55 protein-coding genes and 1 pseudogene (1 of these 56 running past the window's edge) are annotated in these 57,671 nt (G+C 39.8%); 30 read left to right on the top strand and 26 right to left on the bottom strand.

Features of this window, described 5'->3' with window-relative positions; genetic code table 11:
- The 4 genes in view from trpD to trpA are tightly spaced (at most 7 nt apart) and all read left to right on the top strand, a layout consistent with a single transcriptional unit that may run on beyond the window.
- Window positions 1-390 carry the end of an anthranilate phosphoribosyltransferase gene (gene trpD, locus CWC17_RS08810; RefSeq protein ID WP_138612635.1) on the top strand. 648 nt of this gene lie to the left of the window's left edge, so only the last 390 of its 1,038 coding nucleotides appear in the window; the start codon falls outside the window, past its left edge; the stop codon is at window positions 388-390.
- On the top strand, window positions 383-1,747 hold the full coding sequence (gene trpCF, locus CWC17_RS08805) for a bifunctional indole-3-glycerol-phosphate synthase TrpC/phosphoribosylanthranilate isomerase TrpF (protein WP_138612634.1): 1,365 nt from the start codon (window positions 383-385) through the stop codon (window positions 1,745-1,747). The genes trpD and trpCF overlap by 8 nt, the downstream gene beginning before the upstream one ends.
- Before the next feature lie 7 nt (window positions 1,748-1,754).
- Window positions 1,755-2,939, top strand: a complete 1,185-nt coding sequence (gene trpB, locus CWC17_RS08800) for a tryptophan synthase subunit beta (protein ID WP_138612633.1) — start codon at window positions 1,755-1,757, stop codon at window positions 2,937-2,939.
- Complete coding sequence (gene trpA, locus CWC17_RS08795; RefSeq protein WP_004586796.1) at window positions 2,936-3,757, top strand: tryptophan synthase subunit alpha; 822 nt, start codon at window positions 2,936-2,938, stop codon at window positions 3,755-3,757. Before trpB ends, trpA begins: the two co-directional genes overlap by 4 nt.
- Window positions 3,758-3,820: 63 nt before the next feature.
- Here the strand turns inward: trpA and CWC17_RS08790 are convergent, their stop codons facing one another.
- Together CWC17_RS08790 and CWC17_RS08785 are read right to left on the bottom strand one after the other, a co-directional pair.
- Window positions 3,821-4,399: a type 1 glutamine amidotransferase domain-containing protein gene (locus tag CWC17_RS08790; protein WP_004586797.1), complete on the bottom strand. Its 579-nt coding sequence runs from the start codon at window positions 4,397-4,399 to the stop codon at window positions 3,821-3,823.
- Between the two features lie 400 nt (window positions 4,400-4,799).
- Window positions 4,800-5,069, bottom strand: coding sequence for an HU family DNA-binding protein (locus CWC17_RS08785; protein ID WP_004586798.1), 270 nt, complete (start codon window positions 5,067-5,069; stop codon window positions 4,800-4,802).
- 172 nt (window positions 5,070-5,241) lie between these two features.
- On the opposite strand from CWC17_RS08785, the gene CWC17_RS08780 reads away from it, so the two are divergent.
- Together CWC17_RS08780 and CWC17_RS08775 are read left to right on the top strand one after the other, a co-directional pair.
- Window positions 5,242-5,817, top strand: a complete 576-nt coding sequence (locus CWC17_RS08780; protein WP_004586799.1) for an inner membrane-spanning protein YciB — start codon at window positions 5,242-5,244, stop codon at window positions 5,815-5,817.
- Between the two features lie 67 nt (window positions 5,818-5,884).
- Complete coding sequence (locus CWC17_RS08775; protein ID WP_138612632.1) at window positions 5,885-6,526, top strand: CPBP family intramembrane glutamic endopeptidase; 642 nt, start codon at window positions 5,885-5,887, stop codon at window positions 6,524-6,526.
- A gap of 68 nt (window positions 6,527-6,594) precedes the next feature.
- Here CWC17_RS08775 and CWC17_RS08770 read toward each other — a convergent pair whose 3' ends face one another.
- Window positions 6,595-8,019, bottom strand: coding sequence for a sodium-dependent transporter (locus CWC17_RS08770; protein ID WP_138612631.1), 1,425 nt, complete (start codon window positions 8,017-8,019; stop codon window positions 6,595-6,597).
- A gap of 186 nt (window positions 8,020-8,205) precedes the next feature.
- Here CWC17_RS08770 and CWC17_RS08765 point away from each other — a divergent pair, with 186 nt between their 5' ends.
- The 5 genes from CWC17_RS08765 (at window position 8,206) to CWC17_RS08745 (ending at window position 11,327) form a co-directional block, all read left to right on the top strand.
- Complete coding sequence (locus CWC17_RS08765) at window positions 8,206-8,508, top strand: YciI family protein (RefSeq protein ID WP_004586802.1); 303 nt, start codon at window positions 8,206-8,208, stop codon at window positions 8,506-8,508.
- A 155-nt stretch (window positions 8,509-8,663) separates the two neighbouring features.
- Window positions 8,664-8,927 (top strand): PepSY domain-containing protein, encoded by a 264-nt coding sequence (locus CWC17_RS08760; protein WP_024033445.1) that lies wholly within the window; start codon window positions 8,664-8,666, stop codon window positions 8,925-8,927.
- A gap of 3 nt (window positions 8,928-8,930) precedes the next feature.
- Window positions 8,931-9,605 carry a response regulator transcription factor gene (locus CWC17_RS08755; protein WP_004586804.1) on the top strand — a complete coding sequence of 225 codons (675 nt, stop codon included), beginning with the start codon at window positions 8,931-8,933 and terminating at the stop codon, window positions 9,603-9,605.
- The gene (locus tag CWC17_RS08750) at window positions 9,599-10,936 is read left to right on the top strand and encodes an ATP-binding protein (RefSeq protein ID WP_004586805.1); all 1,338 of its coding nucleotides are present in this window, start codon (window positions 9,599-9,601) and stop codon (window positions 10,934-10,936) included. Before CWC17_RS08755 ends, CWC17_RS08750 begins: the two co-directional genes overlap by 7 nt.
- A complete protein-coding gene (locus CWC17_RS08745; RefSeq protein WP_029772701.1) occupies window positions 10,923-11,327 on the top strand; it encodes a hypothetical protein in 405 nt (134 codons plus the stop codon). The genes CWC17_RS08750 and CWC17_RS08745 overlap by 14 nt, the downstream gene beginning before the upstream one ends.
- Before the next feature lie 110 nt (window positions 11,328-11,437).
- Here CWC17_RS08745 and CWC17_RS08740 read toward each other — a convergent pair whose 3' ends face one another.
- Window positions 11,438-12,472 carry an AI-2E family transporter gene (locus CWC17_RS08740; RefSeq protein WP_024033443.1) on the bottom strand — a complete coding sequence of 345 codons (1,035 nt, stop codon included), beginning with the start codon at window positions 12,470-12,472 and terminating at the stop codon, window positions 11,438-11,440.
- 170 nt (window positions 12,473-12,642) lie between these two features.
- On the opposite strand from CWC17_RS08740, the gene CWC17_RS08735 reads away from it, so the two are divergent.
- Entirely contained in the window at window positions 12,643-13,536 is an 894-nt protein-coding gene (locus CWC17_RS08735) for a TIGR01777 family oxidoreductase (protein ID WP_126007381.1), read from the top strand.
- Between the two features lie 130 nt (window positions 13,537-13,666).
- Complete coding sequence (locus CWC17_RS08730) at window positions 13,667-14,842, top strand: GGDEF domain-containing protein (RefSeq protein ID WP_138612630.1); 1,176 nt, start codon at window positions 13,667-13,669, stop codon at window positions 14,840-14,842.
- A 50-nt stretch (window positions 14,843-14,892) separates the two neighbouring features.
- On the opposite strand, the gene CWC17_RS08725 is transcribed toward CWC17_RS08730, so the two are convergent.
- Together CWC17_RS08725 and CWC17_RS08720 are read right to left on the bottom strand one after the other, a co-directional pair.
- Window positions 14,893-17,445: a glycoside hydrolase family 3 protein gene (locus tag CWC17_RS08725; RefSeq protein ID WP_138612629.1), complete on the bottom strand. Its 2,553-nt coding sequence runs from the start codon at window positions 17,443-17,445 to the stop codon at window positions 14,893-14,895.
- A complete protein-coding gene (locus CWC17_RS08720) occupies window positions 17,445-18,719 on the bottom strand; it encodes a sugar MFS transporter (protein ID WP_138612628.1) in 1,275 nt (424 codons plus the stop codon). Before CWC17_RS08720 ends, CWC17_RS08725 begins: the two co-directional genes overlap by 1 nt.
- Before the next feature lie 258 nt (window positions 18,720-18,977).
- On the opposite strand from CWC17_RS08720, the gene CWC17_RS08715 reads away from it, so the two are divergent.
- The 3 genes from CWC17_RS08715 (at window position 18,978) to CWC17_RS08705 (ending at window position 22,766) form a co-directional block, all read left to right on the top strand.
- Window positions 18,978-20,309 carry a GH1 family beta-glucosidase gene (locus tag CWC17_RS08715; protein ID WP_138612627.1) on the top strand — a complete coding sequence of 444 codons (1,332 nt, stop codon included), beginning with the start codon at window positions 18,978-18,980 and terminating at the stop codon, window positions 20,307-20,309.
- A 60-nt stretch (window positions 20,310-20,369) separates the two neighbouring features.
- Window positions 20,370-21,698 carry a glycoside-pentoside-hexuronide (GPH):cation symporter gene (locus CWC17_RS08710; RefSeq protein WP_138612626.1) on the top strand — a complete coding sequence of 443 codons (1,329 nt, stop codon included), beginning with the start codon at window positions 20,370-20,372 and terminating at the stop codon, window positions 21,696-21,698.
- A 63-nt stretch (window positions 21,699-21,761) separates the two neighbouring features.
- On the top strand, window positions 21,762-22,766 hold the full coding sequence (locus CWC17_RS08705) for a LacI family DNA-binding transcriptional regulator (RefSeq protein ID WP_138612625.1): 1,005 nt from the start codon (window positions 21,762-21,764) through the stop codon (window positions 22,764-22,766).
- A 73-nt stretch (window positions 22,767-22,839) separates the two neighbouring features.
- Here the strand turns inward: CWC17_RS08705 and CWC17_RS08700 are convergent, their stop codons facing one another.
- Together CWC17_RS08700 and CWC17_RS08695 are read right to left on the bottom strand one after the other, a co-directional pair.
- A complete protein-coding gene (locus tag CWC17_RS08700; RefSeq protein WP_031289865.1) occupies window positions 22,840-23,505 on the bottom strand; it encodes a DUF2987 domain-containing protein in 666 nt (221 codons plus the stop codon).
- The gene (locus CWC17_RS08695; RefSeq protein ID WP_138612624.1) at window positions 23,498-24,307 is read right to left on the bottom strand and encodes a glucosaminidase domain-containing protein; all 810 of its coding nucleotides are present in this window, start codon (window positions 24,305-24,307) and stop codon (window positions 23,498-23,500) included. Before CWC17_RS08695 ends, CWC17_RS08700 begins: the two co-directional genes overlap by 8 nt.
- 265 nt (window positions 24,308-24,572) lie before the next feature.
- On the opposite strand from CWC17_RS08695, the gene CWC17_RS08690 reads away from it, so the two are divergent.
- The 3 genes from CWC17_RS08690 to CWC17_RS08680 all read left to right on the top strand — a co-directional run bounded on the left by CWC17_RS08690 (window position 24,573) and on the right by CWC17_RS08680 (window position 29,401).
- On the top strand, window positions 24,573-25,865 hold the full coding sequence (locus tag CWC17_RS08690) for an anti-phage deoxyguanosine triphosphatase (protein WP_138612623.1): 1,293 nt from the start codon (window positions 24,573-24,575) through the stop codon (window positions 25,863-25,865).
- 217 nt (window positions 25,866-26,082) lie between these two features.
- Window positions 26,083-26,394 carry an Mpo1-like protein gene (locus CWC17_RS08685; RefSeq protein ID WP_138612622.1) on the top strand — a complete coding sequence of 104 codons (312 nt, stop codon included), beginning with the start codon at window positions 26,083-26,085 and terminating at the stop codon, window positions 26,392-26,394.
- A 496-nt stretch (window positions 26,395-26,890) separates the two neighbouring features.
- On the top strand, window positions 26,891-29,401 hold the full coding sequence (locus CWC17_RS08680; RefSeq protein ID WP_502704910.1) for a TonB-dependent receptor plug domain-containing protein: 2,511 nt from the start codon (window positions 26,891-26,893) through the stop codon (window positions 29,399-29,401).
- Window positions 29,402-29,479: 78 nt separating this feature from the next.
- On the opposite strand, the gene CWC17_RS08675 is transcribed toward CWC17_RS08680, so the two are convergent.
- The 3 genes from CWC17_RS08675 to CWC17_RS08665 form a co-directional block, all read right to left on the bottom strand.
- Window positions 29,480-30,523 carry a branched-chain amino acid aminotransferase gene (locus CWC17_RS08675; RefSeq protein WP_138612620.1) on the bottom strand — a complete coding sequence of 348 codons (1,044 nt, stop codon included), beginning with the start codon at window positions 30,521-30,523 and terminating at the stop codon, window positions 29,480-29,482.
- A 150-nt stretch (window positions 30,524-30,673) separates the two neighbouring features.
- Window positions 30,674-31,726, bottom strand: coding sequence for a fatty acid desaturase family protein (locus CWC17_RS08670; RefSeq protein ID WP_138612619.1), 1,053 nt, complete (start codon window positions 31,724-31,726; stop codon window positions 30,674-30,676).
- On the bottom strand, window positions 31,723-32,766 hold the full coding sequence (locus CWC17_RS08665) for a flavin reductase family protein (RefSeq protein ID WP_138612650.1): 1,044 nt from the start codon (window positions 32,764-32,766) through the stop codon (window positions 31,723-31,725). The genes CWC17_RS08670 and CWC17_RS08665 overlap by 4 nt, the downstream gene beginning before the upstream one ends.
- A 399-nt stretch (window positions 32,767-33,165) precedes the next feature.
- On the opposite strand from CWC17_RS08665, the pseudogene CWC17_RS08660 reads away from it, so the two are divergent.
- The 9 genes and pseudogenes from CWC17_RS08660 to CWC17_RS08620 all read left to right on the top strand — a co-directional run bounded on the left by CWC17_RS08660 (window position 33,166) and on the right by CWC17_RS08620 (window position 39,916).
- A pseudogene (locus CWC17_RS08660) lies at window positions 33,166-34,266 on the top strand (PQQ-dependent sugar dehydrogenase).
- 138 nt (window positions 34,267-34,404) lie between these two features.
- A complete protein-coding gene (locus CWC17_RS08655) occupies window positions 34,405-34,602 on the top strand; it encodes a DUF6435 family protein (RefSeq protein WP_138541275.1) in 198 nt (65 codons plus the stop codon).
- 574 nt (window positions 34,603-35,176) lie between these two features.
- The gene (locus CWC17_RS08650) at window positions 35,177-35,773 is read left to right on the top strand and encodes a hypothetical protein (protein ID WP_138612618.1); all 597 of its coding nucleotides are present in this window, start codon (window positions 35,177-35,179) and stop codon (window positions 35,771-35,773) included.
- Between the two features lie 123 nt (window positions 35,774-35,896).
- Window positions 35,897-36,988, top strand: coding sequence for a PIN domain-containing protein (locus CWC17_RS08645; protein ID WP_138612617.1), 1,092 nt, complete (start codon window positions 35,897-35,899; stop codon window positions 36,986-36,988).
- Window positions 36,989-37,107: 119 nt separating this feature from the next.
- Window positions 37,108-37,596, top strand: coding sequence for a hypothetical protein (locus CWC17_RS08640; protein WP_138612616.1), 489 nt, complete (start codon window positions 37,108-37,110; stop codon window positions 37,594-37,596).
- Between the two features lie 115 nt (window positions 37,597-37,711).
- Window positions 37,712-38,119 carry a hypothetical protein gene (locus CWC17_RS08635; protein ID WP_138541276.1) on the top strand — a complete coding sequence of 136 codons (408 nt, stop codon included), beginning with the start codon at window positions 37,712-37,714 and terminating at the stop codon, window positions 38,117-38,119.
- A 38-nt stretch (window positions 38,120-38,157) separates the two neighbouring features.
- Window positions 38,158-38,592 (top strand): hypothetical protein, encoded by a 435-nt coding sequence (locus tag CWC17_RS08630; protein ID WP_138612615.1) that lies wholly within the window; start codon window positions 38,158-38,160, stop codon window positions 38,590-38,592.
- Between the two features lie 99 nt (window positions 38,593-38,691).
- A complete protein-coding gene (locus tag CWC17_RS08625) occupies window positions 38,692-39,459 on the top strand; it encodes a hypothetical protein (protein ID WP_138612614.1) in 768 nt (255 codons plus the stop codon).
- 118 nt (window positions 39,460-39,577) lie between these two features.
- Window positions 39,578-39,916, top strand: a complete 339-nt coding sequence (locus CWC17_RS08620) for a hypothetical protein (protein WP_138612613.1) — start codon at window positions 39,578-39,580, stop codon at window positions 39,914-39,916.
- A 46-nt stretch (window positions 39,917-39,962) separates the two neighbouring features.
- On the opposite strand, the gene CWC17_RS08615 is transcribed toward CWC17_RS08620, so the two are convergent.
- From CWC17_RS08615 to CWC17_RS08585, 7 genes are all read right to left on the bottom strand, one after another.
- Complete coding sequence (locus tag CWC17_RS08615) at window positions 39,963-40,415, bottom strand: GNAT family N-acetyltransferase (RefSeq protein WP_138612612.1); 453 nt, start codon at window positions 40,413-40,415, stop codon at window positions 39,963-39,965.
- A gap of 31 nt (window positions 40,416-40,446) precedes the next feature.
- Window positions 40,447-41,037, bottom strand: coding sequence for a DUF2238 domain-containing protein (locus CWC17_RS08610; RefSeq protein WP_138612611.1), 591 nt, complete (start codon window positions 41,035-41,037; stop codon window positions 40,447-40,449).
- Between the two features lie 61 nt (window positions 41,038-41,098).
- Window positions 41,099-41,890, bottom strand: coding sequence for an SDR family oxidoreductase (locus CWC17_RS08605; RefSeq protein ID WP_138612610.1), 792 nt, complete (start codon window positions 41,888-41,890; stop codon window positions 41,099-41,101).
- A gap of 58 nt (window positions 41,891-41,948) precedes the next feature.
- The gene (locus CWC17_RS08600) at window positions 41,949-42,452 is read right to left on the bottom strand and encodes an Mpo1 family 2-hydroxy fatty acid dioxygenase (protein ID WP_138612609.1); all 504 of its coding nucleotides are present in this window, start codon (window positions 42,450-42,452) and stop codon (window positions 41,949-41,951) included.
- A 73-nt stretch (window positions 42,453-42,525) separates the two neighbouring features.
- On the bottom strand, window positions 42,526-43,212 hold the full coding sequence (locus CWC17_RS08595; protein WP_138612608.1) for a Crp/Fnr family transcriptional regulator: 687 nt from the start codon (window positions 43,210-43,212) through the stop codon (window positions 42,526-42,528).
- Window positions 43,209-43,865 (bottom strand): hypothetical protein, encoded by a 657-nt coding sequence (locus CWC17_RS08590; protein WP_249935910.1) that lies wholly within the window; start codon window positions 43,863-43,865, stop codon window positions 43,209-43,211. Before CWC17_RS08590 ends, CWC17_RS08595 begins: the two co-directional genes overlap by 4 nt.
- Window positions 43,866-44,338: 473 nt before the next feature.
- Window positions 44,339-47,470 carry a pilus assembly protein gene (locus tag CWC17_RS08585; RefSeq protein WP_138612607.1) on the bottom strand — a complete coding sequence of 1,044 codons (3,132 nt, stop codon included), beginning with the start codon at window positions 47,468-47,470 and terminating at the stop codon, window positions 44,339-44,341.
- Between the two features lie 371 nt (window positions 47,471-47,841).
- Between CWC17_RS08585 and CWC17_RS08580 the strand changes: the two genes are divergently transcribed.
- Window positions 47,842-49,155: a S41 family peptidase gene (locus CWC17_RS08580; protein ID WP_138612606.1), complete on the top strand. Its 1,314-nt coding sequence runs from the start codon at window positions 47,842-47,844 to the stop codon at window positions 49,153-49,155.
- A gap of 74 nt (window positions 49,156-49,229) precedes the next feature.
- On the opposite strand, the gene CWC17_RS08575 is transcribed toward CWC17_RS08580, so the two are convergent.
- The 8 genes from CWC17_RS08575 to CWC17_RS08540 all read right to left on the bottom strand — a co-directional run bounded on the left by CWC17_RS08575 (window position 49,230) and on the right by CWC17_RS08540 (window position 55,375).
- A complete protein-coding gene (locus tag CWC17_RS08575; protein ID WP_055015172.1) occupies window positions 49,230-49,640 on the bottom strand; it encodes a hypothetical protein in 411 nt (136 codons plus the stop codon).
- Window positions 49,641-49,877: 237 nt separating this feature from the next.
- Window positions 49,878-50,393, bottom strand: coding sequence for a M23 family metallopeptidase (locus CWC17_RS08570; protein WP_138612605.1), 516 nt, complete (start codon window positions 50,391-50,393; stop codon window positions 49,878-49,880).
- Between the two features lie 55 nt (window positions 50,394-50,448).
- Window positions 50,449-50,718 carry a YrhK family protein gene (locus CWC17_RS08565; RefSeq protein WP_055015174.1) on the bottom strand — a complete coding sequence of 90 codons (270 nt, stop codon included), beginning with the start codon at window positions 50,716-50,718 and terminating at the stop codon, window positions 50,449-50,451.
- 224 nt (window positions 50,719-50,942) lie between these two features.
- Window positions 50,943-52,286, bottom strand: coding sequence for an SPFH domain-containing protein (locus tag CWC17_RS08560; RefSeq protein ID WP_004587205.1), 1,344 nt, complete (start codon window positions 52,284-52,286; stop codon window positions 50,943-50,945).
- Complete coding sequence (locus CWC17_RS08555; protein ID WP_138612604.1) at window positions 52,279-52,617, bottom strand: methanolan biosynthesis protein EpsI; 339 nt, start codon at window positions 52,615-52,617, stop codon at window positions 52,279-52,281. Before CWC17_RS08555 ends, CWC17_RS08560 begins: the two co-directional genes overlap by 8 nt.
- A 268-nt stretch (window positions 52,618-52,885) precedes the next feature.
- The gene (locus CWC17_RS08550; RefSeq protein ID WP_055015175.1) at window positions 52,886-53,293 is read right to left on the bottom strand and encodes a hypothetical protein; all 408 of its coding nucleotides are present in this window, start codon (window positions 53,291-53,293) and stop codon (window positions 52,886-52,888) included.
- Window positions 53,294-53,562: 269 nt separating this feature from the next.
- A complete protein-coding gene (locus CWC17_RS08545; protein ID WP_138612603.1) occupies window positions 53,563-54,819 on the bottom strand; it encodes a cation:proton antiporter in 1,257 nt (418 codons plus the stop codon).
- A gap of 148 nt (window positions 54,820-54,967) precedes the next feature.
- Complete coding sequence (locus CWC17_RS08540; protein ID WP_055015177.1) at window positions 54,968-55,375, bottom strand: hypothetical protein; 408 nt, start codon at window positions 55,373-55,375, stop codon at window positions 54,968-54,970.
- A 318-nt stretch (window positions 55,376-55,693) separates the two neighbouring features.
- Between CWC17_RS08540 and sbcB the strand changes: the two genes are divergently transcribed.
- Entirely contained in the window at window positions 55,694-57,139 is a 1,446-nt protein-coding gene (gene sbcB, locus CWC17_RS08535) for an exodeoxyribonuclease I (protein WP_138612602.1), read from the top strand.
- Window positions 57,140-57,671: the final 532 nt, after the last annotated feature.

The following is a 57,671-nucleotide window of genomic DNA, read 5'->3' as shown; positions in this document are numbered from 1 at the left end:
AAAACATTAGGCACTCAGCGCGCAATGATAGTGCATGGTTCTGGCACTGACGAAATAGCCCTGCACGGCCCAACCAATGTAGTTGAGCTAAACAATGGCGAAATAACCCAGTACACATTAAACCCAAGCGACTTTGACCTTGCAAACTATTCACTTGAACAACTAGCCGGTGAAGGCCCACAATACAACGCAAATGCAAGCCTTGCTATTTTACAAGGTAAAGGCAGTGATGCGCACAATGCTGCAATCGTAGTCAATGTGGCTGCACTTTTATACCTAAGCGGTAAAGTACAGTCATTAAAAGAAGGCGCACAACAGGTACACACATTACTCAGTTCAGGCAAAGCCATGAACACATTAAATGCAATTATTGAGGTAAGTCATGGCTAATGTATTAGACAAAATTGTTGCTGATAAAAAACAAGAGCTAATAGAGCGCAAAGCCACGCGCCCTCTAGAGAGCTTTAAACACCTAGCAGTGCCAACTAGTCGCAGCTTTTATGAAGCGCTGGCAAAGCCGGGAACACAATTTATTTTAGAATGTAAAAAGGCATCGCCTTCAAAGGGGCTAATAAGAGAGCCGTTTGATTTAACAGAGATCACCTCTGTTTATAAAAAATACGCCACCTGCATGAGCGTACTGACTGATGCTAAATACTTTCAAGGTAGCTTTGATTATTTAGAGTTTGTACGTAGCCAAGTAGAGCAACCTCTTATTTGTAAAGACTTTTTTATAGACGAATACCAAGTTTACATGGCACGTATTTATGGCGGCGATGCTATTTTATTAATGCTCTCAGTGCTTGATGATGAGCAATATAAAGCACTACATGCAGTCGCCGACTCGCTTAAGATGTCGGTATTAACCGAGGTCAGTAACGAAGAAGAAGTGCACCGCGCCCTGGCACTTGATGCACAAATTATTGGTATTAATAACCGCAACCTTCGTGATTTAAGCACGGATTTAGCCACCACCGAAAAATTACGTAAACTCATCCCTGCAGATAAAGTGGTTATTTCAGAATCAGGCATTTATACCCACCAAGATGTTAAACGTTTAGCGCCGTTATGCGATGGCTTTTTAATTGGCAGTTCTTTAATGGCTGAGGCCGATTTAGAACAAGCCTGCAAAAAAGTGATTTTAGGTGATAACAAAGTGTGCGGTTTAACCCGAGCACAAGACGTACAAGCAGCTTATAACAATGGCGCGCTCTACGGTGGACTCATTTTTTACCCTAAATCGCCTCGTTATGTTGATTTAGATTGTGCGATTGAATTAAGCCAAAGTGCACCACTTAAATTTGTGGGCGTGTTTGTTAATGCAAGCCCGCAGCAAGTGGTACAATACGCGCATGAACTAAAACTGGCCGCAGTACAATTACACGGTCAAGAAAGTGACGATTACATTGCAGCACTGCGTACACAGTTACCTAAAGGGTGTGAAATTTGGAAAGCACAGGCAATTAAAGATACATTGCCAACCCCCGTAAAAGGCGTAGACCGCCATCTATACGATACACACAGCGATACACAAGCCGGTGGGACAGGTAAAGCATTTGATTGGGCGGTACTGCAAGATGCAACAACCCCCTTTATGCTAGCGGGTGGCTTAAATCCAGACAATATAAAAAACGCACTTTCTCAAGGTGCCCTGGGCCTTGATCTAAATTCAGGCGTTGAAGAATCTGCGGGTAAAAAGTGCCCTATCAAATTACAAAATGCTTTTACAAGCATCAGAAATTATTGAGGTTATAATGCAAAATCCAGCTTATTTTGGCGAGTTTGGCGGTATGTTTGTACCTGAGCTACTTGTCCCTGCGCTTAAGCAGTTAGAAAACGAATTTAACAAAGCACAAAAAGACCCTGAGTTTCAGGCTGAGTTTACAAAGCTATTAAACGAGTATGCCGGTCGCCCTACGCCGCTCACATTAACGCGTAATTTAATTAAAAACCCTAAAGTAAAGCTTTACCTTAAACGTGAAGATTTACTGCACGGCGGCGCACACAAAACCAACCAAGTACTTGGTCAAGCGTTGCTGACTAAACGCATGGGCAAAAAAGAGGTTATTGCCGAAACGGGTGCCGGCCAACACGGCGTGGCAACAGCGCTTGCCTGTGCATTACTTGGCTTAAAATGCCGCATTTATATGGGTGCTAAAGATGTTGAGCGCCAACAGCCTAACGTATTTAGAATGAAACTAATGGGCGCAGAGGTTATCTCGGTAACAGCCGGCTCTGGCACATTAAAAGATGCAGTAAACGAAGCACTACGCGACTGGTCTGCAAACTACCAAGACGCTCATTACTTACTTGGTACCGCAGCGGGCCCTCACCCATTCCCAACAATTGTACGAGAGTATCAAAAAGTGATTGGTGAAGAAGCTAAACAACAAGTACTAAAAGCAGAAGGACGCTTACCAGATGCCGTACTTGCATGTGTTGGCGGTGGCTCTAACGCTATTGGTATGTTTACTGACTTTATTGACGAGCCAAGTGTCAAACTCATCGGTGTGGAGCCTGCAGGTAAAGGGTTAGATACCCACGAGCACGGCGCTACAATTTGTAAAGGCACTAAAGGTATATTACACGGCACCTATACGTACATTATGCAAAATAATGATGGTCAAATAGAAGAGTCATACTCAGTATCTGCCGGTCTTGATTACCCAGCAGTTGGCCCACAGCATGCGTTTTTACACGAAACGGGTCGTGCTCAATATGTCGGTATTACCGATACAGAAGCCCTTGATGCGTTCCAAGCACTTGCTAAAAACGAAGGCATTATTCCAGCTCTTGAATCAAGCCATGCCCTTGCTTATGCGCTTAAATACGCCGAAGAGCAAACAGAAGAAAGCATTTTAGTGGTTAACTTAAGTGGCCGTGGCGATAAAGATTTAACCCACGTACACAGTGTTTTATCACAAGGAGGTCAACTATGAGCCAGTTAAATACAGATCGTTACGGTAAAACTTTTGCTGCACTTAATGAGCAAAAACAAGGTGCATTTGTGCCATTTGTGACCATTGGCGACCCAGGTAAAGAGCAAAGTATTGCCATTATAAAAAGCTTAATTGATGGCGGCGCGGATGCACTGGAGCTAGGTATTCCGTTTTCGGACCCAATAGCCGATGGCCCCGTTATTCAAGCTGCGAATATTCGTGCGCTCGATGTAAACATTAACACGCAAGATTGCTTTGATATTATTAAAGAAATACGCGATTACAATGCAGATATTCCAATTGGCTTATTATTGTATTCAAACCTTGTGTTTAAACGCGGTTTAGAAACATTTTATAAAGATGCTAAAGCGGCGGGCGTAGACTCTATTTTAGTTGCTGATGTACCACTGCATGAGTCTAAAATGTTTAGAAAAGCAGCCATGGCAAACGGTGTAGACCCAATATTTATTGCCACACCCAATGCCGATGACGATACTCTGCGCCAATGTGCATCTTACGGCCGTGGCTACACGTATTTATTATCGCGTGCGGGTGTTACCGGCACTGATACTAAAGCGCAAATGCCAGCGGGTAACATAGTAACTAAATTAAAAGAATACCATGCAGCCCCTGCTTTATTAGGCTTTGGTATTTCTACTCCCGATGATGTAAAAGCCGCCCTAAATGCCGGTGCAGCTGGTGCTATTTCAGGCTCAGCCGTTGTTAAAATTATTGAAGCAAACCTTAATGATTTAGACGCGATGACAACGCAGTTAAAAGCGTTTGTAGCTGATATGAAAGCGGCCACCGCACTGTAAAAGCTTAAAATTTACGCATTAAAAAAGGGCATTTTAAATGCCCTTTTTTATTAAGCTCTACACTTAGTGAGCTTGATGCTTACCTTCTAAAATTTCTTCAATAAATTTTGCATTAAATGCTTCTAAATCTGCAGGACTGCGGCTTGTTACTAAACCTTGGTCTACACTCACCTCTTCATCAACCCAGTTTGCACCAGCATTGATTAAATCACTTTTAATGCTCGGGAATGATGTAACAGTACGGTCGCGTAGTTTATTAATTTCGGCAAGTAACCAAGGAGCATGGCAAATAGCTGCAACGGGTTTGTTTTTCTCAGCGCCAAAAAAACCATCTATAAACGCTTTTGCGTGCTTATCTTGGCGTAACGTATCTGGGTTAAATAAACCACCTGGCAGCATAAGCGCATCGTAATCGCTGGCACTGGCATTTGTAACAAGTTTATCTACGCTTACTTTGTCGCCCCATTTATCTTCATCCCAGCCGGTAATTTCACCCTCTTTTACCGACACAATATCGATATCGGCGCCGGCATTGAGTAAAGCATCACGTGGAGATAATAGCTCACTTTGCTCAAAGCCATCGGTGGCTAAAATAGCAATTTTTTTGCCTTGTAAACGAGTGCTTGTTTGTAATGTAGACATATAGATCTCCTTATTGCGTTTAATAAAATGTTTCAATCTCCCTATTAAAAGCATAACCGATGCCAAATTTAACCTATTGAAAATAAAGATGAATATAAATTAAAGCTATCAAAGCTATGTAAATCATTTAGAGGGTTTGAACAATCTACATAGCTTAATTTAAAGTGCGTATTAAAAACCAGCACACAAGCTTTGCTTATAAGATGAAGTAGTTAGGCATTAACTAAAAACTGGGTATTTATTTTCTAGACGCCCCCTATTAGAGGGGGGCGCCGAACTATAACTTTGTGATTAATAGCGCTAACTAAACCTAAAAAGGTAACTGGGCTATTCGCTGCAATTAGTTGAAGGAACTAGTCGCTGGTACTGATCACTGGTACCGGTCAATACAGGTTGCTATTTAAAGGAGATCTTTTAATGCTTTGGCAGGTTTAAATACGGGTTTGTTAGCGCCTTCTATTTCAATGCTTTCGCCTGTTTGCGGGTTACGCCCAGTGCGCGCTGGGTAGTAGCTTAAAGCGAATGTACCAAATCCATTAATTTGCACTTGGTCGCCTTCAGATAACGATTTAGTAATTACTTTTTGTAAGCTAGTAAGGGCTGCTTGTGTGTCTTTTTTTGTTAGTTCACTGCGTTTTGCTATTTGGGCAACAAGTTGTGCTTTGTTCATTGTAGGCTCCTAAATGCACACTTAATCAGTGTTGGTTAAGCGTGGGAATATGATGATGGATAATTAAAGCCACGCAGGCTAAGGCTTACAGGGCAACAAGTCAACCTTGTAGTTGCCTAGTATTATGTGGTAAAAACTTCCCTGACTTCTTTTTGTATAATTTAGGTAGTATATGCACGCATTGATTGAATACATCCCGCTAATATTATTTTTTGCGGTATTTAAATTAGTTGATATTTACTGGGCAACAGGCCTTTTAATGGTCACTACGCTTATTCAAGTTGCGTATAGCTACTTTAAGCACGGCCATGTACCTGCCCGCCAATGGCTATTTTTTGCTATTGCAGCGGTGTTTGGCACATTAACCTTAGTACTCCACGATGAGCAGTATATAAAATGGAAAGCCACGTTAATTTATGCCGGCTTAAGCCTTACCTTATTAATTAGCCGTTACGTACTGAATAAAAATCTTGTTAAAAAAGCCCTTAGCTCAATCCTTGAAAACGCCAACGACTCTAAACAGGCGATTGAAGTACCTGAGCCGGTGTGGAATAAGCTTAACTTAATGTGGGTTGCCATTACCGCAGGTATTGCAGTGCTGAATATTTACATTGCGTATAATTTCTCACTCGATTTTTGGGTTAACTTTAAAGTGTTTGGCTTAATGGCCATTACCTTTGTGAGTATTTTGATCACTATTTTTGCTTTGTATAAATACTTCCCTGATGAAGAAGAACCCGCAAAGTAAAACACCTTCGTCATAAAAATGTCGTCTTTGCTTGATAGCGTGTAAAAAAAATCAATCAGAGACGACCTTGAACGCCAATCAATACCGCTGGTTTGAATTTACCCTAATATTTGTTTTATTGCCTTTAATAGGCTTTACCCTTCGTAGTTACCTAGCTAACTGGCTAATACCCGCACTGATTGTTTTAATGAGTGTGTGCTGCATGTTATTACTGAACGACCCTCACTTTAAGCGATTTAGACTCACAAGCCTGGGGCAATTTTCTGCGGTAAAGCGACGTTTATTTAGTTTCTTTTTTTTAGGAGCGCTTTTTTCAGGGGTGTTTTACGGCATTATTCATCAAGAAAACTGGTTTAGCATGCCGCTGCACTCATTTTATAACTGGTTACTTTTACTGCTTCTATACCCGCTGCTGTCGGTATTACCACAAGAGCTAATTTTCAGGACCTACTTTTTTCATCGCTATAAACGCATTATGCCCAAAAAAAGAGTGCGTATAGTGGTAAGCGCAACGGTGTTTGCCCTTGCCCATATTATGTATGCCAATTGGGTGGCTGTAGGCTTAGCATTTTTAGGCGGGTTATTATTTTCGTTTACTTACGCGCAAAGCCGCTCAACCATAGTGTGTGTAATTGAGCATAGCTTATGGGGATTGTGGATGTTTACACTGGGGATTGGCACTTCATTAGACTCAGGAGCTATCAGCTAACAAGCTAAGCCGCTATTTTAAACACAAAAAAGCCGCGTTAATACGCGGCTTTTGAAAACTTTTTTAGCCTAAAAACCAAATAACTTAAAGGCAAAAAACTTAGTCGCTACTGTATTAATAAATATGGCTAATAAAATAACCGGAATAAACGTAGAAAGCGAAAAGTTAACGTATTTCTCCATAAAGCTACCGGCGTAATTTGGTGAGCCTTGGCTTAGCTCATCTGTTAGGCGCGCTTTTTTCCAGCGGTACATAACAAATAAACACACCATTAAACCATTCAGTGGCAATATAGTGTCGTAAAATACATCATACACAATATCAAAAAAGCTTTTATTACCGCTGCCGTAACTAGTAAACGACGTTAGGCTATCAACCATACCAAACGACATAGTACATAATATAGTTAACACACCGGTGGCTAGCGTTAAAATACCTAAGGCTTTTTTACGGCTGACCCCTTTGCGGTCGCTAAGGGTCGCTGTAGGTACTTCTACAATTGATACAAGCGAAGTAATCGCTGCAAAAAACACTAATAAAAAGAACGAAAACGCCACTGCAGACGCGCCAAAGTAACCAATATCATTTTGTAGTGCTAATAAAATTTTAGGTAAGTATACAAATATCATCGATACAGACGAGTCAGAAAGAGCGGCAGGGTCGGTATTAGGATCAAAACTAAATATTGCCGGTAAAACCATTAAACCGGCAACAAATGCCACTAATGAGTCGGTAATAGCCACCATTTTTGCACTGCCAACAATGTCATCTTTTTTAGATATGTAAGAGGCGTACGTCATTAAAATGCCCATACCTAGCGATAGTGAGAAAAACGCTTGGCTTAGTGCACCATTAAGCACACTGGCGCTCATTTTAGAAAAATCAGGAATAACATAATATTTAACACCAGCCATGGCGTTATCAAGCGTTAATACATACGCTACAAGGGCGAGCAACATAACAAATAAAGCCGGCATTAAAAACTTAGCGGCTTTTTCTATGCCTTGTTTAACCCCACCCAATAAAATAAGGTTAACAATAATAACGACCACTGCCATGTAGCCAAAAACAGTGTAGCTATTTATAAAGCTGCCAAAATGGCTCGGATCTGCCAATGCATCTAAATTACCCATGGCGGTTTGGCTTAAGTAACCAAAAATCCACACGGTAATAACCATGTAAAATACGGCAATCATAAACGGCGTTAATACAGCCAAAAAGCCTGCAAACTTCCATTTTTTGTCGTTATTTGCCAGCGCTTTGTACGAACCAAGTGGATCTTTTTGCGCGTTACGACCCATGGCCATTTCAGCCATCATTACTGGTAAACAAATAAAAGCAACAAACAAAGCGTATACAAGTAAAAATGCACCACCACCATTTTTAGTTGCCGACACAGGAAAACCTACTAAGTTGCCAATACCCACTGCCGAACCTGCTGCAGCCAGTATAAAGCCAAGACGGGAGCTAAAATGCTCTCTATTATTGCTCATGTATTAACCTTGTTATTTTTAAGTTATTCAAGCGACTCTACCAGTGTTGTGCCGCGCTTTTCAAGCAATTACACACTAAAAATAATTAATAACTGTAAACCTAGCTTTAACGGTAATTTGTTCACCAACTATCAACGTTGTGCTAGTATTTGAGTTATTAAACTTAACATTTTTTTGAGAATTACTATGTTGTACATGATTTATTCAACCGACGTTGAAAACAGCTTACCGCTTAGAAAAGAAGCCCGCCCCGCCCACTTAGCACGTTTAAGCGAACTTGACTCTCAAAACCGTTTACTTGTTGCCGGCCCACTGCCAGCAATCGACAGTGAAGACCCGCAAGATGCTGGATTTACAGGCTCATTAGTCATTGCCGAATTTGATTCACTTGAAAAAGCACGTGAATGGGCAGCCTCTGATCCATACGTTGCAGCCGGCGTTTACGCAAACACCGTTGTAAAACCATATAAAAAAGTATTACCAGCGTAACGAACACCCTGAATTTAAAACGTTATTTAATTCAGGGTTGGTTCACTGCTAATTAATTAAGCTGGCGAACGTAAAAGCGCATATTGGACGTTTTTACTTGAGTTTTAGTAGCTTAGTTAATTAGAATAGCTGGGTTTGATCTAGGAGTTCCCGTCATGCGTGTATTATTAACCCTTGGTTTAATTGCCTGTATTAGCGTCAGTGGCGCCGTACACGCAAGTTCGACTGTTACCAAAGCAGTTAAAAAAACTGAGATCAGCAAAAAGAAAGCCGTAATACTTGCAAAAGAAGAAACTGACGGTAAAACCTTAAAAATTACAGAACAAGCAAAATTTTATACTGTACGTATACTCAAATCTGACGGCCACGTCGTTGATTTACATATAAATAAAAAAACCGGCGAAGTGAAAAAGGATTAGCAAATGCGAATTTTAGTTATAGAAGATGATTTACACTTAGCAGACAACCTACGTAATGCTTTAGAGAAAGAACGTTACAGTGTTGATTTATGTCACGATGGCGAAGCTGGCCTATTCCATATTACAGAATACCCGCTAGATATGGCGGTGGTTGATTTAGGCTTACCAAAAATTGACGGTATTGAGCTAATCAATAAAGCACGTGCACAAGGCGTGACGATCCCTATTTTAATCTTAACGGCGCGCGACCGCTGGCAAGACAAAGTTGAAGGCCTAGACGCAGGTGCCGACGACTACTTAACCAAGCCGTTTCATGTTGAAGAATTAATTGCGCGTTGTAATGCACTTATTCGCCGCAGTGCGGGTAAAGCAAACCCAGAAATGACAGCAGGTCCAATTAAAATTCATACTCGCTCGCAACAAGTTTGGGTTAACGACAAAGAACTTAGCCTTACTGCTTATGAGTACAAAGTACTTGAGTATTTAATGGTTAACCCGCAAAAAGTAATTTCTAAATCAGAACTTACTGAGCATATTTACGACCAAGATTTCGATCTTGATTCTAACGTTATCGAAGTATTTGTACTTCGTCTGCGTAAAAAATTAGACCCTGAAGGCACATTAAACCCAGTAGAAACACTACGTGGGCGTGGTTACAGGCTTAAAAGTCAGTGGTAGCATCGCAAATATCGCTTAAAATAAGGCAAGGATTTATCCTTGTCTTTGTTTTATTGGTGGCACTGCCTATTTTGTTTTACTCGATTGGTAAAGCGTATTACGCCTCATTAGTCGAAACCACCGAAAAAAATCTAGAAGCCCACTTATACTCCCTTATTTCTGAAGTCGACTTTACTGAGCGCGGCATTATTATGCCCAGCACAATTTTAACGCCTGAGCTTAATAACTTAAATTCAGATACCTACGCCATGATTTACCGCGATGATGTACCTGTTTGGCACTCAGAGTCGGCTGTAAACGTAAACTTTAAACCCGAGTACATAGAGCCTAAAGCAGGTGCGGCCGACTTTAGACGTGTGGTTTACAACAATGCGGTTTACTGGCAATTAAGCCTAACGGTCATTTTAAATAATATTGACCAATCTGAACAGGCACGTTTTATATTACTCAAACGAAACGATGCATTGCTAAGGTTAATGGATGGCTTTAAGCAAACCCTAGTCGATTGGATGTTTATAATGGGTATTGCGATTGCCGGTTTAATGGCAATTGGGTTTATTTGGAGCGGCCGGCCGTTACAACGTCTTGATAAAGAAATAAAAGCCATTGAGTCGGGCGATATTCAAGAAATTAAAGGCTTATACCCTGTAGAGCTGCAAACAATTAAATCAGACCTAAACTTATTACTAGAGTCGCAGCAACGTCAAAAAGAGCGCTACAGAGCCTCTTTAAGTGACCTAGCGCATGCATTAAAAACACCCCTTGCGGTATTAAAATCAAGCCCGCTTGCTAATGATGCCGATGCCCAAGAGCAACTTGATAGAATAAATGTGATGATCGAGCATCAGTTAAAGCGTGCAGCTACTGGCGCCTCAGATACATGGAAAAAGCAAACTCCAGTTAAACCAGTGGTTGATTCTATTTTAAGTGCAATGGCCAAGGTATATCGCGATAAAGACATTATATTTAATTGCACCGTGACCGATAAAGATTACTTTTTAGGTGACCAAACAGATTTAATGGAATTACTGGGTAATTTAATTGATAACGCCTGTAAGGCGTGTCGCTCGCAAGTAGAAATCCAGGTCATTCAAAGTAAAACACTGTGCATAGGCATTAGTGACGATGGACCCGGTGTACCCGAGGATAAACGCGAGTCTTTATTAACCCGTGGTACCCGCCTTGATACTTACGAAAGCGGCCACGGTGTTGGTATGGCGATAGTCTCTGACTTGGTTAAATCTTATAACGGTCACTTAACGATTAATAAGTCGGACACCTTGGGCGGCGCACAATTTATTTTAGAGTTTAATTACAATGATAAAAAATAGCCTTTTAATCACACTTGCAAGCCTATTAGCACTAAGTGCTAATGTCAGTGCGCAAGCACAGTGTACGCTTGAGCAAAACGCAACGCCAAGCCAAACTAAACGCTATACGCAGTGTTTAGACACCCAAATAAATCAGGCTAAATACAATCAGGGTACTTGGGTTCAAAAACGTAAATATGAACTCACTAAATTAGAAGAGCAAAGCGGAAATACGCAAATACTCATGTTGTTTAAGCGCAGCGTCGACAACCACCAAAAGTATATTGAAGCAAGCTGCCAATGGCGCTACATATTAAAACTGCCAAATGCTAGCCAAGCCGCTATTGATTACAAATTATGTGAACTTGCACTTATTGAACAGTTTACTCAAGTGCTTAAAAAGCCACTTTAAACGGGGATTAACCCCTATAAAAAAAGCGATTAATACTGTGTATTAATCGCTTTTTTTGTATCAAATATTTAATCAAATACGCAATTTTAAGCTATGAAAACCAATTGATATTATTTATCGTCTATCGACTCTCCAGTACCAAGTAGCGTGGCAACCCAGCGCCCTTCATCACTTGCCTCTAGGGCTATTTTAACAATCATAGTAAGCGGTACCGATAGCAACATGCCTACAGTGCCTAATAACCAACCCCAAAATATTAACGACAAAAACACCACCAAGGTAGAAAGCCCAAGCCCTTTACCCATAAATTTAGGCTCTACAATGTTACCCATTACCGTATTAATAATTAAATACCCTGCACCTACAAGCCCGGCTGTTAATGGTCCTTGTGTGATCAGTGCTAACAATACAGCTGGTACTGCGGCAATAATAGAACCTATATTAGGAATATAATTAAACATAAAGGCCAACACGCCCCACAGCACAAAGTAGTCAACATCTAAAATCCATAAATAAAATGCTGCAATAATACCGGTGGCTAAACTCACCAATGTTTTAATTGCTAAATACGAATTAATAGAAACCAAAAAGCGGTCAATTTGCTCCATTTTTCTATCTGGGTCGGCAAGTGCCATATGAATTTTTTTGCTTAATGCAGGCCCTTCAAAAAGCATAAACACCACAGTTAAAATTATTAAAAACATGTTTGCCATTACGCCACCTAAGCCGGTAAGCATATTCGTGGCTACATCAACCATTTTACCTGGGTCAAACATAGAGAGAATTTGATCTCTATCGATTAAGATATTGTATTGCGATGCAAGATCGACCAGCCAAACAAACTCTTCTTGTAACTGGGCTTTATATTCAGGAAGTTGCTGAGAAAAGTCGTTAACTGATTGTCCTACAAGGCCGCCTAAGCTTACACCTAAGCCCACAATGATAAGCACCACAATAACAACAGAAACCCCTTTAGGGATCCGATAGCGGCCAAAAAATGTGATCAGCGGGTTGCATACAATGGCAATAAACGCCGCCAAAATAAAGGGAATAATAATAACACTTGCGGCCTTAATACCGGCTAATACAACCACCAGAGCTGCAAATATTATTAAGCTTTTATTTACGCCAGTTAAACTTGCCAACGCGCCAATCCTTTTCTTATGAAATTCGCTTTAGTGTAAGGCAAAAACTAATTAAATGAAATATTTACAAAGTGATCGTTGTTTTTTAGTTAACGTAATAATTTGCATTAAGATAGTTTAAATAGTATACATTTTAAACAAATCGTACACTTAAAATTGGTAAGATTTTTATGCATATTTTTTTTACAGGCGCTACAGGCCTAATAGGTAAACACTTAACGCCTTTTTTGCTGCATCATCATAAAGTAACCGTACTGAGCCGAAATAAAACCAAAGCCCATGTATTGCTTGGTCATAATATTGATGTAGTAAGCACGGTTGATGAGGTTAATTTTAACCATGTAGATACTGTGATTAATTTAGCCGGCGAACCTATCGTCAACAAACGCTGGACGCAGGCACAAAAACAAACAATTAAAAACAGCAGAATAAACCTTACCACGCAAATCAGCGATGCTATTTTAAATTGCAGCACGCCCCCTGCTACATTTATATCTGGCAGTGCCATTGGCTATTATGGCCGCCAAGGTGATACTCCTGTAGATGAAGACACCGACGATGTAAATGATGAATTTAGCCATCAGCTATGCAAAGAGTGGGAGCATGCTGCACTAAAAGCGCAAAGTGATAAAACACGGGTGTGTTTATTACGCACGGGAATTGTACTTAGCAAAAACGGCGGCGCTTTAAGTAAAATGCTACCTGCGTTTAAATTTTTTGCAGGTGGCCCCATTGGTGATGGGGAGCAAGGTATGTCGTGGATTCATATTGACGATATGATTCAACTGATTTTATTTATTATAAAACACACGTCGCTTTGCGGGCCAATTAACGCCACTGCACCCACCCCTGTTAGCAATAAAGTATTCAGCAAAAGTTTAGGTAAAGCATTGTCTCGCCCTGCGGCCCTAACCATGCCAAGCCCTGTATTAAAAGTGTTAATGGGTGAAATGTCTGATTTGCTCACTACTGGGCAATATGTAATACCCAAAAAAGCGTTAGCGCATAATTACCGTTTTCATTTTACGGATATAGATTCGGCTCTGAGAAGTTTAATAAAGTAGGTGTATTCAGCATAGATACACCTACTAAAGGTTATAAAAATACTACTTTAAGCTAGGTTACTGTAATTAATGTAAGCTTTAGTATCTAGTCTCCATTAAAATAGTCGTTTTATAATAAAAGAACCTTTCTATGCTGCACTTACCAACCGTTATAAGCCTTTCTTTTATTTTAAACCTTATAATTGGGCTGTATTTTATCTCTATTTATCAATATAAAAAACAAACTAGTTTTTTATATTTTGGCCTAGCTTGTACCACCTTTACATTCGCCATACTATGCGCAAGCTTACGCGTGATCATTGCATGGCCGTTTATTACCCATTACTTTGCCAGTTTATTTATTATTGCTTGCCCACTTTTTTTAATTATGGGATTAAAAGCACTCAGTCCTTTAAATAAAAGCATATGCAAGCAAGTTAGCTATTTACTCATCATGGCTGCGGTTTTTTTACTCATAGTTTACAACACCGCCGTAGAGCAAGTATTGGTTAGTTTAACTGTGGCAGGGTTATTTTTGTATGCCTCGTATATTGTTTTAAGCACCCGCTTTATAGCAAAATTACAGCAACGTATGCTACTGCTTTGCCTATTACTGCATGCACTCGTTATGCTAATACAAGGAGTTTTATTACTGTTGCCATTTTTTACTGAGCTCAACTTTAATTTTGCCTCTGTTTTGCAATTTACTTTGGCTGTACACTTAATACTTGCCACTAGCGCCGCCCTATTGCTGCCTTTTTTAGTGTTTGCCAATACAGAGCATACGCTCAACTCCCTTGCTAATCGCGACCCATTAACCCAGCTATTAAATAAACGCGGTTTAAATGCAGTGGCCAATACGTTATTTAATAAAAATAATGCCGAGCATCCCCTTAGCATTATTATGGTCGATATAGACTTTTTTAAGCGCGTTAACGATGAATACGGACACGATGCAGGTGATGAGGCAATTAAATGGGTTTCGCAGCATATTGCCGCGCTTTTTTCTAACAGCGCAGTTACCGCACGTGTTGGCGGCGAAGAGTTTGCAATTTTACTTAGCCACTGCACTTTAAATGAGGCACAGTGCGCGGCAAACACCCTCAGAAAAAACATTAAAAACAAGCCCTTTAGCTATTACGGCAACACCATTTATTTAAGAATAAGCGCTGGAGTGGCGTGCAGCGATACTCAAACAAGCTCTTTTAAATCGCTACTTAGTGCGGCAGATAAGCGCTTGTATATTGCTAAAACCACAGGACGCGACAAAGTTATATATGAATCTGCACAAAACCCTTTTATAAATAACAAACCGGTTTGCACATAAAAAAAGCCCTTCAATTGAAGGGCTTTGACATACACACTAAAACAAAATGATTACTGACATTTAAGCCCAGCAGAGTCTGCCTTATTAGGCACAAACTGAATGTTTGCTACCGACACTGAGGTTTTACTGCTTGCATGTAAACTAAACGGGCTTGTAAGGCTCGCAAAGTCTACGCCTTGGTTAGCAAAACAACGTAAGTCTACCGACACCGACTGCCATTTATTTTTGATTGATTGATCAACCATTTTACTCAAGGCAATCGCACCACCACACTCACCTGAACAAGTCATAGCAAGGTTTACGTCATCGGTTAGTGGCTCATTGAGTTTAATATCAAAACTAATAACGCCATTAGCCTCTAAATACGTAATGGTATCTTCAGCAAAACTTGTGACTATTTCAGCACTTGCCTTTTGCTCGCCACTAAAATTAAATTGGCGCGCGTCTTCTTGAACTGTTTTATCCTCAGTACGGTATTTAAGTGCACCTAGTTGATGAGTACTGCTTGATACATCTAATAGCTCATCGCCAGATTTAAGTAATAAACGCCACGGAGCAACCGGTGCACCAACTAAAATATCCATACTAGTGAGTGCTGAGTTATCTAATTTAGAGTCTTCATCTAAATTATCAGCCAATACATTTTTATCGCCATAAGTTAAACCAAAGCCGTACGGTAATAATGGGCTGTAATCGTCATCGCCTTTATTAACCGTTGCTTGTACTGCTGTTTTAGGCCATGAAAACGAAAGCTTGCCGCTAAAGTCATGTTGAATACTGCCATCTTTGGCTTTTAAAATAACATCGGCAATACCGCCGCCCTCTGTACCTGGCAGCCATGCTGCAACAAATGCATCTGAGGCATTTAATTCACTGTTAACCCACATAGGGCGACCGGAAATAAATACCGATACAACCGCAATACCCTGCTCTTTTAACGACTTTAATAACGCGAGCGATTTTTTATTACCGCGCTCAAATTCAAGGTTATCTCTATCGCCATGGCCTTCTGCATAAGGCTCTTCACCAAATACCACAACGGCTACATCTGGGCGCTGCTCATATGAGCCATCCACACTTAAAATGGCACGACCACCCGCCTGCGTAATTTGTTTTTCAAGGCCTGCATAAATAGACGTGGCACCAGGAAAATCAGCATTTTTGTTATTCGTCCCTTGCCAAGTAATACTCCAGCCACCCGACTGTTTACCTATATTATCGGCTCCATCGCCGGCAATAAGTACAGTTTGGTTTGCATCAAGAGGCAAAATATTGTTTTTGTTTTTAAGTAAAACAAGTGATTCGCGTACTGCTTGACGCGCAACTTCGCGGTGCTGCTGCGCACCAATTAGCTCAGTTTTACCCGAAAACTGACGCTTAGCCGGGCTTGGTTTATCAAATAAACCGGCACGCAATTTAACGCGTAAAATTCTACTTACTGCATCATCAATGCGCGACATGCTGATTTCGCCAGCTTTGACTTGCGCTATGGTGTTTTCGTACAGCGGCTTCCAAGCGCCCGTTGGCACCATAAAAATATCAAGCCCTGCGTTAACAGCCTGTGCACAGCTTTCGTTTGTACAGCCTTCAATTTGGCCGTGGCCGTTCCAATCCCCTACCACAAAACCATCAAAGCCCATGCGGGTTTTAAGCACATCGGTTAACAGGTATTTATTGCCGTGGTTTTTAACCCCATGCCAGCTATTAAACGATGCCATAACCGACTGACTTCCCGCCGATAAGCCGCCTACATAACCTTGGGCATGTATATCAAACAAATCTTGCTCACTGTCGATATTATTACCTTGGTCATCGCCATCGACTGTGCCGCCATCACCTAAAAAGTGCTTAACGGTACTAATAACACGTTTATCACTTAAAAAGTCGCCATCGGCCTTGCCCTGTAAACCATTTACAATTGCAGCTGAATAATCGCGTACAATGCGAGGGTCTTCTGAATAACCTTCATAGGTTCTGCCCCAGCGGTCGTCACGCACAACTGCCACTGTAGGTGCAAATACCCAATCAATACCCGTTGCCATTACTTCAACCGCAGTGATAGCTGCTATCTGCTCAATCAATGCAGGGTTGTTTGCCGCTCCTAAACCAATATTATGCGGAAATAAGGTCGCGCCAATTACATTATTGTGACCATGCACCGCATCGGTGCCCCACATTGTGGGTATTTTACTGCCATCGATAGAATCATCTACCGACGCCTGATAAAAATCTTCAGCCAATTTTACCCAGTCCATTGGTGTTGCGTGTTTATCACCGTTAGGAAACGCACCGCCCCCATTTAGGTATGAGCCAAAGCCATATTTGCGCATGTCTTCAACGGTAATATCACGAATTTCTGGTTGAATCATTTGAGCTACTTTTTGCTCAAGTGTCATCGTTTTTAAATAATCTGCTATTTTAGCTTCAATTTTTGGGTCTTGTTTTACGGCAATATTAAGTTTTGGCCAAATTTTCTCTGTTTTAGACAACGCATTATTAGCTTCCGGAGTGGTTGTCGCGTCATTTGAACAAGCCGCTAACATGCCTACTGATGCAATTAATGAGGCACGTGCTATTTTATTAAGTGAAAAAGGGGTTTTCATTATAGAGTCTCCTGAGCTTGAACTGGTTTGCTTCCGCTTAAACCATAAAACGCGATAAATAAGTAACAAAAAATAGGTAAAACATACGAAAGTTGAACACCCACACTATCAGCAAGTGCACCTTGTAAAAGTGGCACTATTGCCCCCCCTACAATCGCCAAGCACAAAATACCAGAGCCTTGCGCGGTATGCTTACCAAGGCCATTTAACGCTAAACTAAAAATAGTTGGGAACATAATAGAATTGAATAAACCAACCAGTAGTATTGACCACATTGCTAATTGACCCGACGTGCTCATGGCAATAACCACCAAAATAATAGCCATACTTGCGTTAAAGCCAAGCACTTTACCAGCGGGTAATTTTTGCATTACCGCGGCACCAATAAAACGCCCCACCATAGCTCCACCAAAATAATATGTGATGTAGTGAGCGGCAACATGCTCTTTTAAACCGGCAATATTTTCTTGTGCTAAAAAGCTAACTAAAAAACTGCCAATCGCAACCTCTGCACCTACATACATAAATATACCCACAGCACCGAGTGTAAGGTGGCGGTATTGCCATGCACTACCTTCAATTGTCTCTGACTTTTCAGCGGCTTCTTTTTGCTCATTCATTATGTCTGGTAATTTAAGCCATGCAAAAATACCGGCTAGTAAAATAAGCATGCCTGCTAATAGTAAATAAGGAAGTTGTACCGACTCTGCATTTTGTGCCGGTGTTAAAAACGCCTCAGAGGCAGAGTCAAGAATCAAAAATGCACCAAATGTAGGGGCAACCGTAGTGCCTAGCGCATTAAATGCTTGCGTTAAGGTAAGGCGAGAAGACGCTGTTTTAGGGGCGCCCAATAAACTTACATAAGGGTTTGCAGAAACCTGCAATAAGGTAATACCGCTTGCCAGAACAAATAAAGCAAACAAAAATACCGGGTAATTATGTAGCGCCGCGGCTGGGTAAAAAAGTACACAACCACATGCCGCTATAAGTAACCCCACTACAATGCCTTTTTTGTAACCTAATTTTTTAACTATATGGCCACTTGGCAATGACATTAAAAAATAAGCCCCAAAAAAACAAAACTGAACCAGCATTGCTTGAACATAAGTTAAGTTAAACACCGCTTTTAAATGCGGAATTAAAATATCGTTTAAGCAGGTGATAAATCCCCACATAAAAAATAAAGTCGTTAAAGACGTTAATGCAAAACCATAGTTTTTATCTTGGTAGTTTTGCGACTGTGTGTGTGTCGTCAGTGGTGCTGAACTGGCCATGGGCTCTCCGCAATTTATTATTATAAATTAATGCAAAAGTCGTTATTAAAAATTGCCGTGTAACCCAGCAACATTAAAGAGTTGACCTTCGTATCAATTAACACTAATCTAAAAATGTAAGCGCTTTCACGTGTAATTAAATACGAACATGTAACATATTTCAACAAGTTTTATTTTTTTATAAACGCGCCCTTACGCTTCATCGCAGTAAATACAGTGGCTATTTATGCATTTAAGGTTTAAAAAGGTTTGTTACTAATGACAAAATTATCGTTACCATCTCATTCACCTCTATTAACAAAAAACTTTGTTTATGGTGTGGCTACGGCATCATTTCAAATTGAAGGCGGGTATGAGCATCGCCTACCCTGTATATGGGATACCTTTTGCGATACACCCAACAAAATAGCCGACAGCTCAAATGGGCATGTTGCCTGCGATCATTACAATCAGTGGCAAAACGATATTGAATTAATAGACTCGCTTGGCGTAGATGCATATAGACTTTCTATCTCTTGGCCGCGAGTTATTACCTTATCGGGAGAACTAAATCCTGAGGGCGTAAAGTTTTATACTAATATTCTTGATGAGCTTAATAAGCGCAACATTAAAGCGTTTGTAACGCTATATCACTGGGATTTACCCCAACATTTAGAAGATAAAGGCGGCTGGTTAAATCGCGATACAGCTTATGAATTTGCTCGGTATGTAAAGCTTATTAGCCAAGCATTTGGCGAGCGGGTATTTTCGTACGCGACCCTAAATGAGCCATTTTGCAGTGCTTTTTTAGGCTACGAAGTAGGCATACATGCCCCAGGTTTAGTGGGCAAAGAGTACGGTAAAAAAGCAGCGCACCATTTATTGCTTGCCCATGGTTTGGCAATGGATGTGTTAAAGCAAACCTCGCCTAATACTCAAAATGGTATTGTGCTTAATTTTACACCTTGCTACCCATTAACGCAGTCAGCCGAGGATATACACGCAGCTCGTTACGCCGATGATTATTTAAATCAATGGTATATGAAACCAATAATGGATGGCCAATACCCAGAAATTATAAAACAGCTTCCTAGCAATCAGCAGCCTGAAATCCACCCTGGCGATATGGACATAATTTCACAATCTATTGATTACTTGGGCATTAATTTTTATACGCGCCAAGTATACAAAGCACACCCTAGCGATATATACGAGCCACTTGCACCACAAGGGCCTTTAACCGACATGGGCTGGGAAATTTACCCGCAGTCGTTTAGCGATTTACTTGTAACGCTTAACAACACCTACACCTTACCGCCTATTTATATAACCGAGAACGGCGCGGCTATGCCCGACACCATAAAAAATGGCGAGGTAAACGATGTAGAACGCCTAAACTACTATCATAGCCACTTAAATGCCGTGCACGATGCCACAGCCCAAGGGGTTAATATTATTGGTTACTTTGCGTGGAGCTTAATGGATAATTTTGAATGGGCTGAGGGCTACTTAAAACGCTTTGGTATTGTTTACGTTGATTATAAAACTCAGCAACGTACTATAAAAGCCAGTGGCCAAGCTTATAAAAGCTTGATACAAAGCCGTAAATAGCCAATAAAAGCTATTCGATTAATCGCATAAATAAAAATCAAAAAGCGAGAACCTAACATCATGATAAGTGTAAAAGAAAAAATAGCCTATGGCCTTGGCGATACGGCAAGTAATATTATTTTTCAAACAGTTATGATGTTTTTAATGCTTTACTACACAGATGTAGTAGGGCTTTCTCCTGCGGTGGTAGGCACCATGTTTTTAGTGGTTAGATTGTTTGATGCCATCACCGACCCAGTTATGGGCAACTTAGCCGATAAAACCCAGTCGCGCTTTGGCCATTTTAGGCCCTATTTATTGTGGCTTGCCCTGCCCTTTGCGCTTATTAGTATTTTAGCTTTTACCACGCCAGAGCTTGAAGGCAGTGATAAAATTATTTACGCCTTTACTACCTACACCTTGCTTATGGTGGCGTATACCGCCATAAATATTCCTTATTGCGCATTAGGTGGCGTGCTCACTAACGATGTAAAAGAGCGTGTTAGCGTGCAATCTTATCGTTTTGTGTTTGGTATGTTAGGCGGCGTTATTGTTGCGGGCTGTACAATGCCAATGGTTGAATACTTTGGCCAAGGCGATAATGCCAAAGGCTACCAATACACCATGACGGCAATGAGCTTGCTTGGCTTAGTGTTATTTTTACTGTGTTTTTTTGGTACCAAAGAGCGTGTAGAGCAACCGCCTGAGCAAAACCTGTCGTTGTTTAAAAGTTTAAAAACCTTAGTTAAAAACGATCAATGGCGAGTCCTGTGCGCTGCCGCGCTATTTTTACTCACTGGCCAAGTATTACGTTTAACCTTAGGGGTTTATTACGTTAAATACTATTTAGGGCAAGAAGATTTAATTACCTCCTTTATGACCCTAGGAGTGGTTGCCAGTATGGTTGGGTGTGCGTGTGCTCAGCCGTTGGCTAAGCGATTTTGTAAAATAAAAGCCTATATTAGTTTGCAGTTAATCGCTGCGGGCATATGTATTGCGAGCTATTTTATCTCCCCTGATAATATTACCTTGGCATTTGCCGCCTTTATTTTGTGGAAGTTTTTTTTAGATATGGCCACCCCGCTACTGTGGGCAAAAATGGCCGACACCATAGACTACGGGCACCACAAAACTGGGGTAAGAATTACTGGCCTAGTATATTCGGGCGTTATATTTTTTATAAAAATGGGTGTGGCGTTAGGCGGTGCAATTGCAGGCTGGCTGCTGTCTTTTTATAATTACCAAGCGCAAACAATGCAGAGCCTTGATACGCAACAGGGTATTTTATTATCGTTTACTATTATACCGGCGTTTGGCTCTTTGTTTGTTGCATTTATTATGCGTAAATACACGCTCAATAACGCACAGTTAGCCTCTATACAGGCATCGCTAAAAACTAGTGCTAGTTAACATTTGGTGGGTACGGTATTATTTGCCCGCCAAAATAAAGGATATAAGTGAGTTAACAATAACATGGCCACAATTTATGAAGTGTCGGAGCTTGCTGGCGTATCGTTAGCTACAGTGTCACGGGTAATGAATAAAAACACCCGCGTAAGTGAAAAAACCACTAAAAAAGTACTCGATGCAATGCAGCAGCTGGGCTATAAGCCCAACTCTATTGCGCAATCGCTTGCCTCTAACAGAACCAACAGCGTGGGTATTTTGGTATCAGAGCTTCATGGTCCTTTCTTTGCTCAAATGATGGCAGGCATCGAGTCAGCCCTACGCGCTGCGGGTAAGCACGTTATTATTACCACCGGTCACAGTGAAGACGATAAAGAAAAAGACGGCATTGAATTTTTAATTAGCCGCAAATGCGATGCGCTAATTTTACATGTAGAGTCAGTCAGTGATGACTACCTAATTGAGCTAAGTAAAGGTAAAACCCCTATTTACCTTATTAACCGATACGTACATTCACTTGAAAGTAACTGCATTAGCCTAGATAACGAACTCGGCGGCTACTTAGCCAGTAAATCTATTGTTGAACAAGGCCACACAAATATAGCTTATATCGCGGGGCCGCAAGTTAAAGCCGATGCCAGAAACCGTTTAAAAGGCCATAAAAAAGCGCTGCACGAAAAAAACATTCCCTTTAATGAGGCGCTGTTTTACGAAGGTGATTTTAACGAAATTGGCGGCAGCAAAGGCCTTGAAAAACTACTCAACACGCGTATTCCGTTTAGTGCTTTAGTGTGTGCCAACGATGAAATGGCATCAGGTGCTATGAAATACGCCCGTGAGCATGGTTTTAATTTACCAAACGATTTGTCGGTGATTGGCTTTGATAACGTTATATTTGCCAATTATCTTTACCCTACACTTACCACCATAGATAACCCAGTAGAAGAAATGGGTGAAATGGCTGCAAAAATGGTGCTACAAGATGTCTATCAGTATAAAAACTTACACATAAACCGCGTGTTTGAACCCACCCTAATTAGACGTGATTCAACCCAAGCATTGTCAAAATAACGCATAAAAACGCATAAAAACGCATAAAAAAACGGCGCTATATTAAGCGCCGTTTTTATTAACCCCCAGTAACTTATTTTGCTATCCACGGGGTTACTTTAACTACGTTTTCTATATCACCAAGCAGATTTACGTCATCTTCCCAGTTATCCTGTACTGCAAAGTAGCAGATTGATTTTTCGCACTGTATATGTGGGTTATTAAAAGTCACAGGCTCTTTAAATGTTACAGCAACGCCTTTTTGCTCAGGCAATAAAAACCACATGAGCTTACTAACAAAAAAGCCTGATAAATCTGTTAAAAGTTCATCTAACTCGTTATTAATTGTGTACAACGAATCTTTAGTTAAGCTAAGCCCTTCAAATTCGCTGGCCTCAATTTGCAGTTTTAACTGACAATCGTGATCAGGGTTTTGTGGCTCTACAACAATAACGGCTTTATCCGTATCGAGCTGCTTATCAAACGGTAAAAGTAACTGTGCTTTATCGGTAAAATTAAGCGGGTATTCGTTATTTTCAGTTAAAATTGTGCCGCTTTTAATTGCACATGCCTCGTTTGTGGCAATATCGCTAATGTAAAAGTTAACTCGTGCATACTGAAAGTCGCCCTTGTTAACCACTTTTAATCTATCGTAAAAGCCATCGTACGACATAACAAACTCTTTGGCATTGACGGTACTTGCCGCCAAACTTAATAAAATGAGTATGGCGTTAATATTTATGAGTCGTTTTTTATTCATCAAAGTAAGCTCTGTTTTGGTTAATCATGGTGTTTAGCTCTTCTATGTAGGCCTCGCCGCGCTCTGAGTACGACATTAAACCATGCGTTAGTGCCGTTGCCGCAATGGGCTTTTGCTGTTGTCGTAAATCTTCGCGTATCAGGCGTAAATCTTTGTAGGCATTATGCGTGTTTATATTTCTAAAATACGAGCTTACTGCCGCGCGTACCGACTTAAATGCAGCAACTTCGTGCGCCGCTCCACTATTGCGGCGTCTTGGCACCATACCGCAGCCTTTTGAATAACACCATTGGCCAAAAAAGTTAAGCCCTATGCGTGCAAAGCGCGATGTGCCCCACGCCGACTCATTCGCCGCTTGCATTAGCGCAAGCTCTTTAGGAATAATATCAACACGGCGCAGCGCTTGGCTTAAAATTAGGGTGTTTACTGTTTCTGGTAAGCCATAGGCTTTTAAAATATTAACGATGTCGCGCTGTTGTTTTTTCTCGAGCGGTTCGTTGTATTCAAGCATCATACGCGCAATTTCTAACTTAGCGCGTTGCTGTAATATTTTTTTATTTTCAGCCTCAACATGCGGGCGAATAAAATCAAAAAATACCTGTTTTTTCTCTTTCACATCAGCAAATTCAGAAAACTTAGGTAAGGTAACATTGTGCAGGGGTTTTTCTTTTTTTTGCACCTTTTTAGGTTGTTCATCTGTGGTCTGTTCTTCAACCTCTTGCTCATTACTTTGCATAAACGGATATGCAAGCGCCCATAAAAAAAATACGCTTAGTAACAGCTTTAAAATGGTTTTTAGCATGTAGTCTCTCTTTCAAACAACAATTATGCATGGGTAATACACACACATACGAAACCCCATTATACCTAAGCCACTACATAAACGCGAATAACACCCAGTGTGTAACCCTTTAAGGGCCACGCTTTGCTAAAAAATGCTAAAGTGGCTGCTTGCGATAAATATATTATCCACCAGCTCAGGTTATGTACTTGTTCATTCGCAATTTATTAGGGCATGGGTATACTGAGCTTATACCGTGTATAACAATGTTTTGTGAGTAAGCAGTATGGATAAGCAATGGCAAAGCCGAATAATAGAACAGTATAAAAATCGTCCTAACGATAATCGCTCCCCCTGGCAGGTAGACCGCTCTCGTATAATTCATGCCGCAGCTTTTAGGCGCTTACAAGCAAAAACCCAAATTATGGGGATAGGCTTAAACGACTTTTATCGCACACGCTTAACGCATTCTTTGGAGGTATCGCAAATTGGTACCGGCATATTACGGCATTTAAAAGCACAGCACAGCGATTTTACACACTTTCCCTCTACCGGTTTATTAGAAACCTTATGTTTAGCGCACGATATAGGCCATCCCCCGTTTGGCCATGGCGGCGAAATTGCCTTAAATTATATGATGCGTGAGCACGGTGGATTTGAAGGCAACGCACAAACATTACGTATAGTCGCTAAACTTGAGCCTTACTCTAACGGCCACGGCATGAACCTAACGCGCCGCACGTTGCTTGGCTTTATTAAATACCCCGCATTTATAGACGATTTATGGCACACCATTCCGACGGTAAATAATACACGCTCATTTATAAAAGCAGATGATTGGCGCCCCGCTAAAGGCTTATACAAAGACGATGCTCAAATATTTAAATGGATCATTGCCCCTTTAAGCGACAACGACAAAGCCCTATTAACTAGCCATACACCAATAGATCAGTACCGTGCAAAAACCCGTTATAAATCGTTAGATAGCGCTATAATGGAACACGCCGATGACATAGCATATGCAGTGCACGACCTAGAAGATGCCATAGCCACTAAAGTGCTCACACTAGATGATTGGCAAACACATGCATTACCCCACTTAAACACGCTTAATTACGATTGGTTAAACACTAAATTAGACTCGCTTACCCAACGCTTGTTTTCAAAAAACGATTTTGAGCGTAAAGATGCCATTGGCGAGCTGGTAAATATGTTTATTATTCATATTCATTTAGATGTTCAGCATGGTGATTTTGAGTGCCCTATTTTAAAGTACACTGCAAAGCTAGACCCACAGTACGAGCGTGTTTTACAAATACTTAAGCATTTTGTATTTAATCGCTTAATACGCGACCCAGAAATGCAGCAAATAGAGTTTAAAGGTCAAAACTTACTGATTGAATTATTTACCGCTTTTGCCAGTGACCCTCTGCGTTTATTACCCGAAACAACGCAAGCGCTTTATCTAGACGCTGAAAAACAAAACCAAGGGATGCGCATAATATGCGACTACCTAAGCGGCATGAGCGATGAGTACGCCTATAAAACCTACCAGCGGTTATTCTCACCAGTACAATAAAAAGCCAAGAGCACACCATGTTAAGCGTTTGGTTAAGGGTAGAGCCTGTGAAAGGGGTTATTGCAAATAAATAGGCGTGCGCAGGAGGCGTTATCGAGCCCACTCGGTTACAAACCTTGCGCCGCAGTTAAATAACCTCTTGTTTGCAAAAATTTTTCCTGCAAAATCTAGCAGGCCCTTGTATATTTAATAAACTATAAAAATAAGAGCATTGACTATGAACACACCACACACTTTTAACTCCTTTAAAGCGTTTTACCCGTATTACTTAAAAGAGCACCGCAATGTAACCTGCAGAAGGCTTCACTTTATTGGCAGCACGCTAGTACTTGCAGTCATCTTTATTGCATTGATCAAGCAGCAATATAGCTTGCTGTGGTTATTACCGGTTATTGGCTACGGATTTGCTTGGGTTGGGCATTTCTTTTTTGAAAAAAACCGCCCCGCCACTTTTAAGCACCCCCTTTATAGCTTATGGGGAGATTGGGTCATGTTTAAAGATATACTTATCGGTAAAATAAAATTTTAATTTTTATATTATTTTCTTATAAAAATCATTCGTAACCTTTTTAAACGCTATACAAATTGTAAATTAAATAACCCACCGCTAAATGTTAATTAACTTAACATTTGGCGGTGATTTATACACATATTTTTAAAGCTCATTAATTAATGGCACATTTCTAAAGGCACGTACACTGCTCTTACCTGTTAATTAAAAGTAAACACACAAGCAAAAATAATTTCAAGGCCTATCAGTCGCTTACAAAAAGCAGCCTAGTTATAACTTTTATCTCACTTAGATTCATTTATATAAAATTGTAATTATATACCTCGTTATTTTAATTGAATGTTATTCAATTGACTCATTTTGTTAATGCGGTTTATGTTTTCAAAGCCGATAAAATAAATTAGCGGTTATAAAATAAAAATTTAAATCAATGGGTAATCAAACGAGGATCAACATCATGCATAAAAGCCTACCGTTTAGGTTAAATAAAGTAAAAGTGAGCACAGTGCTTGCCATGGGTGCATCGCTTTCGTTATGTAGTGCGTTTTCTGCGCACGCGGCAGAGCAATCAACCCAGGTCCAAGAAGATATAGAACAAATTAGCGTTATTGGCTCACGCCGATTAGGTCGTACTGTAGAAGATAGTGCCGTTCCTATTGATATTATTGGCGCTGAGGCGCTTACCAGTTCAGGCCTTACGGAAACAAACGCGCTACTGAGCAATTTATTACCGAGCTTTAATTTTCCGCAGGCATCGCTTACCGATGGCAGTGATCATGTACGCCCTGCACAACTACGTGGTTTAGCACCCGATCATACCTTAGTGCTGGTTAATGGAAAGCGACGTCATAGTAGTGCACTGCTCAACCTTAATGGTTCAACGGGCCGTGGCTCATCGTCTGTCGATCTAAATGCAATACCAGCTAATGCAATCGAACGCATTGAAGTTTTGCGTGATGGCGCAGCGGCGCAATACGGCTCTGATGCAATAGCGGGTGTGATTAATATTGTGCTTAAAAGCGCAAGCAGTGGCGGCTCCCTTGCTGCTATTTATGGGGCAAATATCACCGAGATGGATGGTGTGCCTGAGCTTGATTCGGTATCTGAGGGTAGCGATGGCAACCTAGCATTTACCGAAGGCGACGATCGCTCTTTAACCGATGGGCAAACGCTTACTTTGCAAGGTAATATTGGTTTAGAGCTGGGTGATAATGGCTTTTTAAACATTTCGACCGAATACCGAGACCGCCACTCAACTAACCGTGCCGATTACGATCAACGCGAAAACTACGACCGATTAGAAGATGGCTCACTCGATCCTCGCGAGTTTACCGTTAATCGCTATAACCATAACTTTGGTAATGGGGATGTAGAAGACCTATCGGTTTTTTATAATGCAGGGTATCTGCTAGCTAACGATGTAGATTTGTATTCATTTGGCTCTTACTCTAAACGTGAAGGTGAAGGCGCTGGTTTTTATAGACGCGCAAGCGATAGCCGTAATATAGAAGAAATATACCCCGACGGTTTTTTACCTGTGATCACCTCAGATATAAACGACTACTCACTCGCGTTAGGTGTTAAAGGTTTTATAAGTGATTGGAACTACGATGTATCGGCTGTGTATGGTGAAGATGCATTTGAATTTGGCGTAACCAATAGTTTAAATACGTCGTACGGACCAACAAGCCAAACAACTTTTGATGCAGGTACGTTGACATACGATCAACTTACTTTAAATGTCGATTTAAGCCGCGAAGTTGATGTGAGCTTTCTAGAAAGCGCGGTGAGTGTTGCCATAGGCGCTGAGTACCGCACAGAAGGTTATCAAATAGAAGCTGGCGAAGAAGCCTCATACGCACAAGGCACATTTGGTCCAGGCGGTGCGCTCACAGGTGAAGATGGCCCATTTGGTGCTGCAGGTGCGCAAGTATTCCCAGGCTTTACACCTGAGTCAGAAGGTAACAACAGCCGCCATAATGTGAGTTTTTACATAGATTTAGAAACCTACCTGACAGATGATTGGAACATAGCTGTGGCAGCGCGTTATGAGGATTACTCAGATTTTGGTGATACACTTAACGGCAAAATTGCAACGCGCTATTCGCTAACTGAAGATTTAGCCATACGCGCTTCAGCCTCAACAGGGTTTAGAGCGCCTTCATTACAACAGCAATATTTTACCTCAGTTGCTACTGTATTTGTTGATAGCGTTCCGACCGAAACCGGTACCTTTGCACCAAGCAGTGATGTAGCCAAAGCGCTTGGCTCGCCGGGCCTTGATGCCGAAGAAGCCACAAACTACGGGGTTGGCTTTACTTGGTCTACCGACTTTAATTTCAGCTTATCGGTTGATTACTATCAAATACTAATTGATGACCGGATTGTTTTATCTAACAATTTATCGGGCGCTGCAATAGAAGAGTTGCTAGAAGGCACAGGGGCCAACCAAGGCCGCTTTTTCTTAAACGCTATAGATAGTAAAACTCGCGGTGTTGATGTGGTTGCCTCGTACAACTTAATCACCGATGGCTACGGCGATATTGCCTTTAACTTAGGGTATAACTACGGCAAAAATGAAGTCACTGATATTATTGACCCGCCTGCTGAGCTGCAAGGTGCTGGGTTTGATCAAGACAACTTGTTCTCAGGTACAGAGCTGCGCCGCTTTGAAGTAAGCACCCCGCGCAATAAATACAATTTAAGCGCTACATGGACTCATGATGAACTTCGCGCCACACTAAGAACAACACGTTATGGTGAAACGCAAGACCCATCATCAACGCCTGAGCTAAACGAGGTATTAAAACCTAAGTGGATCACTGATTTAGATGTCGCCTATGCCGCTACCGATAACCTAACGCTTAGTTTAGGTGCCAATAACATTTTTGATGTATACCCAGATCCAACCCGCGAAAATGTAGAAGAAGTCTCTACTTTTTCTCGCTTGTTTGCATATTCAAGCTTTTCGCCCTACGGATTTAATGGCCGTTACGTGTACGGCAAAATAGAAATGAAATTTTAAGCGCTAAGCATTTCAAAAAGTACCCAAAACACAAAAGCCACCTAGTCGGTGGCTTTTACTGTGAACTGGTTAAATTAATTAGACTTTAGTTAACCAGCCGTGTTTATCTTCACTTTTACCCCATTGAATATCGTTCAATGCTTGGCGTAAACGCGCTGTTGTAGGGCCTGGCTCGCCACTACCTACTTTGTATTCTTTATCGTTATGAATAAACGTACCTACCGGCGTTAACACCGCAGCAGTACCTGAAAGCGCCGCTTCTGTGCCTGGCTTTGCAGCGCGCTCTAAAAGCTCGGTAACGCTAAAGTTACGCTCGCTTACCGTCATGCCTAAATCTTTTGCAATGGTTAAAATGCTATTACGTGTTACGCCATGTAAAAAGGTGCTATCGAGCGCTTTGGTAATAATTTCATTACCATCAATAAGAATAAAGTTAGCAGCACCTGTTTCTTGTACGTCGCCGCCTGGGCAAAACAAAATTTGATCGGCTTGGTATTTTTCGCGCGCTGCGCTAATTGGTGCAAGTGCACTGGCGTAATTACCACCACTTTTAACCATGCCCATGTGCGGGGCACAGCGCATGCCGTCTTCTTCAAGTAATACACGCAGCGCAGTAGCGCCGCCGGTAAAGTAATCGCCAACAGGCGATAAAAGTGTATATAACAACGAACTCATTGACGGTGCAGCCGCTTTACCAATGGCAGCCTCTGTTCCTATGTGAGTTGGGCGAATGTACATAGAGCCCGGTGGTAATGGCGTTTCATCAGCATATTCTTTAACAATTTTGATAATCATGTCTTTTAGCATTTGACCATCAAAACTTGGTAGGCTTAATAACGCAGAGCTTTGCTGCATACGCGCAATGTTTGCATCTATTCTAAAAATATAAATAGAGCCATCTTCGTGGCGAAACGCTTTTAAGCCTTCAAAACACGTGCTTGAATAATGAAGGACGTGCGCGCCCGCATGAAGTTCAAGTTTATCGGAAGGGACGATTGAGCTTTCGCTCCATTGGTTATCTGAAAAACGAGCTTGAATCATCTGCGGCATAAACACAGTACCGAATGCGGCCATTTTAATCTCTCTTGTGTGGTCTATTTTTCTCCATTGTATGACATTCATGCATCGTTTAACCATAGCAAAACTGAGGCTTTTTTAATTATCAAAAAGAATTTTTTGCAACTGCTGTTTATAAATTAGCCACATTGCTAAGCACATACAAAAAAGCCGATTAATGCATCTTTATTAATCGGCTTTTTAAAGGCACATTATTTATTTAAACGAGTACCTAATAATACGTTTTAATACCGAGCCGTACTGTTTAAAAAAACCACCTGTATGATAATCAATACCGTGCTTTTGCATAACGGCTTGCACTTGCGGGGCCACTTCTTGATAGCGAGAGGACGGCATATCAGGAAATAAGTGATGCTCAATTTGGCAACTTAAATGCCCAGTTAAAACATGAAACCAATGCGGGCCTTTAATATTTGATGAGCCTAAAACTTGGCGATAGTACCACTGCCCTTGCGTTTCGTTTATGCAGTCTTCTTGTTTAAAGGTTTCGGTGTCCTCAGTAAAGTGGCCACAAAAAATAATGGTTGAGGTCCATAAATTACGGATTAAATTTGCCAATAAGTTACCTGCTAATACCCATAAAAACAAAGGGCCAGCCAATAAAGGAAATATCACATAATCTTTTATTAATTGGCGCGCACCTTTACTAAAAAAGCGCTGCTTTAGGGTAGAATGTGATACACCCCCTTCGCGGTTTTCTTTCTTTTTACCTATAAACACACGCTCTGCAGCCAGCTCGTGGTACGACACCCCCCACTGAAACAGCACACTTAAATTAATATACGTAATAAACTGCCACACATTTTTTAACCGCCATTTAAAATCATTGCTTAAACGCAATAAGCCATAACCAAAGTCGCGGTCTTTACCAATAATATTAGTGTAGGTGTGGTGCTCAAAGTTATGAACGCGATGCCAACTTTGCCCATCGCAGGCAATATCCCATTCGTAGTTTTGCGAGTTAAGCTGCTTGTCGTTCATCCAATCGTATTGGCCGTGCATAACGTTGTGGCCAATTTCCATATTGTCCAAAATTTTTGCAACCGCTAATAGCAGCACACCTACAACCCATAAAATTGGCTGAATAAAGCCCAGCATAAGTAAAATACGCCCACTCCACTCACATAGCCGCTGCTTTTTAACAACCGAGCGAATATAGTTTGCATCTTGTTGCCCTATTTTGCTTAGTGTATTCATTTTTATGCTATCTAAATCGTGGGCTAACTGATCAAAGTTTATGTTTTTCATAGCTGTAACTCCAAATCGCTAACAGGTTGACTAACACACAATTGAATTAACTGCTCGCCACTATCACTCAACTCACCAGTTTTTAAATTACGCACCACGCCAGACTTTTTAATGCACTGGCACTGGTGGCAAATACCAATGCCACACCCGCGTTTAACCGGTAATTGTTTTGCTTCAAACTGTGCTAATAATGCGTTGTTAGCATTGACGACATGAGCACTGCTATTAACCTGCACGTTAAACAGGCTGTCGTCACTTTGGCTTGGCAGTGTTAAGCCAAATGCCTCTTGGTAATAATTTAAATGGTGCTTTTTAGCAAAATCACTCACCGTTTTCATAAAGTTTGCTGGCCCACAGCAGTAAATATCTGGGTTTTCCCACACATTTACATGGCGAGTAATGTCACCTGATTGCTCGCGTGTGAGCAGTAAAAACGAAAAATGCGAAAACTGATTTGCTAATGCACTTAGCTCATCTACACATTGGTGTGCTGCGGCTTTGGCATAATAAATTAACGATACTTTTTGTGTGGTATGTTTTAAATGCTCACTAATCATGGCAAGCATAGGTGTAATACCCGAGCCCCCCGCTATAAACGTTGTATTGTTTTGGGAATTTTTATAAACAAAGTCGCCACTAGGCGCTGAAATATTGCACCACTCACCAACTCGTAAAGCACTGCTTAAAAGGCTTGTAAAACGCCCTTGCTCATTAGTTTTAATTAATAAACGCACCAAGCCCGTAGCTTTAAATTGCTCAGAGCTTGAGGCAACCGTAAACACACGTGTTAATAAACGCCCATTTATTTCTACCGTTAAACTAATATGTTGCCCAGCAATGTGTGCCTGCCAATGTTGAGTAGGCTTTAAGGTAATACTTAAAAAGTCACCATTGTACTGCGTTAACTCTTCAATTTTTGCTCTATATAGACCTGCACGCCACGCAGGCTTAACCATTTGCATAATGGGCTCAATGTAGCCTGCAAAGCTTTGATGGTGTAAAAACCACTTCGAAAATTGGTCTAATACTTTAGTAATCATCACTATTAATCTCTTGGATATTAAATATTGAATTTGAACTTACATGTGTACGCTCAAACTTCAGCGCACAAGTGTACGCCCAAAAAAATTAATTTCAATAGTATTAGAGTAAATAGTCAGTTTTTTAGTGTAATTTATATGCAAAGCTTAAATTTAAAGTGCAGCACTAAAGCCTTAATAAAGGTGCAACAAGTAGCTGTTTTAAATACTAAAGGTAGCTATATAGCACAGTAGATAAACTCTTGTTGATTGAAATATATATAGTTTTATTAAATCGCCACATTTAGCAAAATCAGCAGTAGCATGCTAATGTAGGCATTACTTGCTTACTTATTAAACAGGACAAAAACTGTGTTTTTCCCTATAAAATCGATTGCTAAAACAGTATCAACGGCGTTTATAGCTGTACTCGTTTCAATACCAGTGGCGGCTGTTGATTACAAAACCCTTGATGTGTTACCGCTCAATGTAAAAGCCGTTAGTGTGGCTAAAGGGGTAACTATCCCCTGGGCTATTGAGCCGTTAAGTAATGGTGATTTACTTATAACCGAGCGAAGCGGCACACTTTATTTATTGCCTAAAAACTCATCAACCTTAACTAAGCTCTCGGGTTTGCCAAAAATTGATGCTAACGGGCAAGGCGGTTTACTCGATTTAGCCCTACATAGCGACGCAAACAATAACTAATGGCTTTACATAACTTACTCAAGTACCCAAGGCGCTAAAAGTGGCAGTAATACAGCCCTAATGCGCGCCAAGCTGAGTGACGATCGTACTAAGCTTTTAAACACACAATTACTTTATAAAGGTGAGCATAACAGCACAAAGGGCCAGCACTACGGCAGCCGTATTGTGTTTGATAACCAAGGCTATGTTTACTTTTCGATTGGCGATCGCGGCGCGCGCACTATAAACCCGCAAGACTTAACTCGTGATGGCGGTAAAATTTATCGTTTACATGCTGATGGCCGTATTCCTAAAGGTAACCCGTTTGTAAATCAAAAAAGCGCTAAACACGCTATTTGGTCTTACGGACATCGTAACCCGCAAGGCATGTGGTTTGATAAAACAACACAAACGTTATGGTCTCATGAGCACGGCCCACGCGGCGGCGATGAGCTAAACATAATTAAAGCGGGCGCTAATTATGGCTGGCCGGTGGTTAGTTATGGAGTTAATTACAGCGGTACGTCGTTTACCGACATACAAGAAAAAGACGGCATGCAATCGCCTGTATTACATTGGACTCCATCTATTGCTCCCTCCGATATGTTGTATGTAACGAGTAACAAATACCCAAAGCTGAAAGGTAAGCTATTACTTGCATCTATGAAGTTTTCTTTCATTAGCGCATTGGAACTCTCAAAGGGTAAAGTGGCTAAGCAATATGAAATACTCGATGGAATTGGCAGAGTACGCAGCTTAGCGCAAGGTGCTGATGGGTATATTTATCTAGGCATAGATGGCCAAGGTATTAAACGCCTAGAGCCACAAACTTAAATTCCTTAAATCATCAAAGTATAATGAATACAGCGTTTACCTTATTTGATAAGGTAAACGCCTAGCCACTAAAAGAACCATTTATCTCTTTGTAGCGTACGATAAAGGTATAATTACCGTAAATTTAAGAGAGTCACCATGTTTTCAATATTCAATTCAGACCCTACAAAAAAACTACGCAAAGAGTACGACGCAAAACTTGAGCAAGGCATGCAAGCACAGCGTAAAGGGGACATTAAAAGCTACGCCATGTTAAGCGCAGAAGCAGAAAAAATCTGGAGTGAAATAGAAGCGCTTGAAGCAAAAAAGCCAGATAATACCAATCGTGTTAAGTAATTAGACATTTATAGCGACGGATAAATAGAGTGATAACAAGGCATAAATTTCGACATGTAGTTGTTCTACATGAGAAATTTATAACGCAGTTAACGCTTTATTTAGCACGCGAGAAAGGCTAAATATTTAAGTCGATTGGTATAAACATCGTGTCTGTACTGTTTTAAAAGTAGAAAGACGCGTTTAGTAAATAATTCATCACCTCGTTTTATAGCCTCCACCAGCCAAAAACACCTTTTATAATAGGCTTGCATAAACAAATGTACTTAAAGCCGTTACTTACGTTATCGCCACCGTGTTTTTAGTGAATATTAAATGATTTAAAACCGGGTTTGGTTGTCATTTTAAATCTTTAGCTGCTGTATTTGCTTACTGCGCTGGCGTTTATCCTCCTAAGTCAGAAAATGAGGAAAATTTCCTCTTTTCCACCTGCCATAAAAAGAACACCCCGCCTTAAAGTTTAATGCTCGCAATGTGTTACAGGATTTGTTATTAATATTAAGAGGACATACATTGCTCATAAAAAGAGGAAAGTGTCCTCTGATAAAGCTGTTATGTTTTCAGGGAGGCGAGCATGGGTATCCATCAATTAATAGGCGCATTTGCTAAAGAGTTTGGTTTTACCTTACTAGCTCTTATTCCATTAACATTCTTCTTTTTTAGAAAGATGTATAGCGAATATTCTGAAAAAAAAGAAAATGATAATATCAAAAATGTTGAGCTGCTAATTCAGTGGTTCAACGAACACGGACTGCCTAAAGATAAATTTATTTCTGAACAATTAATTCAAAAGCGTTTTGGTTTTTTAATTAACTATGAGGTGATGGAATGGATTTTAAGTAAAGAAAACCCAAGTAGTAATTTTTACAAATTTAGGTACACATCATCTTATATAAATTTTGATAGCGCTCAAAAAACCTTTACTTGCAAAGGCAAGTGGACAGTGTCTAAACTTGAAAAATATAAAGTGTTTCAGGATGTCCTTTCATTTTTATCCTTGTTCGCTGTTTTTATTTTTATGGCTGTAATAATTTTTAATTCGCAGCAAGGTTTTGATTTAGCTACTTTCTCTTTTTGCGGGGCATATAGTTTTGGCTCTCTTTTATTCAGTGGTGCTTGTATAACGACCTCTTTAGGTGTCAAAGGCAGTTTGGAGTTACTAAAAACATAACAAGGCAATCAAGCAGGACTAAAAAAGTTGGCTGCCGTTCGTGCCTCACTATTTTAGCCAACAATTTTTAGCCTCTTATTGGCGCGTTAGCTCGCAATCGTATAACTCTAGTAAGGTGATAAATTGAAAGTATTTTTAGATACTAACGTTTTTTATAATAATTGGTTCGCAAATAACCCTAACTTTAAGTTGTTATTTAGGTATTTGAACAATGAAAGTGAAGAGTTAATGCTTTCAGATTTAGTTGTTCAAGAAGTTGAAAATATACGGAATCGAGAACTTAATGAATCATTAAGTGAAATCAAGCGACACATTAACCTGGTGCAAAAAGTAAGCTCTTCAAGGTTGGAATACGATGAAACTAATTTAAATATATCTGAGTACAACTTACTATCGAGCATAGATGGCAGAGTTGAGTATATTGATAAAATTAATTATGAAGGTATTCCTCATACACAATTGGTAACTAGAGCGTTAAAGTCTTTAAAACCCTTTTCTGGACAAGAAAAAGGTTATAGGGATGCATTGATTTGGCTGTCTTTTCTAGACCATATAGAGAAAAACAACATTGATGGTGACATTGCTTTTATAACAAATAATAAACATGATTTTTTTATTAAAAAACAAGGCAAACTTGTCATTCATCCTGATTTGCAAAAGGACATCGAGCAAAAAGGGATTTCGGCAAATATAGTACCATTTCTTAATGTTTACGACTTTGTTAATGCTCAAGTTGATAGAGATGAGCATCTTGTTGATAGGCAGAAATTGAGCAATGACTTTGATGATTTTTTAATGGAACAAACCATTGAATATCTACAAGGATTAGATAATGAAGCCCTTAGTGAAATTTTCTCAACTAGTTTGTTTAAAGACAAATTAACACAAGTACAAGATATTGAAGGTGATAACTGGGATATTGTTGACGATACTGAGATTTTCCATGTTAGCAAAATATCTGATAATGAAGCATATGTGAGTTGCCAGTTTATAGCGTCAGGCGTTACATTAGATATAACTATAGACCTCAACGAATACAATCAACATAAAACTGAAATTGAATTAATTCCCTCATATTATGAAGTTGATATTGATAGCATTAAGCAAGTTGCGAAAATGTCATTCGGCTTTAAAGCTTACACTCAAGCAAGTTTTGTATTTGATACCGTAAACGAAATCCCTACAGAGCTTCATGTAGAAGGTATTTCTATTTAAAGCGAGCTAACAAGCACTTTAAACGGAACAAAAACAGTTGGCTACGTTTCGCTCCGCTACACATTATAGCCAACAATTTTTGTCCTCTTAAGTGGGCGTTATATTTACAGAGGAAAGTTATGAGGCAAGTCCCTAACAAAAGGGTTTTTTCTTCAGCGAACCAATATCAAGATGCGGCTGTAGTATTGTCTAAAACCGATGGTTGTCTCTGGGTTGCCGCTATAAATGCAGCACTATCGATTGAAATCTATTTAAAGTCTTTCTTAGTCACGCAAGATAAAGTCGACGGATATGAGGGACATAAAAAGGTTAAAAAAGGACATGATCTCCTTAAACTGTATTCAGAAATAGATGACTCTGATAAAACAGTGTTAAAAGAAAAGCTTATAAATCTCGACATTGAGTCGGAATTAAAACGATATAAGAACCTTTTTACTCATGCTCGATACACGTTTGAGCCTGTAAATGTTGTTTCTATCGGCACAGACATTATTAATTTGTCCAAGGCTTTTAGAGGTGCAATCGAAGCAATAATCAGAGAAAGGTGCCCAGTGAACACCCCACCACATATACAAGAAGCTGTAAATCGGGCATTGGGGAAAAGGTAAATATAACAAGTGCCTAAACCAAAGGACGCAAAACAGCAGGCTTGCGCTCCTTCGTCGCTAATCTTAGCCTGCTATTTCGCGCCGGTTAGGCAAGCGTTAGTACTCAAAGGCAACTATGCTCGATAAATCTAAATATGTTAGCTCAATCATATATGTGTATTTATTTATGTTTTTAGTTATTGTGCCGGTATTGAACTTTAATGACGGCAATGGGCTTTTATATAGCTTAAGATTCTTCGTTAAAACACTATTTTTTGGGGTGCCAGTAGCAATATTAGCGTTTACTTTAGGTTTTTATATTTTCAGGCACTCTATTGAAATGATAGAAATAAATTATTTCCTAAGAGTTATGGTATCGTTTTTATTCTCAATAGTAGCATGCAGTTTTGTTGCTGCAATATGTTTGGGCATTGTGTTCGGTTTTGGCTTTCAAAATTTAGATTTTTCAATGGTAATTATATTTATACCAATAGCTATTGTCGGTAGTATATCGGCTCTGCTTTACTGGTATCGTACAAAATGAGTACTAACAAACGCTTTAACCAAAGGGCGTAAATAGGTATGGATAAACAATCAAGGATGGAGCTTCGAAGAAAGGCTGGTTATCGAGATCTACCTAAGCCTCAGGTTAAAGTTCAAAGCCCAGTGTATTCAATGTCTTTTGCTTGTTGTAACTGTAAAACGTCGAATATGCGCCAATTTAATCTTGCTCCATGCGATTACCCTAGAACTATAGAGTGTCCTGTTTGTAAAGGTGTAGCTGTTAACTTGGGGCGTCACTTCAAACCGCCTAAAAATTCAGATACAGCTCAATGGAAAAAAGTTGAGTATTTAATTGAACATGGCTTTGTATTCCAAAAAATTCGGACAATTAAAAATAGCTATGACAGTGTGCCTTATCCTGAGACTCTAGCTCAAGCAAAAGAGTTTGTAATAAAGTATCAGCAATATGCGGCGGAACCGCCTTATATCAAGTCATTAAAGCAGGACAAGTAACAGTTGGCTTTTGCTCCTGCGTCGCTTATTTTAGCCAACATATTATTTTCTTCTTAACGAGGCGTTAGCTGTTCCTCATGTAAAGAGTATTAATTATCTATGGATTTAAAGTTCAAACAAGAAATCATTGACTCGCTACCAGACAAACACGCGGAGTTACTCAAAAACTTTGAAGTAGCGATTAAAGCCATTTACGAGCAATCTAAACAAAGGCATATTTGGAATTCAAATCCCAATAGTGAAATAGAACTCCTAAATAACCAGTTAGATCTACTATGGTCATGTTATGTAAACAAGTTTGATGAGTTGTATACTGGTCTGGTAAATAGCATTAATGAAGAACATTATTTAATTTATGGAATGCTTGGTCGCTCTATCATTGAACATGCAGCCACAATGCGATACTACTTTAAAAATGCATTAAAACCATCGATAGACAAAGCTGTAGAAAGTGGACAGATTGAAAATCTACGTGGAATAAATGGTCTTTTTGATCGATTCCTTCGATCGGGGCGTTTTGATTGGAAAGCTTTTTTTGCTGGTGACTTCGAAAGTTTGATGACTAAAAATAAATCTACAAATGATTTATCTCAGGTCAACACATTAACATGCATACAAAAGTGGTCAAAAGATAAAGGTAGTGTAGAAATATTATACGACCTTTTTTGTGACCTTGTTCACCCTAACATTGGTAGCTCTATGCTTGTTATGCAAACATGGGATGACGGTATTGGGTTTGGTGGTAATGGTAAAAAGTTCGGTCATGACATTCTATTAAAAACAATTGCAGGTATTATTCTACTCTTCAATGAAATTAAAGATTATTTGAAGGCAATGCTTTTACTCCAAATACATGACACTGATTAAGAAAACCACAGCTAATTTGAACTTTAAATGGAATAAAGACCGTTGGCTACGTTACACTTCGCTTCACAATTATAGCCAACTATTTTTTTGCGTCTTAAAGAGGTGTTAGGCATCAAGGATGATTAAATTCGTAAAGTTTCTGCTAATAATATTTCTTATAATGCTTCTTGCAGTTATAACTCTTTTTACCATACATATTTTAAACGGTGATGATGACGCTACCCACGAGCTTAGAGGTCGATATAAAACCTCACTTGACGGTAAAACTTATTTGGTAATTGAAGATAATAATGGTGGCAATTGCGGACCTTTGCTCGTAGATAAAAAAGAGTGGCCATATGGTTTGAACGCTAAAGGAGAAGTGAAACCTGGGGTGCATATAATTGAGTGTGGAGGATGGATGGGAATTACTATCCAAAAAGGCACTACTTATTATTTTGACTACTGGGGTCCATAAAATGTCTAACATATTACTTACATAGACATTGCCCTTCCCCAATTTACTAAACCTCTCTAGTATTTCCCTCATACACATTTGCAGGATTAATTTGCATTAGCAGTGCTGGATTATCTATCGGTTTAAACCCGTATTGCGCATACAGGCCATGGGCATCAGAAGTGGCTAATAAAAAACGCCTAAGCCCTTGCAGCTCAGGGTGCTCTACTATCGTTTTAACAAGTAACTTGCTCAGACCATTACCTTGCAAATTTGGGATAATAAATACATCAGCCAAATAGGCAAAAGTGGCGTTGTCGGTTACTACGCGGGCAAAGCCTACTTGCTCGTTATCAGCGTTGTAAACACCAAAACACATTGAGTTATCAATCGCTTTTTGCATCACGCTTTTGGGTATTCCTTTAGCCCAATAGCTATTAGCAATAAAGTTATAAATAACGCTCATGTTAAGCTTGGTTTTATCTGTGCTTATCGTGAAATTGCGGGTATTTACAGTCATAACTTATTGTCTTTTTATCATAAAATTTGAATCAATAATCTTTAACATTTTTTAGTTGTTTATCGTGTACTTTTGAAAGCAGCAATACCGAGCAAATAGCCCCAAGTAACGCAATTCCCATATCAGACTGAGTATCCCATACGTAGCCTTGCGTACCTAAAAATGCTTCTGCGTTTTCACCGCTTAATACTGCAACACACCACTCTATTAGTTCGTAAAAAGCACTAAACGCTAAACATATCGATACAACAAACACATTTAACCAACCTTTACCATTTACTACGTTTTTGCGTAGTAATATTTCACGCGCTAATAATGCAGGCACAAACCCTTGAAAAAAGTGCCCTACTTTGTCGTAGTTGTTACGCTCACTGCCAAATAAGTTATCAAACCAAGGAACTTCCGCGTAGGTGTAATGTCCGCCAACCATTAGCACAATGCAATGCGCTAATATAAAGCCATATAAAATGGGGGTGAGTTTAAAATGCTTATAGCTGCTTGTCATAAGTACTAAACCAATTATTGCGGGGATAACTTCAAGCAGCCAAGTAAACTGATCTTTTGGGTTAATTCCGGACCAAATTAATACAATAAAAAACAGGCCAAGCCATAAATACTTCATTTAGAATCCTTGTCTAAATTGATTGAATTTACAGCATTTTATATCTCTAAATCGCCCGTTGCTACCTATAGTTTGTTTTAGCGGTTAATCGATTAAATAAGCGAGGAAAAAACCGTTTAATGGTCGGTGCCCAGCCGCTTAAGCCTTTGCCAACAATCACTTCGTCTTTTTTATTACCAATTGCGAGGATCATTTTTTTAGCAGCTACACTTACATCCATGCCATTTTCTATTGAGTGCTCTGGCTTGTTTTGCGCTATGCCTTGCTCGTTTAACGAATTATGTGCAATGGCGGTTTTAATAGAGCCGGGGCAAATAGTTAAGCAATGAATGTTATGCTCTGCAAGCTCTGCACGCAGGCAATCCATAAAGCCCACTACCGCATATTTAGAGCCTGAATAGCCCGTTCTAAATTTAGAGCCTACTTTACCCGCAACACTACTAATAGAGACGATTGAACCGCTTTGCCTTGCTACCATACTAGGCGCTACCGCCTTGGTAAGTGCAATGAGGCCAAAGTAGTTAACCTCCATCAATTGGCGGTAAACATTAAAGTCGTTTTCTAAAAATAGGCTGCGCTGCGACACCCCGCCGTTATTAATTAAAATATCGATAGCAGGTAATGTCTCGAGTAAATTAGTAACCTGATCCAAAACAGCCTCCGGTGCTGACAAATCAAGTGGCAGTACAATGTGGCCATCGCCGTGTAAGCTTTGCTTTAGTTTGTTAAGTTTATCAACGCTTCTGGCGGATAAAATAACGTTAGCCCCAAGCTGGGCAAACTGAGTTGCGAGCTCTTTACCAATACCTGATGATGCACCAGTGATCCATACGGTTTTATTTTTATAATCCATGCGTTATTTACCTTTATGTTCTCTGGTGCTAATACTTATTGTATTAAGTCGCTTATTATTATGCTTTAGTTGGGCCGGCTATGGCGTTAACTTCATCTTCTAAGGTTTTATAAAAACCCATTAAGAATAAAAGTTCAACGGTTACATATAAAGGGCCAATAATTAAACCGATTAAATCATCCACAAACGCGGGCTTTTTACCTTCATAATAATGGCCAATAAACTGTAATACCCAACCAAATACAAATACGCCAGCGCCAATACTTAACCAAGGCCAAAAAGTCATTGCAGCGATTGGCTGCGCCGCTAAAAGTAATAAGGTAAACAAAACACCCATTATTAAGCCAAGCGACACGCTCAGCATTAAGTAATACACCACGCTTGCAAAAACAAAAAGCTGCGCACCATCAATAATTAAGCTGCCAATGGGTATTTGAATACGTGCTAACAAGCACAGCACGGCAAATACAATAAGCGGAATGCCAAAAAAATGAGTTAAGACGTTACGTTTAGAGCGATGGTACAAACCGTATGTACCAAGTTGTTGCTGTAGGGTTTTCATGTGTGTGCCTTTTATTGTGTTTTTTTACACTATATCAGGCTTTTAAAATATGACTCTGTCGGGTTGCCGACATTTACTGGCTACAAAGTTGCTCTAAAGCTGATTGGTTTAAAATGGTTACTTTGTTATAGCCAAGTTCGATGAGTTGCTGCTTTGCTAATTTTTTGAGGATTTGATTGGCGGTTTGCCGTGTAAGGTATGTCATATCAGCCAATTGTTGCTGAGATAAAGTAAACGTATGGCCATTACTTTGCGCTAAGTGTGCACACAATATGAGTAAGCGTTTTGCTACACGTTGCTCGGCGCTTAATAGTGCGTGATCTTCCATGCTAGTAAACATAACCCGCAATTTTTGGGCAAGGAGTAACCCAAAGTCTTGCCAATAATGCGGATATTGTTTTAACAATTGCTCAAGTGCACGTTGCCCAATAAAACACAGTGTTACATCGGTTTGGGCGTAAACATCGTGGGTACGCACTCCGCGGTCAAATAAAGTGACTTCACCAAACCACAGCGAGGCATCAATAAAGCTTAAAACAGCTTCTTTACCATTATTACTTACCCCGCTAATACGCACCACACCACTTAATACAGCATAAATACCGTCGTGTTTATCACCTCGTAAAAAAAGCGATTGGTGCGCGCTTAGGCTTAAACATTTTGCGTGGCTTAGTAAAAATTGTTTTAAGTGTGCATCTCGGCCAGAAAACCACTGCCCTTGTTCAATAATGTGACACTGTGCTTTGCTAAGTTCTTTCATTGCATTGTGTTTATATGTGGTTTTAGCTCTTTAGCTAACGACTTTGGTAGATCTAAATTACTGGCAATAACAAAATCGTTATAGGCTTCATTACCGGAGAAAAACTCCCCTATAAGCGTTTTATTTTTATATACATTCACTGTAACACCACTGCCCATACCACCAGCATTAATAATGTAGTAATAGTAATTGCCTTTGTTAAAAAACAAAATGCTTTCGCCTATTTTTCCTATTTGGCGATAGTAGCTACCAAATGGCTGCGCTGCTGTGGCAGTGTACTCTAGGCCAATTTTTTGCTCCGTGCCATAACGATAAGTAATAGCCGAGTTATCATTAGCCACACACACAGACAAAATATTGTCAGTGGGTTTTAGTGTATAAGTCACTTTTGCGGTTGGGTTTCGTATCACCTTTTGCATTTTAGCATTTATATAGGCTGTTTCCCCGCGTTTACAATGACTTGGTACAACTCCCTCTATTAGGCCTTCTACAGCAAGTTGCTGTTTTTCTATAGCAGCCACCGGTAAATTAGCGTTTTCTTTTTTAGCCACTAACGGTGTTTTACTGCTACTAAATAAACTCACTTCCTCATCGCAACCATTTAAAAAGAGTACGGGAATACAATAGCAAAAAGAGATCAATTTGAAACTCATACTAATTCCATCTAATACAACTTAACCTTAAAATAGCGGCAAAATTAAGCACTAGCAACCATTAAAATTGGTAAGTTTTATAAAACATTTTTTTAGTCATGTTATGCAAATATTGCTTTACTATTTAGTGACTTATTTAATATTCGTTTACACATAAACCGGTTTATTTACGTTCAATTCATAAACAAGCTGACATACGTATATCTATTTTTAATATTAGGATAATGCGCTTTTTTTATGAGCTAACGCAATTTAGTAGCGGCTAAGAGCTGGGCTTTTATTTATAGCCACAGGCTGTGGTAGGTAATTTATTTGAGATAGAAGGCGCTGCGGTGATCTTTCTTAATCAGAACACTTTAACGTAGCAAGGTTTATTTTGGGCTCTAGTCGTATTAGCGAGTAAGTTAGCGCATGCCTTTTAAAGGCATGCGCAGTAAATAATAACAACACGTAATCTTAAAGCTTAAGATAACCTAATCAGACGACGAGTCGTTTTCTTCACGCTTGTAGATATAAGTTTGCTGTGTTTTGAAGCCAAAACCTAATGTATCGCTGTCATTTACAAGTTTCACTTTACCATCAACAACAGTTAGCCCTGGTCCGTTAATTTCAGGCGGTTTGATTGGGTTTACTGCGCCTTCACCAGTAAGGCTCGGGCCAATTAAATAAAACTGGCTCACTTGGCTAACAGGTACTGTTTCTTCGTACTCGTAGCCATCACCTGGGATACCATCATCAGGTGTTGGCACATCACATAATCCATTATTGTTAGCATCTATACATGAGGCGCCTTCACCAAAATACAACTGAGCGGTATCGGGTACATCGTAGCTGGTAGTAAATTTAAGTTGGTCGTACACTTTTGTGCCATAGTGTAAATGAAAAGCGTACATTGCACCTCCGCCCCCCGTTAAAGAGCACTGATTTTTATCAGACTCCAGAGCAGGTGTAAACGATGTATAATAAGCTACGCCTCCTACCACGGTGGCTGCAGCCAATGATTTTTCGCCATTACTTAGCTCATATCGCCACCCTTTAAAGCCAGCTAAATCGGCTTCAAGTTCTACAAACTCATCAACATTATCTAGTGCATTACCAAATGGGTCGTCATTCATAAGCATTAAATCACCTGGCAGTATGGGCTCTGGTGTATTTTGTGAATCGAAGGTTTGAGTCACGGTTTGCTCATCACGAATCATGTAAAGGTGATCTTGCTCATTGGTTGCAAGCGGGTTTGAGCGATTACCACTGCCTATCACAATTGCATCGTAAGGTGTGTCTAACCGTGTGGTTATTTCCTCACCACCATAGCTCGTTTTACTTACTTTACTAAACATAGTTCGTGCTACTAATGGCTTATAAAAAAAGCGTCGGTCTTGCGTTGCTAATGAACTGCCAAGCTCTGCTAATTTGTAATGAGAAAAACTATTTTTGTCAGCACCTGGCATATCAACACGCCAAATGTTCCCCCCAGTATCAGTGGCATATAAACGGTCAATATAGCCATCGTAATCGGAGTCAAGCGTTGCTATATCGGCAGCTATACTGTGCTTACCTTGAAAATTGTTATCATCGGGTGTTAATGCCCATACTCTTTCACCGGTTTTAGCTTTAACAATGTAAATGGCTGTACCAGAGTCATCCTCACTACGAATTGCGTTGTCTTTGTTTGTATCGTATCCGCCACCAAATACCAGTAAAGGCTCATCGCCAAACGCCTTAATATAGGCTATTTGCGGTTTAGACCAGGTTTGAGCCAAGTATTCAAACCCTTGCGAGCCACCAACAATAGGTTTATTCCATAACTGTTTTGGTTTATCTGGTGAGCTAATATCAAGTGCGTAATAGTTTTCCCCCCCACGACGCATACCAGCAAATGCCCATACTTCATCACCTTTAGTGGCATCTATTACGCCCTCATTTAAGCCGTCACTGTTTAAACTTTTATTGTTAAAAAACACACTAATGGGCCCATCCATACCATACACTTTGGTATTGGCTTGATTGGTACGAAGTGCAGGTATATTTTTTAAAAGCTCAGCAGGTATAAACGCCCACTCTTCTTCAATGCTGTCACCTTTATCGTTAAACATGTGTAAAAAGCCAGCATTAGTACCCACTAAAATACGTATGTTGCCATCACCATAATCAATAGATACCGGCTTAGAGTGCAAAGGATCACCAAAAATATTAGCACGCTGATCTACTGATGAGGCATCACCATCTTCGTTATCTACATCCATGCCTCTTGCCCAGCTAATATCAGTGCTCGAGATAGCAATATCAGTACCTGGTATGATGCCCCCGATGGCATCTGACACTATATTTAAAATTTCTTTTACTCTATCAAAGGTAAAATCAACAATTTTGCCGCCTGAATCTATATACAGCTTACGGCTTTGTGAATCTAAACTTGAAAGTAAGTAGTTTACGCCCCCTTGTGCGACTAAATTACCATCGGCCGGTTTATTTGAGGGTAGCCAAAACGTGCGAGCGTCTTCTTTAATTAAGCCATCGTCACCTATTGCCTCATTACCTGTTGAGTCAACAATGGTAGAGCCCGACATAGCTAGTTTTTTTAAATTCCCGCCCCAACGAGCGCCTGTTTCAGGATAAAACATTGCAAAATAAATTGCGTCTCGGCTGCGGGTTTGGTCAACGTTATTACTGGCAACCGTAGGCGATGAAAAGCTATCGTTTACTTCACGTATTCTAGAAATAGTATTATTTAATGCTTCGGAGAGCTCTGCTGAGGTATCTGCGTGAAGATACTCGCCTCCACCAAGTTCAGCGGTTTTTTCAAGCAGCGTTTTACCTTTACTGCTCATGCCACTACCAAAGCCTATAGTAAATACGCGTCCTGTGTCTGCCACCTCGGGTGTGTTTTCGTATAGATCTATTTCAACATCTTTTGTACCATGAATAATTTGGGCTAGAGCCGCTAAATAACTACTACTTGTTTTACTGGGGTTGTAACCAAATTTTTGTTTGTATAAATCTTTAATATCGTTATTACGGTTATTATCCTGAGTCGGGTCGCCGTCGGTCATTAAAATTAAATTTATAGAGTTATCACAGCGCTCCGCTGCTCCATACTTTTGTTTAAAAGGTGATATATAGTCCGGTGGCGTTAAGGGGTTATCATTGGTCTCTACGCTAAAGTCTCGTTGATTAGTATTTTGTCCATACCAAACGGTTTGCCCTGTCATGTATAGGTAGGCTTCCCAGAGGGTTTCTGTAACTGGGGTATTACCACTGGCAGGAAGCTTATTTATCTGCCACAAAATAGTGTCATGTGATGAACCCAAGCCAGCCATAACATAGCCCCCGTGGTCACCATTAAAGCGCATTAATCCAAAGTCGATGGTGTTATTATCGTTGACTAGTTGGGTCATGGCATCTTTAGCCGCATCTATTTTTTTAGGCCCGTTGTTAGGAAGTTTACTTCCCATACTTCCGGAGGTATCAAAAATAATCACTACGCGGGGGTTTTCATCGGTTTCTACGTTATGGTTAACGTACAGCTCTATATCTTCAGCAGTTACAGAGAGGCTAATAGTTGCTGCAACAAAAGAGGCAACAATGCGATTGAAGTTGAGTTTCATTTTAAATCCTTTTATCTGCGCTAAAATCACGCAGTTCCATTCAAAGTGCAATTACTTATTTATTTTTAGTTTTAATTAGAACATGCACAAAACAGCTAAATGTCATTAAACACAAGCTTGTTTACAAAAATTAATATTAACTGAATTCGTTATTTTAGGTACTTTAATGAAAATAGCCGCAAATATAAAGAAATTTAATACTCTTAACATATTTATATATGCACAGCCTTTAGTAAAACCTCTCGCTTTTTTAAAAAATTAATCTTATAAAAGCGATAATAAACTCAATAATTTACACAATAGTTACGTGTTGCCATAAAGGCATTAGTGTTGTAGGTTTGTTAATTAACCCAAAACTTACAAGGATTGTCATGATTAAAAAAACAAAAAATATAATTTTATCTAGCTCAATTTTATTACTCTGTGCATGTGGGGGTTCCTCAGAAAACGAAGGCAATGCTATAAGTTCCGACCCTGCAGTATGCGCTAGTCAAACCGCACAAAACGAAGCCCTTTGGGACTACCTTCAAACAGATTACCTTTGGAGTGAGCAGCTAAATACCTCAACAAACCCATCTACATTTGATTCATTAAGCGATTTAATGACCGAAGTTAAATCGCAAGTAGAATTAGATAAATACAGTTATGTAGTCACCGCGCAAGAATATGAAGACCGATACCTTAACGCGAGTTATTTTGGTTATGGTTTAGCAAACAAAATAGAGTCTAACGGTCTTCTTGTAAAGTATGTATTTGACAATGGTAACGCGGCAGCTATGGGGTTAACCAGAGGCTCATTAATCACCATAATGAATGGTATAAATATTGAAGAAGCAATAACCAACAATACGTTTGACTACGATGTCTTATTGGGGCCTGAAGAAGAAGGCTATACAGTAGACGTAACATGGATAGATTTAAACGGCGAAGAACAAACCGGCAGTATGGCACGCGCCACAGTTACCACAAACACTGTACTAGATGCCCGCATTTTAGAATCTAACACAGGTAAGGTTGGCTACTTGGCCTTTAATAGCTTTATTGAACGCAGTGCACAAGACTTAGATGACGCATTTTTGTTATTCGAACAAGAGGACGTTTCAGAGCTAGTACTTGATTTACGCTACAACGGCGGCGGTTACCTTAATGTAGCTAAACAGCTAGCAAGCCAAATTGCTGCTGAGAACGTGCTTGGCAAGCCTATGTTTAATTACGAATATAATAAAAACCGTGAAACTAACAGCGTAGATTTTGAGTTGAATAATAACCAACCACGCCTTAATTTACCTCGTGTAGTAATACTTACCACTGAACAAACATTGTCTGCTAGCGAAGTGATAATAAATGCGCTAGAACCTTACATTGATGTTCAGGTAGTTGGCACAAGCACAGGAGGAAAGCCTGTTGGCATGGATATTAATCAACTTTGTGACCACGTTGTGTTTGCAATAAACTTTAAAATGACTAACTCAGCTGGTTATGGTGATTACTTTGATGGTTTACCTGCAGATTGTTACGCCGAAGATACAATTAATTCTGATTGGGGCGATACCAAAGACCCTCTTCTAAGCGAGGCGCTATACTTATTAACTAATAATAGTTGCTCAACAACTCAAACAAGCCAATTGCCCAAACAAAAATCGATTTATAACAGTTTTGGCCTATTCGATAAAAACACGCTATAACACTTTTAATTGAGTACAAAAAAGCCGATGCAGGGTTGTCCTTTCATCGGCTTTTTTATCGCGCTATAATGGTTTTATAAAGATAAATCTTCTTTAGCGCGCGTTAAATTATGAGATACCAGTGAGTTTTTAGAGATTTGGTACGCTTCGTATAAATCTGAAAGGCCTGCGGTGTCTTTTTTGGCCATCATGCGGGCTACACCACGGTTACTTAATGCAAACGATGTAAGTTCGCGTACTTTTAAACGTGGGCCACGGCTTTCTTTTAATAAGGCTATTGCTTGTGTACAAATGGCTTCCGCTTCTGTGTAGTTTTTAGACTCTACATTAAGTGCACAGCTATTAAATGGCTGTTCAAACTCCGGCGCTGCGGTTACAGAATCTTCAATAACCATTAATTTGTAGTCACTTTGATCAGCCATTGCAGCAGCTGAACAAGTTAAGAATGAGCCAAGAGCGATGGTTTTTAAAAGTGTACGTTTCATGATTATCTTCCTGTTTGGTTAGTCGTACTTGTTGGCGACAACTTAACTTTAGATAATTTTGGTTACAGCGACAAACGATAAAAACAAACCTAATAAGTGAGAAAATCTAACTTATAGACTTTAGTCTAATACCTGCTGTAAATAGCGTTTCTTTCACTCTCAAAAATACAGCAAAACAAGTGATTTAACTACGCTGGCAGTTAATTTGGTAAAGGCCCAGCTATAAGTAAAACTGGGTTAGTGAGCAATCAATTTTTTATGCGGGTTTAAAAAAAACATTTTTCTCCACCCTTGGCTTTGTGTTGTATAAAGCCACGGTATAGGCACAAGCGATAGTATAGAATAATGCACATGAGGTTGCTTTCCTGCAGCATTACCGGTATCACCCAGTAAGCCAATTTGACTGTTTATGTTAACTACATCCCCTGCACCTACATGGTAGTCATTTAAATGTGCAAAATAGTGCACGCGCCATTTTGCACCTAATACCGCAACCACTTTGCCACCTTGGTTTAGTTCGCCTGAAAAAATAACAATACCGCTTGTTGCAGCAACCACAGGCGTGTTTTTAGCGCCAAAAATATCAATGCCTTTATGCACACCAGAGCACCCCCATGGCGCATACCAAAATGTATTGTGATTCCAATCCTTACTTGTAGCGTCTTGCACAGGAATTACTAGCTTCTCAGGAATGAGTAAACCCGCTATTAATAAAATTAAAACTGCGCCCAAAGTCCACTTTAAGACTCTCATTGCATTCCCTTTGTTGCAAATAGTCATTAAATTATTAATGACAATACCTTAACGCCTAGTGAGTATTATTAGAATGAAACACTTTTTTAACGTGAACTAAACTCATTAATTTTAATACAGGCTTTATAATTAATTGCGCACTGCCCGCTATAAAAAGCCAGGTACCGCTTTCAATTAATGACTCATTTAAAAAGAAAAAACTACCAATTAAAAACCACACCGCAATTAAAAAGTCGTTAACTGCGCCCAATGCTTCATAACGGCGTTGGATAGTAATATGCTCTTGTCCTAAGTCTAAATTAAGCTGATTTTTGCTAGAGCCCATCAATACTACTCCCTCTTTTTACTGTGTAATTAAAAAACTGTTTTCACTAGCATCTAATACCAATTCGCTTAATTAAGTATTATTACGCATTGGTATAGGCTTATCTGCATAATACAATAGCAAAAAACACACAATAAAAACGCTGCCTGATATATCAGCCAGCGTTTTTATTGGTGTAGAGTCTTTATAGCTAAAAACTCACTATTGCTTGTATATTTAATTGTTTATTTTTGGTCTTTTTCTAAACGTTTTTTAAGACTTAAAGCCGCATCTGCCGCTAATAATCGCATAAATTCAGAACCATTGCTTTGTTCGCCTTGCCCTGCACCTATTACAATTTCAGGCACTAAACGACTTTTACCTAAACTATTGAATAAAGCAGTTTGAATTTTCACCTCAGCTTTTAATGTTTCATCAAACACATATTTAGGATCAAGCGCAGCTGATTTGGCACGTAAGCGTGCCTCAGCTAACACATCCATGCCTAGTGCTTCTAAACGCTGTTGCTTTAATATCTCTTCTTGCTCTTTAGCCAACTCAGCTTTTACAGCTACACGTTGCTGCGCAGAAATAATAGCATTCGCTTTAATACGCTCGGCATCGATTTGCTCTTTAATTTTAAGCTTTTCAGACTCTGCCCGCTGCTTTGCTATTGCTTGTTCGCCTAAGGCAACTTCTGTACGCGCTTGTTGCTCTGCTTTTTTAAGATTTTGACGTGCCAAGGCTTCATCTGCAGCTGCTTGCTTTTGCGCTTCTAAGCGCGCGTTTACTTTACTTTCGTAGTCAATATCAATAATACTTGCATCTACAACAGTAATACCATACGCACCTAAAATCGGCGCATTACGCAGCGGTTTACCCTCTTTATCAGATTTAATATTTACCGTTACACGCTGCTGTTTACTTAAACTACCTAGTTCATCGCTTTTATCCCGCTCACCGCTGCTGATTATTTGCTCAGTAACAAAAATACCATTAGTAAGTTGATCAGAGAAGTCTTGGCTAAGTTGCCCGTTTCCACCAGAATAATGCTGCTCAACCGACATCATACGCGCCGACGCTTTAACGTTTTCTGTAGTAGCACGCATAAGTAAATTAGATATAAGCGTATCTTGCGAACCAAACTCTTCGTGTATTTTTAGTAATCCACGTAATTCACCTTTTTCAGTGGCTGGTACATTGCCTGGCAACCTAAAGCGCGATACACCACGTGCACCACCGGTTGTTGTATCCAAAAAGCGTATTGGAATAAGAGGTACAATTGCACTCGCAGTCGCGTTTTCGTCACCCGTAAAGTTAATCGATATAACCTTTTTATAAGCAGATGTAGTGCCAAATGCTTTTAAGTATGGGCCAGCTTGGTTAATAACCGTTAACTTTCCGGTAAACGCCGATTGATGAACTAAACGCTCGTCAGCTTCGTTCCAAGAAATAACTTGTGAAGTAAGTGTTGCTATAACAGCCAGCACAACCACTATTGATGTTACTAAAATGACATTTCGGCGACCAAAACGACCTATAAATGATTGTGACTTTTCTTCTGGAACCGCTTTTTTATCGCTATCCATTTTCATTACTCTCCATGTTTAGTTTTTTCTTAACAAAGTAAATAATTTCTTGCTCGCTTAAATGCGCACAAAAACTACCTGAGCGATGCAATTCTATAAATGTTGCAAGGATCTCTTCTTTGCCTTTTATTTTTTTATATTTATCTGCTTGGGCTTGGTTTTTATCCGTAAGTTGAGTAATAAGCTCATCTACAATGGTGTCTTTATCAAACAGCACATTGTATTCCTTAGTTTTTCTTACTCGGTTTTTGCGTATATTGCTATAAATAACATAAATAGCTAAACACAAAATAATAACCAATGTACTCAACCCGACAATATAGAAAATCATATAACCTGCTTATATTTAGTTGAATGATTACGTCAATAACAGGTGTTATAAATCAATAACAAATGTTAACTCATTAATTTTACAGAAACCTCGTATAAAAAACAGGTATAAAGTAATAATTCCAAAAATAAAGCTTTCTAAAACGGGCTTTCTCGCTTTTAAATTTACATGTGAGTTTTATAAAAAAATTTTATTACACGCACAAAAAAGCCCCTACCTAATATAAATAGGTAGGGGCTTTTTTGTGACTCTCGCTAATTAAATTGCTTTATAAGGCAAGCTCTTCTTTAGCACGAGTTAAGTTATGAGACACTAATGTGTTTTCAGAAATTTGTACTGCTTCATATAAATCAGCTAATGCTGCGGTATCGTTATGTGCTTTTAAGCGTGCAACACCACGATTACTTAACGCATACGATGTAAGCTGGCGTACCTTAAATTTAGGGCCTTGTGCATCTTTCAACAGTGCAATGGCTTTAGTACAAATTTCTTCTGCTTGAGCGTAGTTTTTTGATTTAACATTAAGCGCACAGCTATTGAATGACTGTTCAAGAGGCTGCGGGGCAGTTTCGGTTTTAATAACCATTAGTTTGTAGTCACTTGAATCAGCCATTACAGCTGCTGAGCAAGTTAGTAATGAGCCAAGAGCGATGGTTTTTAAAAGTGTACGTTTCATGGTTTGTCTTTCCTAATTAAGTTAGTCGCGCTTGTTGCCGACAACTGAACTTTAGAGTAATAGCTCAGCACCGACAAACGAGAAAAACAAACTCAATAAGTGAAGAAATTTAACCTATAGACTTTAGTCTAATATACGTACAAACTTAAATGTTTAACAGCATGTAAACTAGTGTAGTTACTGCTTGTTTTGAAAAAAGTTTTAAAACAAGTGGTATGCAGTGGCTATGCATACACGCCACTAAACTGTACAAAAATAAAGCGTTAAAATTATTTAGCTTTTATGCTTGTTGCGACTTTTCCTACGCTTAAGCCTTGCACTAAAATTGAAAAAACCACTACTGCATATGTTAAAGCAAGTAATATATTACGCTGCGCTCCATCAGGTAACTGCAATACAAGCGCCACAGAGATCCCGCCACGTAAACCTCCCCAGGTTAACACTTTCCATGCACCGCAGGGCAGTTCAAGCTGTTTATTAAAAACACTTGTTGTTAAGCCAACCACAATTAAGCGTGCGCCTAGCGCAATAAAAATAGTTAAAACGCCCGCCACCAGCAGATTAGCGGAGTACATAATCATCACCACCTCAAGGCCAATTAGCACAAATAAAATGGCATTTAAAATTTCATCAATAAGTTCCCAAAACAAATCAACATAGTGACGGGTTTTATCACTCATTGCTAAATTACGGCCGTGATTACCCACCATTAACCCCACCATAACCATTGCAAGTGGTCCCGATAAGTGCCAGAGGCTCGCCAATGCATAACCGCCTATAACACCCGCTAGCGTAAGTAATACTTCTTCTTGGTAGCTATCTATCGCCTTTAATAAATAATTTAAAGCACCCCCTAATACTAAACCAAATGCAATACCGCCTCCCGCCTCAACAGCGAGCGTATGAGCAACAGAATAAGTAGTAGGTATTTCACCACTGGTTAAAATGCCTAATAAAAGCGCAAACACGACCACGCCTATACCATCATTAAATAACGACTCCCCCGCTATAACAGTTTCAATACTTTTAGGGGCGCCCGCAGAGCGTAAAATTCCCATTACTGCGATGGGATCAGTTGGCGAAATCAACGCACCAAATAATAAACACCATATGAACGATAGGTTAAACCCTAATAAAGGCACCACAAGGTATAACGCAGCAGCAATAATAACTGTCGAAATTAGCGTACCGGCACACGCTAAAATACCTATGGGTAATTTATAACGCCTTAAGTCACTTACATTTACGTGCAGCGCCCCTGCAAAAAGCAGCATGGAGAGCATGCCATCGAGCAAAACGTGAGTAAAATTGAGTTGATCAAGTAGGCTTACTTCGTAATCAATAAGTTTATCAAACCCTAAAAAGCCCAAAAATATCGCAGCAATAGATACCAAAAGCGAGATAACCATCACTCCAATGGTGGTTGGCAAGCCAATAAACCGGTTATTAATATAAGCAAGTAATGCGGTTATTGTAAAAAAAATCGCGCTGATTTCAAATATACTCAACGTACTCGTGACATCCATAGTCTTGCTCTCTTATATGTATAAACCAACTAGTGTTCACTTTTTACATTGCCCTTTTAAGCCCCGTAACGTAAAAAGCCCATGTTAAGTACAAACTTAACATGGGCTTTTTATACACAGGCTTAATTAAAGCATGTTTAGCACTTTTTTATAGTGCAAGCTCTTCTTTAGCAAGTGTTAAATTGTGAGATACCATTGTACTGTTAGACATTTGCGCTGCCTCGTACAAATCAGCAATAGCTGCTGTATCATTATTAGATTTTAAGCGCGCAACCCCTCGGTTACTTAACGCGAATGACGTAAGTTGGCGTACTTTAAATTTAGGGCCATCTGCATCTTTTAATAGTGCAATTGCTTTTGTACAAATTGCTTCAGCCTCAGCGTAATTCTTAGATTTAACATTAAGAGCACAGCTGTTAAATGACTGCTCAAGTGGCTGTGGTGCAGTGGCTTGTTCGATAACCATTAATTTGTAGTCACTTGTATCAGCCATTACAGCAGCTGAGCAAGTTAATAAAGAGCCAAGAGCGATGGTTTTGATAAGTGAGCTTTTCATGATTATATTCCTGTTGAGTTAGTCGTGCTTGTTGCCGACAACTGAACTTTAGAGAATTACAATAAAAACGACAAACGATTAAAACAAAACCAATAAGTGAATAAAATTAACTTATAGACTTTAGTCTAATGCCAAACTAGTAAGCAATTCATAGCAAGTGCATAAAGTATAATTAGTAAACACCCACTAATTTAACTCCCTTATCAAGCGCAAACCTATAAACTCCCTCGCCCATATGCCATAATCTAAATAATTCATTATTTTAGTAACTTGGCGCGTATTTAGACGCATTTAAGTTAACTACTCAGGGTTTTTAGCATGGCATATCAAGAGCAAAATCAAGTAACAATCTACTGGCACGATTATGAGACATGGGGGGCGAGCCCTCAAAAGGATAAGCCGAGCCAGTTTGCGGGTATTCGTACCGATCTTGATTTAAATATAATTGGCGAGCCGCTTATTGAATATTGTAAGCCGCAAGCGGATTACTTGCCCCACCCTGAGGCGTGTTTAATTACGGGTATTACGCCACAAGTGGCGATGAAAAAAGGTTTGGTTGAAGCTGAGTTTATTGCAAAAATTCATGCCGAATTTAGTGTGCCAAATACCTGTGTGGCTGGTTATAACAGTATTCGGTTTGATGACGAAGTAAGCCGTTATAGCTTTTATCGTAACTTTTACGACCCGTACGAGCGTGAATATAAAAACAATAATAGCCGCTGGGATATTATTGATTTAGTACGTGCATGTTACGCACTTCGACCTGAGGGGATTGAATGGCCGTTAAAAGAAGACGGTAGCCCAAGCTTTAAGCTTGAGCATTTAACGGTAGCAAATGGTATTGAACACGCTGCTGCGCACGATGCGCTAAGCGATGTAACCGCCACTATTGCACTGGCTAAACTAATAAAAGAAAAACAGCCAAAGCTGTATAACTTCTTTTTTGGGCTACGTAATAAAAAAGCGCTCGGTGAGTTAGTAGATGTATTTAACATGACGCCGCTAGTGCATACATCATCGCGTATTCCTGCAATGCAGGGCTGTACCACATGGGTGGCGCCTATGAGCTTTCACCCGGTAAATAAAAACGCGGTTATTTGTTTTGATTTAACCCAAAGCCCGCAAGTACTCATTGATTTAAATGTAGAAGAGTTACGCACCCGTTTATATACAAAACGTATTGATTTAGCCGAGGGTGATTTACCTGTTGGTTTAAAACTGGTGCATTTAAATAAGTGCCCTATTTTAGCGCCTGCTAAAACGTTATTGCCTGAAAATGCAGCCCGTTTGGGAATTGACCGTGAGCAGTGCCTCGCGAATTTAGCTATTTTAAAAGCCAATACCGAGCTTCGCGATAAGGTAACTGAAGTATTTAACGAAAAAGGCGATTACAGTGCCACCACTAACGTTGATTACCTACTTTACGATGGCTTTACAAGCCACGCCGACAAAGCAAAATTTGCGATTATACGTGATGCTAAACCAGAGGAACTCGCTGGCTTAAATTTAGATTTTGAAGATAAAAAGTTCAATACATTACTGTTTAGATACCGTGCACGAAACTGGCCAGAAACACTAAACCAACAAGAACTTGACCAATGGCGTCAGTATTGTCAAAACAAGCTAATGCACGGGGAAGATCAACCTTCTATCAGTGCACAAGATTTTATGATCACCCTTGAAAACTTGGCCCATGAGCACGACGACAGCGAAAAGAACCTGACCATTTTAAAGGCTTTATATAATTACGCACAAAGCATGTAATTTGCTTTAAGTTTGTTTGTAGAGCACTTTTAAAACGCGATGCTTTAGCAATAAAGTATCGCGTTTTTTTGTTTTATATAACTTCATTACTATAAGCAAAGCCTAAAAATCCTTGCACAAAGAGAAACAAAAGAGGAGCAAATGAGAATACATAAGCCATTAATCGTTTTTAATTAATCTCTTTCTCAAAAAGCGCAGCGCCTCTTACCCTCTTTGTGAATTAATCATTTTACGGGCTTTGCCCGTCATGCAAGCAAGCTTGGCGTCTACAAGTAAAACCCATACCTACACCTTGGTGGTAGGCGTAGAGCTGGCTCACGTGAAAAGCGCAAATTTTTAAATTAAAAAATAATCCACAAAGAGAAACAAATGAGGAGCAAATGAGAATACATAAGCCATTAATCGTTTTTAATAAATCTCTTCCTCTAAAAGCGCAGCGCCTCTTACCCTCTTTGTGAATTAATCATTCTACGGGCTTTGCCCGTCACGCAAGCAAGCTTGGGGTCTACAATTAAACCCGATATCTACCCTG

Origin of the sequence: Pseudoalteromonas sp. S3785 (genome assembly GCF_005887365.1) — a bacterium.
In the GTDB taxonomy this organism is placed as follows: Bacteria; Pseudomonadota; Gammaproteobacteria; order Enterobacterales; family Alteromonadaceae; genus Pseudoalteromonas.
This window is presented reverse-complemented; position numbering and strand designations above follow the sequence as displayed.

Bases quoted from the DNA above. Each gene is read 5' to 3' on its own strand.
- trpCF (WP_138612634.1), top strand. From the start codon at position 383: ATGGCTAATGTATTAGACAAAATTGTTGCTGATAAAAAACAAGAGCTA.
- trpB (WP_138612633.1), top strand. From the start codon at position 1,755: ATGCAAAATCCAGCTTATTTTGGCGAGTTTGGCGGTATGTTTGTACCT.
- trpA (WP_004586796.1), top strand. From the start codon at position 2,936: ATGAGCCAGTTAAATACAGATCGTTACGGTAAAACTTTTGCTGCACTT.
- CWC17_RS08790 (WP_004586797.1), bottom strand. From the start codon at position 4,399: ATGTCTACATTACAAACAAGCACTCGTTTACAAGGCAAAAAAATTGCT.
- CWC17_RS08785 (WP_004586798.1), bottom strand. From the start codon at position 5,069: ATGAACAAAGCACAACTTGTTGCCCAAATAGCAAAACGCAGTGAACTA.
- CWC17_RS08780 (WP_004586799.1), top strand. From the start codon at position 5,242: ATGCACGCATTGATTGAATACATCCCGCTAATATTATTTTTTGCGGTA.
- CWC17_RS08770 (WP_138612631.1), bottom strand. From the start codon at position 8,019: ATGAGCAATAATAGAGAGCATTTTAGCTCCCGTCTTGGCTTTATACTG.
- CWC17_RS08765 (WP_004586802.1), top strand. From the start codon at position 8,206: ATGTTGTACATGATTTATTCAACCGACGTTGAAAACAGCTTACCGCTT.
- CWC17_RS08760 (WP_024033445.1), top strand. From the start codon at position 8,664: ATGCGTGTATTATTAACCCTTGGTTTAATTGCCTGTATTAGCGTCAGT.
- CWC17_RS08755 (WP_004586804.1), top strand. From the start codon at position 8,931: ATGCGAATTTTAGTTATAGAAGATGATTTACACTTAGCAGACAACCTA.
- CWC17_RS08745 (WP_029772701.1), top strand. From the start codon at position 10,923: ATGATAAAAAATAGCCTTTTAATCACACTTGCAAGCCTATTAGCACTA.
- CWC17_RS08735 (WP_126007381.1), top strand. From the start codon at position 12,643: ATGCATATTTTTTTTACAGGCGCTACAGGCCTAATAGGTAAACACTTA.
- CWC17_RS08730 (WP_138612630.1), top strand. From the start codon at position 13,667: ATGCTGCACTTACCAACCGTTATAAGCCTTTCTTTTATTTTAAACCTT.
- CWC17_RS08725 (WP_138612629.1), bottom strand. From the start codon at position 17,445: ATGAAAACCCCTTTTTCACTTAATAAAATAGCACGTGCCTCATTAATT.
- CWC17_RS08720 (WP_138612628.1), bottom strand. From the start codon at position 18,719: ATGGCCAGTTCAGCACCACTGACGACACACACACAGTCGCAAAACTAC.
- CWC17_RS08715 (WP_138612627.1), top strand. From the start codon at position 18,978: ATGACAAAATTATCGTTACCATCTCATTCACCTCTATTAACAAAAAAC.
- CWC17_RS08710 (WP_138612626.1), top strand. From the start codon at position 20,370: ATGATAAGTGTAAAAGAAAAAATAGCCTATGGCCTTGGCGATACGGCA.
- CWC17_RS08705 (WP_138612625.1), top strand. From the start codon at position 21,762: ATGGCCACAATTTATGAAGTGTCGGAGCTTGCTGGCGTATCGTTAGCT.
- CWC17_RS08700 (WP_031289865.1), bottom strand. From the start codon at position 23,505: ATGAATAAAAAACGACTCATAAATATTAACGCCATACTCATTTTATTA.
- CWC17_RS08695 (WP_138612624.1), bottom strand. From the start codon at position 24,307: ATGCTAAAAACCATTTTAAAGCTGTTACTAAGCGTATTTTTTTTATGG.
- CWC17_RS08690 (WP_138612623.1), top strand. From the start codon at position 24,573: ATGGATAAGCAATGGCAAAGCCGAATAATAGAACAGTATAAAAATCGT.
- CWC17_RS08685 (WP_138612622.1), top strand. From the start codon at position 26,083: ATGAACACACCACACACTTTTAACTCCTTTAAAGCGTTTTACCCGTAT.
- CWC17_RS08680 (WP_502704910.1), top strand. From the start codon at position 26,891: ATGGGTGCATCGCTTTCGTTATGTAGTGCGTTTTCTGCGCACGCGGCA.
- CWC17_RS08675 (WP_138612620.1), bottom strand. From the start codon at position 30,523: ATGAATGTCATACAATGGAGAAAAATAGACCACACAAGAGAGATTAAA.
- CWC17_RS08670 (WP_138612619.1), bottom strand. From the start codon at position 31,726: ATGAAAAACATAAACTTTGATCAGTTAGCCCACGATTTAGATAGCATA.
- CWC17_RS08665 (WP_138612650.1), bottom strand. From the start codon at position 32,766: ATGATTACTAAAGTATTAGACCAATTTTCGAAGTGGTTTTTACACCAT.
- CWC17_RS08655 (WP_138541275.1), top strand. From the start codon at position 34,405: ATGTTTTCAATATTCAATTCAGACCCTACAAAAAAACTACGCAAAGAG.
- CWC17_RS08650 (WP_138612618.1), top strand. From the start codon at position 35,177: ATGGGTATCCATCAATTAATAGGCGCATTTGCTAAAGAGTTTGGTTTT.
- CWC17_RS08640 (WP_138612616.1), top strand. From the start codon at position 37,108: ATGAGGCAAGTCCCTAACAAAAGGGTTTTTTCTTCAGCGAACCAATAT.
- CWC17_RS08635 (WP_138541276.1), top strand. From the start codon at position 37,712: ATGCTCGATAAATCTAAATATGTTAGCTCAATCATATATGTGTATTTA.
- CWC17_RS08630 (WP_138612615.1), top strand. From the start codon at position 38,158: ATGGATAAACAATCAAGGATGGAGCTTCGAAGAAAGGCTGGTTATCGA.
- CWC17_RS08625 (WP_138612614.1), top strand. From the start codon at position 38,692: ATGGATTTAAAGTTCAAACAAGAAATCATTGACTCGCTACCAGACAAA.
- CWC17_RS08620 (WP_138612613.1), top strand. From the start codon at position 39,578: ATGATTAAATTCGTAAAGTTTCTGCTAATAATATTTCTTATAATGCTT.
- CWC17_RS08615 (WP_138612612.1), bottom strand. From the start codon at position 40,415: ATGACTGTAAATACCCGCAATTTCACGATAAGCACAGATAAAACCAAG.
- CWC17_RS08610 (WP_138612611.1), bottom strand. From the start codon at position 41,037: ATGAAGTATTTATGGCTTGGCCTGTTTTTTATTGTATTAATTTGGTCC.
- CWC17_RS08605 (WP_138612610.1), bottom strand. From the start codon at position 41,890: ATGGATTATAAAAATAAAACCGTATGGATCACTGGTGCATCATCAGGT.
- CWC17_RS08600 (WP_138612609.1), bottom strand. From the start codon at position 42,452: ATGAAAACCCTACAGCAACAACTTGGTACATACGGTTTGTACCATCGC.
- CWC17_RS08595 (WP_138612608.1), bottom strand. From the start codon at position 43,212: ATGAAAGAACTTAGCAAAGCACAGTGTCACATTATTGAACAAGGGCAG.
- CWC17_RS08590 (WP_249935910.1), bottom strand. From the start codon at position 43,865: ATGAGTTTCAAATTGATCTCTTTTTGCTATTGTATTCCCGTACTCTTT.
- CWC17_RS08585 (WP_138612607.1), bottom strand. From the start codon at position 47,470: ATGAAACTCAACTTCAATCGCATTGTTGCCTCTTTTGTTGCAGCAACT.
- CWC17_RS08580 (WP_138612606.1), top strand. From the start codon at position 47,842: ATGATTAAAAAAACAAAAAATATAATTTTATCTAGCTCAATTTTATTA.
- CWC17_RS08575 (WP_055015172.1), bottom strand. From the start codon at position 49,640: ATGAAACGTACACTTTTAAAAACCATCGCTCTTGGCTCATTCTTAACT.
- CWC17_RS08570 (WP_138612605.1), bottom strand. From the start codon at position 50,393: ATGAGAGTCTTAAAGTGGACTTTGGGCGCAGTTTTAATTTTATTAATA.
- CWC17_RS08565 (WP_055015174.1), bottom strand. From the start codon at position 50,718: ATGGGCTCTAGCAAAAATCAGCTTAATTTAGACTTAGGACAAGAGCAT.
- CWC17_RS08560 (WP_004587205.1), bottom strand. From the start codon at position 52,286: ATGGATAGCGATAAAAAAGCGGTTCCAGAAGAAAAGTCACAATCATTT.
- CWC17_RS08555 (WP_138612604.1), bottom strand. From the start codon at position 52,617: ATGATTTTCTATATTGTCGGGTTGAGTACATTGGTTATTATTTTGTGT.
- CWC17_RS08550 (WP_055015175.1), bottom strand. From the start codon at position 53,293: ATGAAACGTACACTTTTAAAAACCATCGCTCTTGGCTCATTACTAACT.
- CWC17_RS08545 (WP_138612603.1), bottom strand. From the start codon at position 54,819: ATGGATGTCACGAGTACGTTGAGTATATTTGAAATCAGCGCGATTTTT.
- CWC17_RS08540 (WP_055015177.1), bottom strand. From the start codon at position 55,375: ATGAAAAGCTCACTTATCAAAACCATCGCTCTTGGCTCTTTATTAACT.
- sbcB (WP_138612602.1), top strand. From the start codon at position 55,694: ATGGCATATCAAGAGCAAAATCAAGTAACAATCTACTGGCACGATTAT.